General features: G+C 57.4%; 49 protein-coding genes and 1 pseudogene. 30 read left to right on the forward strand and 20 right to left on the reverse strand.

Annotation, left to right across the window (positions count from 1 at the left end):
* Nucleotides 1-236 precede the first annotated feature (236 nt).
* The 4 genes from SV253_03295 (at nucleotide 237) to SV253_03310 (ending at nucleotide 3,920) form a co-directional block, all read left to right on the forward strand.
* The gene (locus tag SV253_03295) at nucleotides 237-1,136 is read left to right on the forward strand and encodes a rhodanese-like domain-containing protein (protein ID MDY6775092.1); all 900 of its coding nucleotides are present in this window, start codon (nucleotides 237-239) and stop codon (nucleotides 1,134-1,136) included.
* Between the two features lie 9 nt (nucleotides 1,137-1,145).
* Nucleotides 1,146-1,370: a rhodanese-like domain-containing protein gene (locus SV253_03300; protein ID MDY6775093.1), complete on the forward strand. Its 225-nt coding sequence runs from the start codon at nucleotides 1,146-1,148 to the stop codon at nucleotides 1,368-1,370.
* A gap of 111 nt (nucleotides 1,371-1,481) precedes the next feature.
* Nucleotides 1,482-2,930 carry a cytochrome ubiquinol oxidase subunit I gene (locus tag SV253_03305; GenBank protein MDY6775094.1) on the forward strand — a complete coding sequence of 483 codons (1,449 nt, stop codon included), beginning with the start codon at nucleotides 1,482-1,484 and terminating at the stop codon, nucleotides 2,928-2,930.
* A gap of 9 nt (nucleotides 2,931-2,939) precedes the next feature.
* Nucleotides 2,940-3,920 (forward strand): cytochrome d ubiquinol oxidase subunit II, encoded by a 981-nt coding sequence (locus SV253_03310; protein ID MDY6775095.1) that lies wholly within the window; start codon nucleotides 2,940-2,942, stop codon nucleotides 3,918-3,920.
* A 45-nt stretch (nucleotides 3,921-3,965) separates the two neighbouring features.
* On the opposite strand, the gene SV253_03315 is transcribed toward SV253_03310, so the two are convergent.
* Nucleotides 3,966-4,247, reverse strand: a complete 282-nt coding sequence (locus tag SV253_03315; GenBank protein MDY6775096.1) for a hypothetical protein — start codon at nucleotides 4,245-4,247, stop codon at nucleotides 3,966-3,968.
* Nucleotides 4,248-4,494: 247 nt separating this feature from the next.
* Nucleotides 4,495-5,739 (reverse strand): tRNA pseudouridine(54/55) synthase Pus10, encoded by a 1,245-nt coding sequence (locus tag SV253_03320; protein MDY6775097.1) that lies wholly within the window; start codon nucleotides 5,737-5,739, stop codon nucleotides 4,495-4,497.
* A 93-nt stretch (nucleotides 5,740-5,832) separates the two neighbouring features.
* Here SV253_03320 and SV253_03325 point away from each other — a divergent pair, with 93 nt between their 5' ends.
* Nucleotides 5,833-6,123, forward strand: a complete 291-nt coding sequence (locus SV253_03325; GenBank protein ID MDY6775098.1) for a hypothetical protein — start codon at nucleotides 5,833-5,835, stop codon at nucleotides 6,121-6,123.
* A 1-nt stretch (nucleotide 6,124) separates the two neighbouring features.
* Here SV253_03325 and SV253_03330 read toward each other — a convergent pair whose 3' ends face one another.
* From SV253_03330 to SV253_03340, 3 genes are read right to left on the reverse strand one after another with little or no spacing between them, the layout of a single operon-like run.
* Complete coding sequence (locus SV253_03330; protein MDY6775099.1) at nucleotides 6,125-6,838, reverse strand: energy-coupling factor transporter transmembrane component T; 714 nt, start codon at nucleotides 6,836-6,838, stop codon at nucleotides 6,125-6,127.
* Nucleotides 6,835-7,644: an ABC transporter ATP-binding protein gene (locus tag SV253_03335; protein MDY6775100.1), complete on the reverse strand. Its 810-nt coding sequence runs from the start codon at nucleotides 7,642-7,644 to the stop codon at nucleotides 6,835-6,837. Before SV253_03335 ends, SV253_03330 begins: the two co-directional genes overlap by 4 nt.
* Nucleotides 7,641-8,708: a biotin transporter BioY gene (locus SV253_03340; GenBank protein ID MDY6775101.1), complete on the reverse strand. Its 1,068-nt coding sequence runs from the start codon at nucleotides 8,706-8,708 to the stop codon at nucleotides 7,641-7,643. The genes SV253_03335 and SV253_03340 overlap by 4 nt, the downstream gene beginning before the upstream one ends.
* A gap of 102 nt (nucleotides 8,709-8,810) precedes the next feature.
* Between SV253_03340 and SV253_03345 the strand changes: the two genes are divergently transcribed.
* Nucleotides 8,811-8,960 carry a hypothetical protein gene (locus SV253_03345; protein MDY6775102.1) on the forward strand — a complete coding sequence of 50 codons (150 nt, stop codon included), beginning with the start codon at nucleotides 8,811-8,813 and terminating at the stop codon, nucleotides 8,958-8,960.
* On the opposite strand, the gene SV253_03350 is transcribed toward SV253_03345, so the two are convergent.
* Nucleotides 8,961-9,635, reverse strand: a complete 675-nt coding sequence (locus SV253_03350; protein ID MDY6775103.1) for a DUF5828 family protein — start codon at nucleotides 9,633-9,635, stop codon at nucleotides 8,961-8,963.
* A 74-nt stretch (nucleotides 9,636-9,709) separates the two neighbouring features.
* Here SV253_03350 and SV253_03355 point away from each other — a divergent pair, with 74 nt between their 5' ends.
* From SV253_03355 to SV253_03380, 6 genes are read left to right on the forward strand one after another with little or no spacing between them, the layout of a single operon-like run.
* Nucleotides 9,710-10,453, forward strand: a complete 744-nt coding sequence (locus SV253_03355; GenBank protein ID MDY6775104.1) for a coenzyme F420-0:L-glutamate ligase — start codon at nucleotides 9,710-9,712, stop codon at nucleotides 10,451-10,453.
* A gap of 1 nt (nucleotide 10,454) precedes the next feature.
* Entirely contained in the window at nucleotides 10,455-10,958 is a 504-nt protein-coding gene (locus SV253_03360; GenBank protein MDY6775105.1) for an amino acid-binding protein, read from the forward strand.
* Nucleotides 10,959-11,000: 42 nt separating this feature from the next.
* Nucleotides 11,001-11,282, forward strand: coding sequence for a signal recognition particle subunit SRP19/SEC65 family protein (locus SV253_03365; GenBank protein ID MDY6775106.1), 282 nt, complete (start codon nucleotides 11,001-11,003; stop codon nucleotides 11,280-11,282).
* Nucleotides 11,279-11,923 carry a histidinol phosphate phosphatase domain-containing protein gene (locus tag SV253_03370; GenBank protein MDY6775107.1) on the forward strand — a complete coding sequence of 215 codons (645 nt, stop codon included), beginning with the start codon at nucleotides 11,279-11,281 and terminating at the stop codon, nucleotides 11,921-11,923. Before SV253_03365 ends, SV253_03370 begins: the two co-directional genes overlap by 4 nt.
* On the forward strand, nucleotides 11,920-12,144 hold the full coding sequence (locus SV253_03375; protein MDY6775108.1) for a Gar1/Naf1 family protein: 225 nt from the start codon (nucleotides 11,920-11,922) through the stop codon (nucleotides 12,142-12,144). Before SV253_03370 ends, SV253_03375 begins: the two co-directional genes overlap by 4 nt.
* 49 nt (nucleotides 12,145-12,193) lie before the next feature.
* Nucleotides 12,194-13,198: a PhoU domain-containing protein gene (locus SV253_03380; protein MDY6775109.1), complete on the forward strand. Its 1,005-nt coding sequence runs from the start codon at nucleotides 12,194-12,196 to the stop codon at nucleotides 13,196-13,198.
* On the opposite strand, the gene SV253_03385 is transcribed toward SV253_03380, so the two are convergent.
* The 3 genes from SV253_03385 to SV253_03395 are packed head-to-tail and all read right to left on the reverse strand — an operon-like array spanning nucleotide 13,195 to nucleotide 14,504.
* The gene (locus SV253_03385) at nucleotides 13,195-13,608 is read right to left on the reverse strand and encodes a DnaJ domain-containing protein (protein MDY6775110.1); all 414 of its coding nucleotides are present in this window, start codon (nucleotides 13,606-13,608) and stop codon (nucleotides 13,195-13,197) included. The genes SV253_03380 and SV253_03385 overlap by 4 nt on opposite strands.
* Nucleotides 13,605-13,931, reverse strand: coding sequence for a hypothetical protein (locus SV253_03390; protein MDY6775111.1), 327 nt, complete (start codon nucleotides 13,929-13,931; stop codon nucleotides 13,605-13,607). Before SV253_03390 ends, SV253_03385 begins: the two co-directional genes overlap by 4 nt.
* A gap of 36 nt (nucleotides 13,932-13,967) precedes the next feature.
* Nucleotides 13,968-14,504 carry a YIP1 family protein gene (locus SV253_03395; protein ID MDY6775112.1) on the reverse strand — a complete coding sequence of 179 codons (537 nt, stop codon included), beginning with the start codon at nucleotides 14,502-14,504 and terminating at the stop codon, nucleotides 13,968-13,970.
* Between the two features lie 82 nt (nucleotides 14,505-14,586).
* Here SV253_03395 and SV253_03400 point away from each other — a divergent pair, with 82 nt between their 5' ends.
* The 4 genes from SV253_03400 to SV253_03415 all read left to right on the forward strand — a co-directional run bounded on the left by SV253_03400 (nucleotide 14,587) and on the right by SV253_03415 (nucleotide 17,072).
* Complete coding sequence (locus SV253_03400) at nucleotides 14,587-15,204, forward strand: HAD family hydrolase (GenBank protein MDY6775113.1); 618 nt, start codon at nucleotides 14,587-14,589, stop codon at nucleotides 15,202-15,204.
* The gene (locus SV253_03405; protein MDY6775114.1) at nucleotides 15,201-16,274 is read left to right on the forward strand and encodes a pyridoxal-phosphate dependent enzyme; all 1,074 of its coding nucleotides are present in this window, start codon (nucleotides 15,201-15,203) and stop codon (nucleotides 16,272-16,274) included. The genes SV253_03400 and SV253_03405 overlap by 4 nt, the downstream gene beginning before the upstream one ends.
* 79 nt (nucleotides 16,275-16,353) lie before the next feature.
* Nucleotides 16,354-16,593, forward strand: coding sequence for a PRC-barrel domain-containing protein (locus SV253_03410; GenBank protein ID MDY6775115.1), 240 nt, complete (start codon nucleotides 16,354-16,356; stop codon nucleotides 16,591-16,593).
* Between the two features lie 11 nt (nucleotides 16,594-16,604).
* Nucleotides 16,605-17,072, forward strand: a complete 468-nt coding sequence (locus SV253_03415; GenBank protein ID MDY6775116.1) for an NOB1 family endonuclease — start codon at nucleotides 16,605-16,607, stop codon at nucleotides 17,070-17,072.
* Between the two features lie 17 nt (nucleotides 17,073-17,089).
* Here SV253_03415 and SV253_03420 read toward each other — a convergent pair whose 3' ends face one another.
* The 3 genes from SV253_03420 to coaBC all read right to left on the reverse strand — a co-directional run bounded on the left by SV253_03420 (nucleotide 17,090) and on the right by coaBC (nucleotide 20,052).
* Nucleotides 17,090-18,124, reverse strand: a complete 1,035-nt coding sequence (locus SV253_03420) for a rod shape-determining protein (GenBank protein MDY6775117.1) — start codon at nucleotides 18,122-18,124, stop codon at nucleotides 17,090-17,092.
* 83 nt (nucleotides 18,125-18,207) lie between these two features.
* Nucleotides 18,208-18,726, reverse strand: coding sequence for a FlaD/FlaE family flagellar protein (locus tag SV253_03425; GenBank protein MDY6775118.1), 519 nt, complete (start codon nucleotides 18,724-18,726; stop codon nucleotides 18,208-18,210).
* 51 nt (nucleotides 18,727-18,777) lie between these two features.
* Nucleotides 18,778-20,052: a bifunctional phosphopantothenoylcysteine decarboxylase/phosphopantothenate--cysteine ligase CoaBC gene (coaBC, locus tag SV253_03430; GenBank protein ID MDY6775119.1), complete on the reverse strand. Its 1,275-nt coding sequence runs from the start codon at nucleotides 20,050-20,052 to the stop codon at nucleotides 18,778-18,780.
* 67 nt (nucleotides 20,053-20,119) lie between these two features.
* Between coaBC and SV253_03435 the strand changes: the two genes are divergently transcribed.
* Together SV253_03435 and SV253_03440 are read left to right on the forward strand one after the other, a co-directional pair.
* Entirely contained in the window at nucleotides 20,120-20,620 is a 501-nt protein-coding gene (locus tag SV253_03435; protein ID MDY6775120.1) for an SRPBCC family protein, read from the forward strand.
* 32 nt (nucleotides 20,621-20,652) lie between these two features.
* A complete protein-coding gene (locus SV253_03440; protein MDY6775121.1) occupies nucleotides 20,653-22,263 on the forward strand; it encodes an ATP-binding protein in 1,611 nt (536 codons plus the stop codon).
* On the opposite strand, the pseudogene SV253_03445 reads toward SV253_03440, so the two are convergent.
* From SV253_03445 to SV253_03460, 4 genes and pseudogenes are all read right to left on the reverse strand, one after another.
* Nucleotides 22,250-22,937: pseudogene (locus tag SV253_03445) on the reverse strand (carbonic anhydrase). The gene SV253_03440 and the pseudogene SV253_03445 overlap by 14 nt on opposite strands.
* A 35-nt stretch (nucleotides 22,938-22,972) precedes the next feature.
* Nucleotides 22,973-23,146, reverse strand: coding sequence for a 30S ribosomal protein S17e (locus SV253_03450; protein ID MDY6775122.1), 174 nt, complete (start codon nucleotides 23,144-23,146; stop codon nucleotides 22,973-22,975).
* An 89-nt stretch (nucleotides 23,147-23,235) separates the two neighbouring features.
* Nucleotides 23,236-24,045, reverse strand: a complete 810-nt coding sequence (gene speB / locus SV253_03455; protein ID MDY6775123.1) for an agmatinase — start codon at nucleotides 24,043-24,045, stop codon at nucleotides 23,236-23,238.
* A 33-nt stretch (nucleotides 24,046-24,078) separates the two neighbouring features.
* Nucleotides 24,079-24,462: a translation initiation factor IF-5A gene (locus SV253_03460; GenBank protein ID MDY6775124.1), complete on the reverse strand. Its 384-nt coding sequence runs from the start codon at nucleotides 24,460-24,462 to the stop codon at nucleotides 24,079-24,081.
* Nucleotides 24,463-24,560: 98 nt separating this feature from the next.
* On the opposite strand from SV253_03460, the gene SV253_03465 reads away from it, so the two are divergent.
* From SV253_03465 to SV253_03510, 10 genes are all read left to right on the forward strand, one after another.
* Nucleotides 24,561-25,340, forward strand: a complete 780-nt coding sequence (locus SV253_03465; GenBank protein MDY6775125.1) for a diadenylate cyclase domain-containing protein — start codon at nucleotides 24,561-24,563, stop codon at nucleotides 25,338-25,340.
* 4 nt (nucleotides 25,341-25,344) lie between these two features.
* Nucleotides 25,345-26,142, forward strand: coding sequence for a mechanosensitive ion channel (locus SV253_03470; protein ID MDY6775126.1), 798 nt, complete (start codon nucleotides 25,345-25,347; stop codon nucleotides 26,140-26,142).
* Nucleotides 26,143-26,146: 4 nt separating this feature from the next.
* A complete protein-coding gene (locus SV253_03475; GenBank protein ID MDY6775127.1) occupies nucleotides 26,147-26,545 on the forward strand; it encodes a hypothetical protein in 399 nt (132 codons plus the stop codon).
* A gap of 37 nt (nucleotides 26,546-26,582) precedes the next feature.
* A complete protein-coding gene (locus SV253_03480; protein ID MDY6775128.1) occupies nucleotides 26,583-26,984 on the forward strand; it encodes a metalloregulator ArsR/SmtB family transcription factor in 402 nt (133 codons plus the stop codon).
* On the forward strand, nucleotides 26,981-28,030 hold the full coding sequence (gene arsB, locus SV253_03485) for an ACR3 family arsenite efflux transporter (protein MDY6775129.1): 1,050 nt from the start codon (nucleotides 26,981-26,983) through the stop codon (nucleotides 28,028-28,030). The genes SV253_03480 and arsB overlap by 4 nt, the downstream gene beginning before the upstream one ends.
* Entirely contained in the window at nucleotides 28,020-28,445 is a 426-nt protein-coding gene (locus SV253_03490) for a low molecular weight phosphatase family protein (GenBank protein ID MDY6775130.1), read from the forward strand. Before arsB ends, SV253_03490 begins: the two co-directional genes overlap by 11 nt.
* Nucleotides 28,446-28,481: 36 nt before the next feature.
* Nucleotides 28,482-29,828 (forward strand): CCA tRNA nucleotidyltransferase, encoded by a 1,347-nt coding sequence (cca, locus tag SV253_03495; protein MDY6775131.1) that lies wholly within the window; start codon nucleotides 28,482-28,484, stop codon nucleotides 29,826-29,828.
* 70 nt (nucleotides 29,829-29,898) lie between these two features.
* The gene (locus SV253_03500; GenBank protein ID MDY6775132.1) at nucleotides 29,899-30,381 is read left to right on the forward strand and encodes a DsrE/DsrF/DrsH-like family protein; all 483 of its coding nucleotides are present in this window, start codon (nucleotides 29,899-29,901) and stop codon (nucleotides 30,379-30,381) included.
* Nucleotides 30,382-30,460: 79 nt separating this feature from the next.
* Nucleotides 30,461-32,056: a COG1361 S-layer family protein gene (locus tag SV253_03505; GenBank protein ID MDY6775133.1), complete on the forward strand. Its 1,596-nt coding sequence runs from the start codon at nucleotides 30,461-30,463 to the stop codon at nucleotides 32,054-32,056.
* 30 nt (nucleotides 32,057-32,086) lie between these two features.
* Nucleotides 32,087-34,567: an MMPL family transporter gene (locus tag SV253_03510; protein MDY6775134.1), complete on the forward strand. Its 2,481-nt coding sequence runs from the start codon at nucleotides 32,087-32,089 to the stop codon at nucleotides 34,565-34,567.
* A 343-nt stretch (nucleotides 34,568-34,910) separates the two neighbouring features.
* On the opposite strand, the gene rqcH is transcribed toward SV253_03510, so the two are convergent.
* The 3 genes from rqcH to panB are packed head-to-tail and all read right to left on the reverse strand — an operon-like array spanning nucleotide 34,911 to nucleotide 38,566.
* Nucleotides 34,911-36,974: a ribosome rescue protein RqcH gene (rqcH, locus tag SV253_03515; protein ID MDY6775135.1), complete on the reverse strand. Its 2,064-nt coding sequence runs from the start codon at nucleotides 36,972-36,974 to the stop codon at nucleotides 34,911-34,913.
* 33 nt (nucleotides 36,975-37,007) lie between these two features.
* Nucleotides 37,008-37,703, reverse strand: coding sequence for a ribose 5-phosphate isomerase A (rpiA, locus tag SV253_03520; GenBank protein ID MDY6775136.1), 696 nt, complete (start codon nucleotides 37,701-37,703; stop codon nucleotides 37,008-37,010).
* A gap of 50 nt (nucleotides 37,704-37,753) precedes the next feature.
* Nucleotides 37,754-38,566 (reverse strand): 3-methyl-2-oxobutanoate hydroxymethyltransferase, encoded by an 813-nt coding sequence (panB, locus tag SV253_03525; GenBank protein ID MDY6775137.1) that lies wholly within the window; start codon nucleotides 38,564-38,566, stop codon nucleotides 37,754-37,756.
* A gap of 107 nt (nucleotides 38,567-38,673) precedes the next feature.
* Here panB and SV253_03530 point away from each other — a divergent pair, with 107 nt between their 5' ends.
* The gene (locus SV253_03530) at nucleotides 38,674-39,663 is read left to right on the forward strand and encodes a hypothetical protein (GenBank protein ID MDY6775138.1); all 990 of its coding nucleotides are present in this window, start codon (nucleotides 38,674-38,676) and stop codon (nucleotides 39,661-39,663) included.
* A gap of 26 nt (nucleotides 39,664-39,689) precedes the next feature.
* Nucleotides 39,690-40,553, forward strand: coding sequence for a molybdopterin synthase (locus SV253_03535; protein ID MDY6775139.1), 864 nt, complete (start codon nucleotides 39,690-39,692; stop codon nucleotides 40,551-40,553).
* Nucleotides 40,554-40,566: 13 nt separating this feature from the next.
* Here SV253_03535 and SV253_03540 read toward each other — a convergent pair whose 3' ends face one another.
* The gene (locus SV253_03540; GenBank protein ID MDY6775140.1) at nucleotides 40,567-41,739 is read right to left on the reverse strand and encodes an iron-containing alcohol dehydrogenase; all 1,173 of its coding nucleotides are present in this window, start codon (nucleotides 41,737-41,739) and stop codon (nucleotides 40,567-40,569) included.
* Nucleotides 41,740-41,912 lie beyond the last annotated feature (173 nt).

Raw genomic sequence — 41,912 nt, forward strand, 5'->3', positions numbered from 1 at the left:
TAAGACGTAGTCGTCGTCGCTGTCCTGCTTGTCTCTGAGCTCCTCTACGGTTATCTTGTCTGCCATAGTCGTGTGTATCTACTACACGTTCGGGTTTATACGTTCTCTAAGCCCAAAATATGTTTAGTACTTCTGAGAAACGCTGAAGCTCCAACATTTATTGCCGCAACTACTTAGCACTTACTCTAGACATATGAACCCCATAGAGTATTATAACTCAGCCCGTATATTTAGCCATGTCCTCAGACTCAAGCCCTAACACCGGCTCCGAAGCCGACACTTCTCCGAGTATCGCGGAGAGGCTCCGCGAACTCCCGCCTAGCTCGAAGTTCATATACAAGACACTTGAGAGATGCGGACGGATGACTCAGAAGAAGATATCCGAGGAGACACTTCTCTCGACACGTACGACAAGGTACGGTCTCAAACGTCTCGAGGAGGAGGGCTTCGTCGATACGAGTCCCGCCGTCCACGACGCGAGACAGACGTGTTACGAGCTCTCCGACGAGGCTCTCGGAAAGGAGTCGGAGTACGCAAACGACGTCCTCGTAGAGGCTGACTGGGTGAAGGATCGTCTCGAGGAGTTCGCCACAGACGATCCGTCTATGCGTCTCGTTGAGGTCGACTCGAAGAGGGAGACCTACGATGACTGGCACATACCAGGTGCGACGAGGATGACGTGGGAGGAGGACATCGCGGGACAGAACTGCAGGGGTATCCCAGACAAGAAGTCGTACGAGGAGATAATGGGCGAGAAAGGCATCACCGAGGACTCGACTGTTGTTCTCTACGGCAACCAGTGGAACTGGTTCGCTGCGTACGCCTACTGGATGATGACCTACTACGGACACGACGAAGTCTACCTCATGAACGGCGGCAAGAACTACTGGGACGAGGGATGTTACGACCAGACGTGTGACACCCCCGACTTCACTCAGCGCGACTACGACGCGGGACAGACCTTAGAACAGATACGCGCTTACAGAGACGACGTAAAGGCGGCTCTCAGACAGGACACCAAGATACTCGACGTCAGGAGTCCGTCGGAGTTCAGAGGTGAGGGCCTCGCGCCGCCGGGAGAGGTTCCTCAGGTCGAGGTCGGTGGACATATTCCGAGTGCCGAGGCTTTCCACTGATCGAAGACGATAGACGACGACGGTAGGTTCAAGAGCCGCGACGAACTCAAGTCGCTATTCGAGGACCGCGGTATCACACCCGACAGGGACGTTATCGTCTACTGTAGCATAGGCGAGAGATCGTCGCTCGTCTGGTTCGTCCTCTCGGAGCTACTCGGCTACGGCATGGTCGCCAACTACGACGGCTCTTGGATGGAGTGGGGAAATCTAGTCGACGTGCCCGTCGAGAAATAGTATAGTCAATTATTGCTTCTTTCATACTGAGAAATGTCCACACACCAAATCTTGGCTCTTAGGAAGTCGTTAAGCGTCTACGGATGCTACTACAAGAGTAGGAGGTAACCCATAATGGACCCAGTATTCGCAAGCCGTCTTCAGTTCGCGCTGACGACGGTCGTACACATAATCTTCCCCGTGATGTCGATGGGACTCGGTCCGTTCCTCGTCTACTTCACGTGGAAGAGCATGAGATCCGACGACGGAGTCTATGAGCAACTCCGCGACTTCTGGACGAAGATATTCGCGGTGAGCTTCGTCGTCGGTACTGTAACAGGAATAGTCCTTGAGTTCGAGTTTGGAACCAACTTTGCTGCGTTCTCGAAGTCGGTCGGAGAGCTCTTCGGAGGACCTCTCGCGGTCGAGGGCATGATGGCATTCATGCTCGAAGCTACATTCCTCGGAATCTTCCTCTTCGGCAAGGAGAAGGTCTCCGAGAAGTTCCATTTCTTCTCGGGCGTGATGGTCGCCCTCGGCTCGTGGCTCTCCGCTCTCTGGATACTCGTCGCCAACTCGTGGATGCAGACACCGAGGGGATACGAGGTGGTTATGAAAAGCGGACAGCCCATAATCACACTCGTCGACCCGATAGCTGCGTACGCCAACCCGAGGTTCCCGTGGTTGTACACACATATGCAGAGTGCCGCCGTCCTCTCGGTCGCCGTCTTCATGGCGGGTGTCGCCGCCTACCACATCTGGACTAACCGAGACTCACGTTTCTGGAGGAAGACTCTCAAGATAGCTCTCCTAGTCATGGTTCTCGTCGCTCCGTTTCAGGTCATCCACGGAGACGCATACGGACGCCACGTAGTCGAGACACAGCCACAGAAGTTCGCGGCGATGGAGGCTGTCTGGGAGACCGAGTCGTACGTCCCCGAGTACCTCTTCGCTGTCCCCACGAGCCTCGACCAGCTTACCAATCCGCGCGCTAAGGAGCTATTCGGTATAGGAATACCCGGAGGAGCCTCGTGGCTAGCGAGCGGGGGAGATCCGACCGCCGAGATACGTGGTCTCAACTCGTTCGAGACCGAGGCACCCCCCGTAGCTATAGTCTTCTGGGCGTTCAGGATCATGGTAGGGATAGGAACGTGGTTCATACTCCTCGCGTTCTGGGGAGCCTACAGATGGTGGAAGGGCGAGCTCTTCGAGGACGACCTACTCCACAAGGCGATGGTAGCCTCGGCACCTCTCGGAATAATAGCGGTCGAGATGGGATGGATAGTCACAGAGGTCGGGAGACAGCCCTGGGTCATACAGGGAGTCATGAAGACACAGGACGCCGTCTCACCCACGCTTACTTCAGGCGATGCAGTTCTAACGCTCACGGGCTTCGTCCTCGGATACGCAGCGATACTCGGCGTCTACTCGTACGTCGTCTACAGGATCATACGTGAGGGTCCTCCCGAGATCGACGAGTCGGACCAAGAGGGCAGGAGAGGAACAGACGCAGGCACCGACACCGACAAGGACACAGACAGAGACAGAGACACGCCCTACGGCGTCCCGAGTGACGACTAAAAGACAACAATGATACTCACACTAAGCACACACCACGTACTCGGACTCCCGCTCCAGGAGATCTGGTTCGGTCTGATCTTCTTCATACTCGGGATGTTCGTCTTCCTCGACGGCTTCGACTTCGGAGCGGGGATCATATTCGCCTTCGAGGATCACGAGGCACAGGAGAAGATACTCGCCGCAATAGGACCCTTCTGGGACGGAAACGAGGTCTGGCTCGTCGTCTTCGGAGGAGCCCTCTTCGCTGCTTTCCCCGGGGTCTACGCCAACCTCTTCAGCCGGAACTACCTCCTTATGTTCGCCATTCTCGGCTCTCTCATAATACGAGGGCTCGCACCCGAGTTCTACGAACAGAGACACGACGAGACGTGGCAGAAGTGGTGGGGACGTGCCTTCATATTCGGAAGCACGGCGTCGCCCTTCTTCCTCGGAGCCTTCACCTCTAACTGGCTCCTCGGCGCGACGAGTATAGTCAACCTCCCCGCAGTAGTCGTCGGAGCCGTCCTCGTCGCACTCACGGTTCTCGACGGCGCGGCTTTCCTCAGCGTCAAGACCGACATAGACGTCTCGAAGCACGGCGTCAGATCAGCGGTGGCGTACCTCGGTCTCCTAGTCGCGGGTCTCGGATACATATACGTCTTCTACCCCGGAATCAGGGAGTCGCTAGTCTCCCCCTTACCCCTTGGACTCGTCGGACTCAGTCTCGGTCTGACGGTCGTCTACGTCTACTCTATAAGCAGAAAGAGGAACTACGTCGCATTCGCGTCGGCGGCGGGACTCGCCTTCGGACTCGTCGCCTACGTCGCCGCGGTGATGTTCCCCCTCGTCGACCCGGCGACCGGACTCAGATACGACGAGGCTATAGTCTCGACGCTTCCGCTCAACCTGATGACTATAGGCTCGGCTATACTCATGCCCCTCATCTTCGTCTACTTCGGAATACTCTATACCACGATGTGGGGTAAGATAGAGTCCGCCGAGGGATACTGAAGGATAAAAGAAACAGACCTACGCGGCTCTTCTTCTTTCTGTGTACTATATCTTCATGTCCTGAAGACGCTGAGTCATGTCGTCGATCTTGTCGTCGAGAGACTCTATGAACTCCTCAGTGTCCTCCGTGGTTATAGCGCCCTGTGACGACGGCTCTATGAGGTTCTCCTCCTCAAGGACACGGAGCGAATAACGTATCTTGTGGTGAGGATACCCCGTCTCGTCGCTCAGCTTTACTATCCCTATCGGAGCGTTCTCGCTGACCATCTTGAGGACGGTCAGGTGGCGTTCCAGCATATCGACTTCCTTCTCTAGACGGTCAATCATACTTGATCTGTCAGTTATACGGCTTTAACTTTTAAGATAGAGCTATACCGTATCTCTTGTGTCTATCTATACCACGCGGCTTTGTGGTTAAAAAAGTTTGCCTGACGCCGGCAGAAACCGCTGGCTTAATCCTCCTAAGCGACGTAGCCGAGTTGACGGCGATGACGACGCGTTACCCCCACTGAGCCCAAGTGTGAATGAAAACCCAAACCGAGCCGTCTTGTGTTCTACTATCTCTACTTTCTCTTCACTCCTTGATGTACTCTTCCCTGAGGTAGTCGCCTATGACGTCGACGACATCGAGGCTCTCGACCTCGGCGTCGACTCCCAAGAGACCCGACAGACTCGGATTCGTTCTGCCCTCGTCTCCCGAGATAAGCTCCTTTATGTAGAGACCTCCCGCGCCGTGTACCTCGACTGTCGCGGTCGTCTCGTCTTCGGTCTCACCTTCGGCGTCGTAGACCTCGCGGCTCCGCACCTTGTCAGCGCGTCTATGTGAGACCCTGTCGGGTGTTCTCTGTTCTATCTCCCCCTCTATCTCAGTCAGGGCGTCGTCGAGTTCGTCGTCGGTGACCTCCTCGGAGAAGACGACCTTCGCGCGGTACCTCTTCGACGAGTCGAGGCTCTTGACCCTCTCGACGGTGTCGCGCGTCACGAAATGGAGATCCTCGACCTCGACCTTACCCGTCTCGTTGACCTTCTGACGTATCTCGTCTAAGCCGGGGCGTCTCACTCGGGGCTCCTTGACCTCGGCTACGAAGGGTCTTCCCGAACCGAGCATCTTCGCGTCGACGTCTTCCCTCCCTGCTCCGTGGAAGACCATCTCATCGCCCTCGGTCGCCTCTATCACGTGGGGACGTATTATCTCCTCGACGCTCCCGTCGTACATATATCCCGTGCCGTCACATCTCTCACAGCCTCTTCCTCCACAGTCACGACAGGGCCATTCAGTCTGGGGAATTCCCCGTTCGAGCTTCCTGTACCTGCCGTAGATGAAGACCGGGTTTATCTGAACCTCGACCTCGTCCTCCTGGAGGCTGAGTATGCCGACGACATCGGGACGTTCGAACTCGACGTCCTTTCCGACCTTCTCACCGACCCTCTTTCCGACCTCGCGGTTGTAGTCGTGTCTGAAGCTCTTGGCGTTGTCGTCGCCACAGATACTGTCGAGGAGGCTCTCGTTTTCTTCTACGAGCGGCGGCGTACGTGTGCCGACTAAGAAGCTGTCGAAGTCGTATCCCTCTAAGCTCTCGACAACTCTCTCCGCCCAGTCGTCGAGACGTGTGAACGCGCCGTCACAGACCCAGCAGTCGTCGCTGGCTGAGTCCTCGAACTCGTCGTCGTCTTCGAGAGCGACGGCGGTTCTGACAGCCTTACCTCGCTCACGGTTCGACAGACCGTACGACAGAGTCGCAAACCTCCTCCCGAGACAGTAGTCACAGACGTCGCCCTCGTCGAGGACGCATCTGGCTTCTTCGAGTACGTCGTTCATGTTCCAAGTACGTCTCTTTGCCGTATGAGCGTAGTGGTACGTTCCGACTACCGAAAGAAAGGGATTAAGGAACTCGAAGACTGAGTCAGCCTAATGGCAGCCAAAGCCCACGAAAAGAGAGAGGCACACATACGCGGCGTCAAGGTCACCGCACTCTCATCCGTCTTCGGCATTCTTGCCGCAGCCGTCTCTTGGTTCGTGACTACCTCGATGGGGCTCGGCGACATCTGGGGTCTCTACCTCCTCGTCGGAGCCGTAGGTGCCCAGAAACCCCTTCTGCCGTACCTCGGAAAGGAAGAGATGGACACAAAGGACTGGCTCTACGTAGGCTTCATGACATTCGACCTCTGGTTCATATCGTGGACGCTCCTTCTCACGGGCTGAACTAAAGATACTGGGACAACGACAACACGACACCCACGACCGACGCGGCTACGAGAGCCGTGTCGCCTCTTCTCCAGCCGAGGCTTCTCAGACTGGTTCTGTCCTCCGAGTAGGCGCGCGACGACATCGCAAGAGCGAGAGTGTCGGCTCTCTCAACCATACGTGTCACGAGAGGAACCGAGAGCGACCTGACTCTCTCTGTCCATCCTCTCCGGTATCCGAGACGAGCCCTGTGTGCCTCCCTGACCTCACGTGTCTCGTCGAAGACTACGGGGACGAAACGCGCCGCGACCTCAACCATCGCTCCCCAGTCGGTCTCGTTCACGAAAGGCACGTGTCTCAGGAAAGCCTCGACCGCGAGACGTGTCTCAGTCGGCGGCGTCGTGTACGAGACGATGTATGCGAGACCGAGAACCACCCCGAAACGCGCGCTCGCGACCCCGCCGTCTATGAGTCCAGACGTCGCGAATCCCGTCGTGTACCATCTCCCGAGGCTTCCGACAGCCATTATAGGAAGAGCTATCCAGATGTCTTTGAGAAGCTCGGAGGGTCTGAGACGTGCCAGAAGACCTCCCATGACGACTCCGGCGACTCCGAGAACAAGACCCTCGACCGATGCCATGACACCGACCGAGACGAGGGTCAGACTCAAGAGCTTCGACCGAGCGTCGAGTCGGTGGAGAGGTGTCTCGTCGTCGGAGTATCTCGGCTTCACATTAGATCGAGAACCTCCTTCGGCTGTGCTCCTTCGACTTCCTCGGCGTCGACTCCCGCGCGTCTCAGAAGCCTCACTGCGTAGGGCTCGGGAACACCGTACTCCTCGACTCCCGAGAGAACTGTCTCTAAAGGATCGCCGTCCTCGACTACCTCGCCGTCTTCGACTACTACCATCCTGTCAGCTGCCCCCGACTCTAAGAACTCGTCCGTAGAGTGGGTCGCGACTAAGACTGTCATACCCTTCCGTTTGAGCGATTCGAGGGCTTCGAGGACGTCTTCGACACCCTCGGAGTCGAGACCCGCGAGAGGCTCGTCGAGGACGACGACACGTGGCTCCATGGCTAAGACGCCCGCGACGGCGACGCGTCTGACTTCGCCTCCCGAGAGTGTCCTCGGATACCTGTCAGAAAGATGGCGTATGCCGAGGTCTGAGAGGGCTTCGTCGACTCGTCTTCTTATCTCGTCGTCTCCGAGACCCAGATTCTCGGGACCGAAGGCGACCTCGTCTTCGACTGTCTCTCCGACTATCTGTGACCTCGCGTCCTGGAAGACCATACCGACGGTCGTCCTTGCGTGGGTCTTGTTCTCGTGTGCGACCTTCCCGTCTATCCTGACCTCGCCCTCGTCGGGTTCGAGAAGTGCGTTGAGATGGCGCAGAAGCGTCGTCTTGCCGCTTCCGTTTCTTCCACAGACGAGGACGAACTCGCCCTCTTCGACCGAGAGACTCACACCACTCACGGCTGCGTCGCCGTCGTCTTCGTATCTGTGGACGAGACCGTCGATCTCTACTATGCTCATGCTCATGCCGACGACGATATGACGCCTGCCTCTCCCTTCGATCTCACCGTGTGGACACCGAGTCCGACGAGTCCGAGACCCATTATTCCGACGAGATAGACACCGTAGCCCACGCTCGCGCTCGCGGTAGCTCCTAACTCCCACGACGACACAGCCGAGTAAGACACCGCCGTGAGTAGAACGCTCGCAACCCCTACGGAGGCGTATACTACGGCTGTGTAGATCTCCTTTCTCTCCAGCCATCTCAGACCTGCGAAAGCAGTCGTGAGTACTACGACACCGAGAACCATCGCTGTGACTCCGTAGAGCTGTAACGACGGCACCCCTGTCACGACCGCCTCGGCTTCTTCACCCGTGAGTGTCACAGAGCCACCTGACGATATGCCTGTGACACTCGTCGAAAGACCCTCGGAGTTCTTGATATACGCCCATGGGATCACACCACTCATCACGAGACCTATCCCGAGAACAGTGCCGTAGAAAGATCTCTCCTCGTTTCCTCTGAGGTCAGGTCCACCCGACTCAGTCTCTATGCCGTACTTCCCAAGGCTCTCGGAGACGCCGACGACCGCACCGAGCTTTACCAAGTCGGGGACTATGAAGGGCAGGGAGCCCGCCGCTACCGCCGCGCCGAGACCCATGCCGTAGTAGTTCATTAGCTGTGCGACCCCCATTCCGTGGTTGACGGCGAGACCCACGATTCCTCCGGCGACCTTCAAGCCGAGCCTCTGGAAACCCGGACGTCCCTTACCCATCTCGCCCGCGTAGCCTATGATACCCGCGGCTATCGGGAACGAGAAGAGGTAGCCCGCCGTCGGACCCAGGAGATGTCCTATGCCCGCCGATCCTCCGGCGTAGACGGGAAATCCCACGATTCCTAAGAGGAGGTACAGCGATATCGAGATAAATCCCCATCTCGCTCCTAAGACGAGACCCGGGAGGAAGACGAAGAAAGCCTGGAGGGTCACGGGCACGGGTCCTATCGGAACCGCTAGAAGCGACCCGGCTCCCGCGAGTGCGGCGAAAAGACCCGCATAGACCATACGTCTGAGTTCGTCTTTCTGTTTCATCTTGTGTGACAGTCTTCGTCAACCTCGAAAAGGGTTACTGTTCACGAGAGTCTCTGAGTCTCCGACGCAAGTTATATGCGCCTCGAAGGACTTTGTTCGTGTATGTCTTTTGAGATAGAGGTCAGCGACGAACTCAAGGAAAGGATGGAGATTCACAAGGAGGACGGCGAGACATACGAGGAGTTCATAGAGGAACTCCTCAACATATACGAGTCACAGGGCAGCGGGTTCTACGAGGGCTACGAGGAATAGCTACTCCTGAGTTTCTTCGTCCTCGGCTTCTGAGCCGAAGGTATCGTTGAGAGCGTCCTCGACCTCCTCCGACTCGGGGTTTATCGAGAGTGTGTACTCTTCCTCGTCCTCTCCACCTACGATTCCCTTTATGCGTTTGGCTATAGGCGTCGGCACCGTCAGAGACGCGTTGAAGCTCTCGGCGTCGAGGTAGAGCGGACTCGTCTGTGTCGTGATGTTCTTGAAGACCCAGTCCTCAACAGTCCTCATGACGCTCCTTCCGGCTCCTCCCGCCGCTTCGCCCGCCGACTTCGCCGACTTCGTCGCCTTCTCAGCCGCCTTACTAACGTCGCCCTCGGCTGTGTGTTTGCTCGTGTCGGAGAGATGCTCAGCCGCCTCGCCCGCCTTCTCGGAGGGCTTCTCGCCCTTCTCCGTCTTCGCCTTCTCCGCAGTCTTCTCCCTCATCTCACCCTCGCGCTCCTCGGTTCGTGGACGCCATCCCTCCCACTCTTCCACTACCTCGGGATCGATTCCGGCGTCCTTGAACGACCGGGTGATCTCTTTCGCGAACTCGACGACGTCGTCCCAGCTTCCTTTTTTCGAGTATCCGAAGACGTCTTCTTCTGCGTCTGTCCCCGTCTCCGTCTCCGCATCTGTCTCAGACCCTGCCGAGTCCTCGCTCTCTTGGTCTGACATCTTCCCGAAGACTTGCCCGCGCACGTGTAAAAGCTTATCCCCCGTCTTATTGGGGCTCGGGTCGTATCCCGTACATGGACACGGTCACAGCCAGACGTATCGACGGTCTCCCTCTCGTAGACGAGAGCCACGACCTCGGGAGTCTGATCGACGACAGTCTACGCGGCTGCCGAGACGACTTCGACCTTCTGTGTGTCGCGAGTACAGTCGTCTCTAAGTCCGAGGGACGCAGAAGAAGTCTCGAAAGCTACGACGTATCCGACCGCGCGCGTTCGGTATCCGAGAGCCTCGAAGACGCCGACCCGCGTTTCGTAGAGGCTGTCCTCGACGAGTCGGTGGAGCTTCTGATAGAAGATCCTTTCATGCTCGCTGTCACGAGTTTCGGACACGTCGCCCCCAACGCCGGAATAGACAGGTCGAACGTCGAGGGTGACGACACAGTCCTCCTTCTTCCCGAAGACCCCAGTGAGAGCGCGCGGCGTATCTCCGACGAAGTGGGTCTTCCGGTCGTGGTCACAGACACGTGCGGACGTCCATTCCGTGAGGGACAGACAGGCGTCGCAGTCGGATGGCACGGTCTCGAACCCATGCGCGAGTGGCGCGGCGAGACCGACCTAAACGGAAGAGAGCTTGAGGTCACCCGCGAGGCACTCGCCGACGAGATAGCCGGCTTCGCCAACCTTCTGATGGGGGAAGGCGGAGACGGTGTCCCTGCAGTCGCCCTCTCGGGACTCGACCTCGACGCGGATAAAGGATCGAATCTCTTCCGTCCCAAGGAGAACGACTTAGTCAGACGAGCCCTACTCGAAACAAAGTAACATGTGGGAGAGCATAATCGAGAGGTTCGAGGGATCGCCGAGCCAGAAGAAGGTCATAAAGCTCCTTCTCGAAAGAGGATTCTCGGTCAACGACGAGGGACGTGTCGTCTCGGGAGGCATAGAGATACCTAACACACAGATAGCCCGTGAGATCGACGTAGACAGACGTGTAGTCGACTCGACGACCTCGACTATACTCGAAGACGAAGAGCTCAGAGACATCTTCCAGAACATCTCGTCGATACCGTCGCTCAAGGACGTCGCTCCCGTGCTCGGTCTCTCAGTCCTCACGATAAAGGTAAAAGACGCGTCGTCGACGGGTCTACTCGCCGAGATGGCTTCGGTGATCTCCGAACACGATGTCTCTATACGTCAGGCTGTCAGCGACGACCCCTACTTCACCGACGAGCCCAAGTTCACAGTCATAACAAACGGCGAGGTTCCGGGAGATCTCGTCAACCAGCTCACGTCGCTCGACTTCGTCGAGAAGGTCGATCTCCGGTGACCGAATGGTAAGCTAAATGATTTACGAGCGTCTATATAGAGTATGACCGAGACCATTATCTGGCCTGCGTACATCGACTCCGACAAGTCGAGGTCGGAGGGCAGACGTATTCCCGAAGACACCGCAGTCTCTTCTCCGACTCTACAGGAGGTAGCTAACGCCGTGAGGCAGATAGGCTATGATCCCGTAGTCGAGACCGACAAGAAGTACCCGAGGTCGTGGTGGGAGGCAAAGGGACGTGTCCGTCTCGACGCCGACGACTCGAAACGTGACGTGCTCAGAGCCGTAGCCGCATACATAGATGCTATGAGGCAAGAGACATGATCGACTTCCACTCACACACCTTCTACAGCGACGGAGAGCTAGTCCCAGCCGAACAGGCGAGACGTGCCGAGGTACAGGGTGTCGAAGTAGTCGGAATTACTGATCACGCCGACGGTAGTAACGTCGAGGACGCCGTCGAACGTGTCTTAGACGCCAAGGAGACCGCCTCGATACGTCTCCTCGCGGGCGTCGAGGTCACACACGTCCCTCCCGAGAACTTCGCCTCAGTCGTCGAGAGGGCGAGGGACGCCGGTGCTGACGTCGTGATAGCCCACGGAGAGACGACCGCCGAGCCGGTCACTCAGGGCACGAACCGTGCGGCGATAGAGGCGGGAGTCGACATACTCGGACATCCCGGACTCATAGACCGTGAGGACGTCAGACTCGCCGCCGACAACGGCGTCTACCTCGAACTCTCGTCGAGACGTGGACACTCGCTCGCGAACGGACATGTTGCGAGACTCGCCGAGGAGGAGGGCGCGAGCCTGATAGTCAACACCGACTCGCATTCCCCCTCCGACTTCATCACGCGCGAGAAGGCTATAGAGGTCGCGCAGTCGGCGGGTCTGAGCCGTGAGAGGGCGGTCGAGGTAGTAGACGGTAACTCGGAGGAGCTTCTCGACAGGATAGAGTCGCGATGAAGAGACTCGGAAGCTGTCTCCACACGGTCGGATCGGTCGCAGTCGTCCGTTCCGAACTCGACTCGCGTCCACCACTCGACGTCGACGTAATCGACTCGTCTCTCGACCGCGTCGGAAAGACGGTCGATGTCTTCGGACCCGTTACGAAGCCGTATGTCTCAGTCACCGTAGACGAATCGAGAGATATCGAGCCTGGATCTAAGTTATATATCCGCGACTAATCTAACTTGGATACAGTAGATTTATTTATCTCTTTAGCCAAGTAGGTATATGGAGACACGTAAGGTACAGGTCACAGGTGGATCGACCTACACGGTTTCTATTCCCAAGGACTGGGCACGTGAGAATGACGTCGAGGGAGGGAGTGAGGTCGGTATGTTTCCGAGCGACTCGTCTCTCGTGATAGAGACACTCGACTCCGACTCCAAGGACAGCGAGGGAGTCATGGACATAACAGGCTTAGAGGGCGACCATCTCCTCCGTGCCGTCATCACTATGTACGTCTCGGGCTTCGACGTCATGAAGTTCGAGTCAGACAGGATTACGAGCACTCAGAGGAGAACCCTGAGACAGGCGAGTCAGCGGTTAGCGGGGCTCGAAGTCATAGAGGAGACGGGAAACGTCGTCGTCTTCCAGGATCTACTCGACTCGTCACAGCTGAGTATTCACAGGAGTGTATCGCGTATGCGTCTCATAGCCGAGAGCATGTTCGAGGACTCCGTAAAGGCGGTAGTCGAGAACGACGACGCAATCTCCGATGACGTCGTCGAGAGGGACGAGGACGTCGACAGGATGTTCGCGATGGTCTCACGTACCTTCAGGTCGTCGCTACACGACGCGCGTTCGGAGGAGGAGATGGGCGTGACGCGTGACACGTGTTTCGACTACTACACGACAGCGAGACAGCTTGAGAGAGTAGCCGACCACGCCGCGAAGATCGCTGAGATCTCGAGGGAGATCGACGACGAGATAGACGAAGAGATAGGAGAGGCACTCTACGAGGCGAGTCAGGACTCAGTCGAGATAGTCGACGACGCCGTGAGTGCTCTCATGGATCTCGACGACGACGCCGCGACCGAGAGGGCGAACGACGTACTCGACTCAGTCTCCGAGATAGAGGAGGAACACACCCGAGAGATAGACAAGAAGATACGTGACCTCGATCCCCAGACAGCACAGGCTCTAGGACTCGTGATAGACAGCATAAACAGAGCCGCCGACTACGGCGCTAACATAGCCGAGACCGCCCTCGAATCAGCGGCTCCGAAGCCCTAGCCCTGGTTCTTGAGTGTCTCGTAGGCTTCTTGGACGCGTCTGAACTCCTCGTCTGCGTCGTCGGAGTCGTTGAGGTCGGGATGGACTTCCTTGACGAGATCCCTGTACGCCGACTCTATCTCGTCCTCCGAAGCGTCGGTCTCGACTCCTAAGACCTCATGGGGCTGACTCCTTCTTTCTCTTCCCTCCGCCGCGGAGAATCCTTCCGACCCTCCTCCGCCTACCCGGCGTCTTCTCGTCTTTGTCTTCTTCTCTGTCTTGACACCCACAGAGACAAAGACGACGCCCGCGAGGAAGAAGATCACTGAGAGGAAGACCAGAACCGGATTGTACATGATCCCGAGAACCACGAGTGTGACTCCGAAAGCCGTAAACAGTACCCCCTGTACCTTGAAGAGACGTCTCCTCATCCTTCGATCCCGCCGACATCGACCTTCACCGAGCCTATTCCCCCGTTGACTTCGACCTTCTCGAATCCCCCTTCTCCGTCGGAGTATCTCTCGGGCGTTGTGTCTTTCTGTGAGAGAAGAACAGCCTTGACCGACCCGTCGTCGACCGTGGGCTTCCAGACGATCACGGTGTCTTCCTCGACCACGAGATGGTACTCCGAAGCCGTCGTCCTCCTGTAGAGGACGCCGTCGAGCCTCTCCACGGCGTATATGACCTCAGCGAGACCCATATCGCCTGAGACCGCTCCGGCTGTCGTCTGTATCCCCTCGACTCTCGGACACACTGATACAAGAACCTAATGTGTTAGGAGTTATCAAGCTTACGCCGCTCCGACTCCGAGTAAAGCCCTGAATACCTCCCGCGCCCCCTCGAATCCCGAGAAGGCTACTCCGAAGATGAGGAGTCCCGGAACCGACGCGACTCCGAGGGCTCTTGCCCGTCCTACTCCGTGTCCTTCTCTTATACCCGTGTACAGAAGATAGAATCCGTAGACCGCCGCGGGTAGCCTCACATACGGGAGCCAGCTTACTACTCCTGGGGCTGTGCTGTATGCCACCGCCCTCACGGTCGTGTCGACCCCCTCGTCTTTCTCAGTCGCTAGCCATACGAGACCGTATACGACGCCGCTCGCTATATGTAGAACTGCGGGAGACAGTAGGAGCACAGCCACAGAGACTCCCGCGGCGTCGACGACTCCCTCGGGGACTGCCGTCGGAACCTCCGAGACGAGAGCCACGAGTACGACGAAGACGAGAGCGTCCCTCTGTCCCGCCCTCTCGTGGTTTACACGCGAGAAGAAGTCGGACGGACGCGTGAGGACGGCGTACCAGTCGACCGCCGCGCGTCTTATATCCATGACCTCGCTTCGGCTGCCTTACGAATAACGTCTCCGAAACAGAGAGAAAGACACAAACGCCCGACACACGAATATGCGGCAGATGAGGATAATCTTCGACTACGGGGGAACCGTCGTAGACGAGGTCGACGAGACCGAGTACACGCGTATGCTCGACGTCAGCGAGGGACATCCGGTGCCCTACCCGGGATACATAGCCTACAAGGCGTTCTCGCTCGGTCTTCTCGACACCGTCGACGAGTACATAGCCGTCCTCTCACGTCTCACGGGAGTCCCGGAGGAGAGATGCCGTGAGTACCTCGACGAGAGGGTAGACGCGCCTACGCTCGACCCTGAGGTGAAGACGACTCTACAACGTCTCTCCGACGAACACGAACTCGTCCTCTTCACGGATCAGGTCAAGCCGTGGATAGAAGATGCCCTCGACAGATTCGGTATATCGGGACTCTTCGACGACGTCGTAGTTTCGAGCGAGATAGCGAAGGAGAAGCCCCATCCGAAGGGCTACGTCAGGGCGATAGACGGAGCCGACGACGCCGTGATGGTGAGCGACGAACTCAATGACGACCTCCTGATGGCTGACTACTTCGGAGCCACGACAGTCTGGATACAGAACTCGTACGAGGAGGTCGTCGAGGAGCCCGACTACCGTATAGACGACGTGACTGAGGTCGAGGAGATAGTCGAGGGTCTCGAATGAGGATCGTCTGTTACACGTGCAGGGACGAGAACTGTGACTGTGAACACGGTGTACTCGACCCCGTCTACGGAGAGATCCGAGACGAGAACGGCTTAGACACCGACGTCGACTCCGACTCCATACGAATCGGTATCTGGGAGTACTCCGACCTTCCCTCCGTAGAGCCTGTCACGATGGGCGAGGGCGACACGCCCTTAGTCGCCTCCCCTAAGCTCGCAGACGGCTGCGGTGTCTCTCAGCTTTACGTCAAGGACGAGGGACATAACCCGACCGGAAGCGTGAGAGACAGGGCACTCTCGGTAGCAGTCTCCGTAGCCGCCTCTGAGGGAGCCGAGGGGGTCTCTCTTTTCTCCACCGGAAACGGAGGGGTATCCGCGGCGGCATACGCCGCACGGGGGGGACTCAAGTCGGAGGTCTATCTCCCGAGCCGTGCGAGACACGACGCCAAGTCTCTTATAAACGTCCACGGCGGCGATATGAATGTCGTCAGGGGACGTCGCCGAGACGCCCGCGAGAGCTTCGAGCCGTCGGAGTCTTCTGTCTCCGTAGCTCCCTTTGAGACGCCGTACAGACACGACGGACTCAAGACAGTTGGCTATGAGATACAGACACAGTTAGACGACGTCGACCACGTCGTCTGTCCCGTCGGAAACGGCGAGCTTTTCCTGGGCTTGGACAAGTCTCTCGACGAAGACACGCGCATACACGCCGTACAGACGTCGGGATGCTCCCCCGTCGTCGACGCCTTCGGCTCTGAGTACCAACCCTGTGATAGTCCCGACACGGTCGTCGGAGACCTCGAAGTCGCCGACACAGCCGCGGGAGACCTGATACCGCGTCTCGGAAGAGGCGAGGGTATCACAGTCGACGACTCGGACGCACTCGATCTGGGTCTCGAAGCCGCCTCCGACGGCGTCGAACTCTCCCCGTCGGGCGGAGTCGCAGCCGCGGGTGCTCTCAGACTCTCCGAGAACTTCGACGAGGACGACACTGTCGTCATCATAAATCCCGCCTCGGGGAGGGCATACGCCGACGTCCTCAGAAGCCAGATGATGTCACGCGGTGTTTGAATATGCCGTTTCAGCCAGAGGAACACAACTGAACCGAATCAGAGAAAGATTAAAAACTGTCTGTCTCTAACTACCCTTAATGACACAAGTCCTCGCGAGGAATCTCATCGACAAGAAAGTCATGGGTGACGACGGAACAGAGCTAGGAAGGCTCACGAGTATCACGTGTGACCTCGGAACCGGCAGACTCGGAGACCTAGTCCTCGAACCTACTAAGAAGGGGCGCGAGATATACGGATCGGGCTCCGAGGACGGGAGTATAAGAATACCTACAAGGCGTATAAACGCAGTCAAGGACGTCATCGTCGTCAACAGATAAGCGGTGGTTGTATGTACGTTCTCGACTCGTGTGCCTTTATAGACGGATACTCGCCCGGAAACCACGAACAAGAGCCGACTGCTACCGTCCCGCGCGTGAGAGAGGAGCTTGAGGACTCGTCGCGGTTCAGGTTCGACGCGATGGAGGGAAGCGGAATGCGTATAGAGGTTCCCTCCGAGACGAGCCGTGAGAAGGTCAGACGTGCGGCGCGCGAGACGGGTGACCTAGACGAGCTTTCTGTCACCGACCTCCGTCTCATAGCCGTCGCCCTAGAGACCGACGGCACTCTCGTGACCGACGACTACGCTATGCAGAACGTCGCTGAGAGAATAGGAGTAGACGTCGACGTGATACGTGAGGACGGCATAGACGAGGAGAGGAACTGGAAGTTCCAGTGCCAGGGATGCGGAAGGGTCTACGACGACAAGAAGCCGTGTCCCGTCTGTGGAAGCGAGACGACACGTAAGAACCCGAGCTGAATTATCTTTCCGACAAATTATCTTTCCGACAGTCTCTCGGCAATCCGGTAGGCTCCCTGTGCAGCCGAGAGGTCGGGTCTGTCGGCGGCTATGACGTCGACGTCCCTCTGTATCTCGTCGCTGAGACGTTCCTCGAACTCATCGACTATTCCGGGTATACACGCCATGCCACCCGTGAGGACTATCGCCTCGTCGAGTGCGTTCTGGTAGACCTTCATGTGGTCGTTGGCTAGCTGTGGGAGGAAGTTGTTGGCGACCTCGTCTACTGCGTCGTCGAGGTACTCGTTTACGGCGTCCATCACGCTCCTCTCTATAGTGAACTCGTGTGAGCCGCCGCCGGGCTGCTGTATGACGTCGGTGAACGGCTCGAAGTCGTCGAAGTCGGCGTGTTCCTCCTTGTACTCGCGCGCAGTCGTGAGGTCTATATTGACCCTGCCCTGTGTCTCCTCCTCGACGAGGTTTGCGATACGTCTGTCCGCCTCATTTCCGGTTACTGCGCCCGTCGAGAGAGGGGATATCTGTTCGCCTCTCCTGTAGGCGTTCGCCTCTAAGTTGGTCGAGCCGAGGTTGACGGCTATAAACGTCTTCTCGACGGCGTCGAGACCCTCGCCGAACGCCGGGATAGCACCGCAGAAAGACTCGGGATAGCTTCTCACCGTCTCGCCGCCTATCTTACTCTCCTCGACAATCTCTTCTAGCCTTTCGAGTCCCTCCTCGTTCTCTATGTTTGGAACCGCATACACGACGACTTCAGTCTCGGGAACCCCGTTTTCCTCGACGAGTTCGTTGAGGAACCTCTTCGCGAGATCGGCGCTCTCGTCATCCTCGGGGAGACCCGACCGTAACATGAACTCGACCCTGTCGGGGTACTCGTTCGCCGCCTCCTCGCCGTAGAGGAGTTTCTCTTCGCCTGTTATGACGTCCTCGTAAGTCGCCACACAAGTCAGAGCGCGTATTATCTCAAGACCTCCGTCGGGCTCTGGAACCGTTATGATAGTACGCGTACTCCCGAGCTTGACTCCTATCGGAGCCTGACTCTGGTGCTGGCGCATCGAGGTCTGATCTGACTCCGACCCCGATTCTGTCTGTGTCTCGTCCTCGACATCCTCTGCTTCGTCGTCGTCCTCGGCGTCGCTCATCTCTCACCCTCCTTGGCTTCGCCCTCGCCCGTGAAGACGTCGACGACATCGACGTTAGTACGTGACTCTAAGGGCTGTACAGAGTTGAGGAAAGCCTCTATGTCGTCGCCCGCGAGATGTGCTATGAACACGAGGCTCGTTATGTGTTCGTCGAAAGGAATCTTGGTCATGAAAGGGGTCTCTGTGATCTCCTCGACGAGCTTGACGGGCTTCTGGTTGACTCCCGTCGTCGAGGAGCCGTCCACCTCACGTAGCCTCTTCTCCATCGACGACTTGACCTCGTCGGATATCCAGCCGAGGTCGAGGTAGAGGTCGAGAGCCTTGTAAGCGCGTCTGATACCCATCGACGAGACGAGGTAGTCAGCCCATTTGAGAGAGACGATCTCCTTCGCCTTCGAGTCGGGCATACCTTCGAGATACGCCTCGCCGTCCTCCTTCTGTGTCAGAAGAGCCTCGTCGAGGCTCGCCGCCTCCCGGAGTTCGTCGACGTCGTACTCACGGGGATTTATAGACATAACCATACCGGCTTTTCCGGTGCTACCTACTTAAAGCTCAGGCTTCAGCATTCAGCCTTCAAGCGACCCCTCGACCTCGTCGAGTATACGTTTGGCGACCTCGGTCTTACTGCCCCTCTGAGTTTCGACCCCGTCGACACCTAAGATTCTCACCGAAGTCTCATCGTCACCCATAACGCTCGCGTCGTTTGCGACGATGAGGTCGAGGCTTGCCCTCTCCATGACCTTCTCCGCCTCTCCCACGAGGTCGTCTTCGTCGAGTCCCGTCTCAGCCTTGAATCCGACTATGTAGGCGTCTGGGACCTCGTCCCTGACCTGGTCTATGAGCTTCGGAACTTTCTCCATGTCCAAGACGAGATCCTTTCCACTCGATATCTTCGAGTCGGACGTGTCTACCGTGTAGTCGGAGATAGCGGCGGCGGAGACGAATATGTCACAGCCTTCCTCGACCTCCTCCAAAGCCGCGTCTATCATCTCGTGCGCGCTCTCGACCTCTACGGAGTCGGCGTACCTGACCTCGTCGTCGTAGTTGTGTACGATACTGACGTCGGCTCCTCTGACATAAGCCTCCTCGGCGATAGCACGTCCCATCTTCCCCGACGAACGTGTCGTGAGTACACGCACGGGGTCGACTGCCTCTTCGGTTCTACCGCTCGTGACGACGACTCTCTTCCCTTCGAGGGGACCGTGCGAGAGGAACCTCTCACACTCCATAGCTATGTCCTCCTTGTCTGCGAGCTTAGCCTTGTCCTCCTCTATCTTCGGCGGTATCACACCGACGCCCCAGTCGTCGAGCTTGTCGAGGTTCTCTATGACGCCGGGATGGTCATACATCGGCTCGTGCATCGCGGGTGCTATCAGAACCGGGAGACCGCTTCCGAGTGCGGTCGTCGCGAAGGTCGTCACAGTCGTGTCGTCTATCCCGTTGGCGATCTTTCCGACGGTGTTCGCGGTCGCGGGTGCGACGAGGAAGAGGTCTGCCTTCGCGTCTGTGTCCCTGAAAGAGTCCTCAGATCTGTCTACCTCTGTCTCCGTGACAGCCTCTTCTCCTTCTGAGCCCGACCCCGCCCCGCGTATCGACTCGAAGTCGCTCTCTACGGTGCCACAGAGGTCGACGTGTTCGACCTCGCCCGTGATCTCGGTTATGACGGGGTTCCCCGACGCGAACTCAAGAGCCCACTCGTGGACTATCTTCTGAGCCGACTCGGTCATCACGGCGTGTACTTCGGCGCCGCGGCGTCTGAGTTCGTGTATTATCTTGACACATTCCACGGCGGCTATGCTTCCGGTGACTCCGAAAGCGACTGTCTTCCCGTCGAGAGTCATTAGACTGGATTTCTCGGTCGTCAACGTCAAGGTTACCCTTTTGACTCTCGGCACCGTATAGAGTATAATGGATAAGGTCGAGTTCGAGACTACCGTCTATGCCCCTCGGAGCGACGTCTACGACTTCCTCGTCGAGTTCGAGAACTACGGCAGGTACAGCGACAAGATAGACGACGTGACCGTCGTAGGTGAGAGTCCGCTGGAGTGGGAGATCTCGGTCTCGTGGTGGCTCCTGAGCTACACCGCGAGGTCGGCGGTCACCCAACGTGTCGAGAACGAGCGCATAGACTGGGAGATAACGAAGGACGTAGACGCTTGGGGGTCGTGGATTCTCGAAGACACCGACTCCGAAGACAGCCGTTACGATGACGCGACACGTGTCGTCCTCGAAGCCGAGTACGAGCCCGAACACGCCGACAGACTGTCGAGCCTCCCTACGTCGAAGCTCGTGTCGCTCGCGAAGCCCGTCGTGATAAAGGAAGGACGCCGTGTCCTGAGACGTGTCGTCGGCGACCTAGAGGGGAGACGCAGAAATGTAGACCTCGACGTCAGACACGTCGAGAGCTAACTTATATACGCCGAGCGTCACTCTGGTCTCTTATGAACACGGATGTCATCGGCTGGTCACTCGGACCCGGAAGAACTGAGGAGAGCTTCGACTTCCTGACTCCTCGGGCTGTCGGAGTCAAGGTGGGGGAGTTCGTTCATTACGACCACGAGGATGACAAGATACTCTGCCGGGTGACCCAGAGAGACCGGGTCGAGTCGTCGGATGAGACCATAGACGCCATGTCGAGCTACATACCCGACGACGACCTCGATGTCTTCAGGTCGAGCCACGGACACCGCGTGACTGCGAGGATACTCGGTAAGTACGACGAGAGCTTCGGAAGCTTCCAGAACCTCAGGAGTCCGCCCTCGATAGGACAGGACATCCATATGACATCCGACTCGTTCCTCTCTAGCGTGATATCCCCTGAGAAGGAGATGGGAACACTCCGCGTCGGAAGCCTCCTAAACCGACCCGGAGACGCGGTCGAGATAGACGTCGACATGGACGAGATTGCGACGAAACATCTCAGCGTCCTCGCGAGCACGGGAGCGGGTAAGAGCTACACGGTGGGGGTTCTCTTAGAGGAGATGTCGAAGCCACACAACAGAGCCTCGTCTGTCGTCTTCGACATACACGCCGAGTACTCGACACTTGCCGAAGACGAGAGGTACGGCGACTCATTCAACCACATAGACGACCCCAAGATAAAGATATCTAGCTTAGGAGTCGAGGACTTCGACGTCGCCTTCCCCGAGGAGATGACCAGCCTCCAGCGCGAACGTCTCAGGGAGCTTCTCCGTACTCTCGACATAGGTGACCCTTCGAAGAGCGACCCGTGGAGGGACAGGGTCAGAACCAACTACTCCGTCGGCGACATGATAGAGAAGCTCAACCCCTCGGACGAGCTCGACGCCTCGGTTGCTTGGAGGCTTGAGTCACTCCTCGACTTCCACTCTCTCCGAACCGAGGAGGAGACTCCCATAGAGGATCTGTGTGAGCCCGGGAAATGTAACATAGTCGAGTTCCCGTCGGGGGCGGGGAAGCTAGAGAGAAACCTCATACTCTGGCATTTCACGAGACGTATATTAGAGGCGAGGAAGAGGTCGATGAGGAAGAAGAGACATTCGTCCGGAATAGACGAGGTAGACATAATCGACGTTCCGGTTACACTCTTCATAGAGGAAGCACACAACTTCGCGCCGTCGGACAGACAGCTCAAGACACGTGGACTTCTACAGGAGATAGCACGCGAGGGACGTAAGTTCGGAGTGGGTCTCTCTGTGATCTCACAGCGTCCGTCACGTCTCGACGAGGACGTTCTGTCGCAGTGTAACTCGTCGGTCGTAATGAAGGTCAGAAACGGTGTCGATCAGGACGCGATAGAGAGAACTGTCGAGTCAGCCGGAGAAGACCTCATACGTGACCTCCCGGGTCTCACGACGGGACAGGCGGTGCTCGCGGGAAGCTTCATCAACACGCCTGTCCTCGTAGGAATAAGACAGAGGGAGACCGAGCACGGCGGTGTAACTCCCGACGTCGCCGAGGAGAGCGTCTCGGCTTACGAGTCACAGTCACAGACGCAGCCCCAGTCACGGAGTCAGACGGAGTCAGATCCTCGCGGCGGATCGTCACCCTCGTCGCGTTCTAAGGAGAGGTGAGACGGTCTATACTGTCTTCTATCTCGGGGTTCTCTTCTCTCAGTCTCCCGACGTCGTTCTCGCCGTTGACGTTTATGACGTGGAACCTGCCTCTCTCCTCGGAGTAGATGTCCTGGAAGTCATAGACTCCTCCCACGACATCGACGCCGTCGGGTACGTCTTCGCTGTCTATCAGCCTCCCGACCTGACTGTCGACGTTTCTCTCGACTAGCCTGTTTACCGCCTCGTCGTCGGAGACCGAGTCGGGAAGACTCTCGACGTACTCCTCGATGCCACGTTCGATCAGACCCACCGACTCTTCTATTCCGTCGGGCTCGTCCTCGTCTAATCCGTCAGTTATGGCTGTTGTACGCCGCAGTCACAGCACCACATCCCGTGTGTCCCATCACGACTGCGGTCTGAGTACCCGTGTGCACGAGGGGATACAGGACGTCACCCGAGATGACCTCACCTTTCGGTGTCTCCTGCACGACGCGGTTACCTATGTTTCCGCACGTGAAGATCTTACCCGGAGTCGAGTTGTTCCAAGCAGCGTCCTGTAAGACGCGCGAGTCGGAACAACAGACTGTGACGTAGTCGGGACTCTGGGACTCCTGTACCCCGTCGAAACGCCCCTCGAACTCCTCGACGTGGCTCTGGTTACCTCCGAGTAGCTCGGATATGTCTAGAGTCAAGGTGTCTTCTGTTTAGGTAGCCGTGTCTCCGCCCCTCAGACGTGCTTGGTTATGTAGCCCGCTATCCTGTTACGGACGTCCTTCGACTCGACGTTCGTGAGTTCCTCTACCTTCTCCTTGTTCGTCTCGAAGTCGGCTGTGAACACCTCGGGATACCTGTCGAGGAGTTCTCTTCCGGTTTTCTTGATATAGGCTGGCTTTATCGGCATTCTTGTTACTCTATTCGTACTCGTCTTTGTAAACTATTCGGCTTTGGCTTCCGACGGCTCGTCGCGTCTCAGACGTCGGGTGACGACACCTATACAGACGCTCCCACGAAGCCGCGGAGAAGCTTAGCACCGAGAAGAGACGCCTCTCCGGAGCCGTGTGAGGGACACGCCTCGACGACGTCGAACCCCACGGCGTCAGACGCGACGTGCTCGACAACGTCTCTCACCTCTCGGGGTTCGAGACCGTAGGGCTCGGGTGTTCCGACTCCGGGCGCGTAACCCGGGTCGACAGCGTCGAGATCGACAGAGATGTAGGGTCTGTCGTAGCCTTCGAGAGCCTCCTCGACCGACTCGACGCTGAATCCGTCCGCGGTAACTACTGTGACGTCATCGGCGTCGGCACGTCTGTACTCCTGTCTCGAACCTGCCCTCGCTCCGACCACGACGGCGTCTATTCCCTCCTCCAACGTCCTCCGTGTCACACACGCGTGGCTGTAACGGCTCCCCTCGAACTCGTCCTTGAGGTCGAGATGCGCATCTATCGAGACGAAGACGTCGGGCTGAGTAGCCCTCACTCCCGCGAGAGATACTGTGTGTTCGCCCCCGATAAGAACAGGAGTCTTTCCGTCGTTGACAAAGCCCTCGATGACGTCCGCCGAGAAGCCGACGACCTCCTCGGGCGAGTTCCAGACATCCAAGTCGCCGTAGTCGTGCACGCCGATCTCGTCCAGACCCACACCGTGTCTCGGGAGATAGGGCTCGAATCCGTAAGACGCCTCACGTATCCTCCGGGGACCGAAAGCAGTCCCGCGTCTGAACGAGACCGTGGCTTCGAGTGGAACCCCCGCTATTACGAACTCCGACTCGTCGTACTCGTCGTCGGCGTCGGCGAATGTCATTTCTGAAAAACTCAGCTAACCGATGTCTCGTAGCTAGTTCTCGACTACACGTCTCTGACCCATCCCTTCGAGGAAGGTTATGGTATCACCGTCTTCGACTTCCATCTCCTCGGGAATCTTCATGTCTATCGTGTCGTACGAGTCGAGATCCATGACCTGTACGATGTCCTCGCTTGTCCTCGAAACGACCTGTCCCTCCTTTCTCTCTATTATGGGTACACGGATCTTCGCGTCGACGGGCTGGACGAACTCCCTCTTCTGGTCGTCGAAGACGCCACGTCCCTGGACGCGCGCCTTCGCACTACCGTGCTTTCCGGGCTTAGACGTCGAGATGCTGTTTATGACACACGGCTCGTCGTCGATCATGACATAGCCGCCCTCCTGGAGATCTCTGACCTCTCTCTGTTCAGTTGTCATACTTGTTACTCCTCTCAAAAACCTATAAAACTGTTCAAACGTCTCGCCTTCGTACCCGTAAGCCTTTTTTCGCGTCCGTGAGTCGTCTTAAACATAACATGGATCTCGATGAGTTCGTCGGAGACCTGGTCTCGGACATCTCTGCTGTCTTAGTCTTCACGCCCGCGAAGATAGACGTCGAACAGGAGACAGACGTCGACGTCGTGAAGGTGGGCGACGACGGAGACGTCGAGCTTCCACTCGACTTCGACAGGCTCGAAGACAGACTGAGGTTCGGGATAGGAGGCTGTCTCGAGGAGGGACACGTCGATGAGGGCGACTACGTCGTCTGTGTCGACGGAGTCTTCGGAACCACTGATACGGTCACACGCGTCGAGGCTACTGAGTCGATGCAGACGGGTCTCTACGGTCTCTTCATGAACTCGAAGCCCGACCCGAGCGTCATAAGAGACGTCATAGATCTCGCAGTAGAGCTCGGAAAGAAGGGTCAGAAGGGAGAGCCAGTGGGCGCGCTCTTCGTGATAGGCGACGCGGGTAAGGTTATGTCAAAGTCACGTCCTCTGTCGTACAACCCGTTCGAGAAGTCACACGTACACGTCGGCGATCCCATAGTCGACGTGATGCTCAAGGAGTTCTCACGTCTCGACGGTGCCTTCGTGATCTCCGACTCGGGTAAGATCGTGAGTGCCTACCGTTACCTCGAAGCCGACGCCGAGGGGATAGATATACCGAAGGGTCTCGGGACACGCCACATGGCGGCGGCTTCCGTAACACGTGACACCAACGCCATCTCGGTTGTCCTCAGCGAGAGCGACAGGTTAGTAAGAGTCTTCAAGGGAGGCGACCTGGTTCTCGAATTAGACCCTGAGGAGTACTGATACGATGTCACCCGCACCTATCCAGATAGTCTCCGACGAGATGCTCAGACTCCTCGAGATCAGAGCCGTCGACGCCGCCGTAGTCGTAGTTATAAGCTTGATTCTCGGATACACCGTCGAACGTCTCCTTCTACGTATCGGATGTAGGTTCGGAGTCGACGACTTCGCAGAGGGAACCTCGTTCGAGAGAAGCATGCAGTCGTTAGGGATGGGAACCGTTGAGGTCATAGCTAGGTCGGTCGCGTGGTTCATCTACTTAGGAGGCGTCGTAACAGCGATAGAGATACTACAGCTTCAGGGTCTTCTCACCGACGTCCTCCTCCCCATCTCGGTTCTGATACCACGTCTCTTCGTCGCTGTTCTGATACTCGTCGTCGGCGCGGTAGTCGGCGACAAGGCGGAGACACTCGTCACAGAGAAGCTAGAAGACGTCAAGCTTCCCGAGGTCTCCTTCATACCGTCGTACGTCAAGTACACCGTCTTCTTCGTCGCGTCTCTTATGGCTCTGAGTCAGATAGGCGTCTCGACGACTGCACTCTACATACTCCTCGCGTCTTACCTCTTCGGCGTGATACTCTTCGTCGCTGTCGCGACCCGTTCACTTCTCAGGTCGGCGGCGAGCGGTATCTACCTCCTACTCACACAGCCCTACCAGATAGGTGACACAGTACACGTCGGCGAGGTCGAGGGCGTCGTACAGGAGATAGACACATTCACGACACGTATAGACGACGGAGGAAACGAGTACGTGATCCCCAACTACAAGGTCTTCGAGGAAGGAGTAGCGCGCGAGGTGGACTGACGGAATGAGGCTCGACGACGCCATAGACTGCGCCGACTGTGGAGTCGAGAGAAGTCTCCGTGACTGGATCCACGACGACGGAGTCTGTGACAGCTGTGGCTGTCGCCACGTCTTCTCACGTATTCACGCCGCTCTGAGGTCAGCTACCGACGGAGAACTCGAAGGCTGGAGCCTCGAAGAAGTCGTCGAGGAGTTCGGACTCTCCGACGACGAAGCCGTCAGCCTACTCGTCGCACTCGGTGTCTCCCACTCCGCCGCCGTAGACATCGAGAGGACATATCTCGGTGACTGGCCCAGGTCGGAGTGGAGACGTCTCATAGGAAGGACGCGTGAGAGCGAGAGGGAGGACAGACGTGAGACGCGCGAGAAGCTGGAGGAGTACGGAATCGAGACCGAGCTCTGACCCAACACTTATGACCGTATGAACATATATTCATTCGATGGAGTCAGAGCCCCAACACGAACGTCTGAGCCGTTATATCGAGTCGTGTCGTGACGACGTCTGTGACGCCGATGTCGGAGAGAGACTCGAAGAGCTTGAGAGACTCTCTGAGTCTGCCGAGGACAGAACCGATCCCGACGACCTAAATGCACTCTCGACACTCGGAAACCCGACGCGTCACCGTATACTCCGTCTCCTAGACGAGTCGGACGGCGACCTCTGTGTCTGTGAGATTGAGCCCGTAGTCGACGTGAGTCAGAGCGGTGTGAGCCACGCACTCTCGGATCTCACAGACGCGGGTCTCGTCGAGAGAAGACGTGAGGGAAGATGGCGTTTCTACACAGCCACCCGGCTTGGGGAGTCGCTTCTCGGAGCCCTTGACAGTGAGGCTGAGAGATGAGCGACAGCCTAAACATACTCGACCGTTACCTGACCCTCTGGATAGGTCTCGCTATGGTAGCCGGGGTCGGAATAGGACGTCTCTTCCCGGGGGTCGCCGACCTCCTAAACGCCGTGACGTGGCACGGCACGAGCCTTCCGATAGCCATCGGTCTCTTCGTGATGATCTATCCCATAATGGCGGAGATAGAGTACGGACGAGTACCTCTCGTGACGCGTAAGTCGAGACGTGAGATAGGTCTGACACTCACGTTCAACTGGCTGATAGCTCCTTTCGTCATGTACGGTCTCGCCACCTACTTCCTCTCGGGATATCCCGACTTCGCCACGGGTCTCATAATAGTCGGAATAGCACCGTGTATAGCGATGGTTCTCGTCTGGAACGACCTAGCCTCTGGAAACCAGGAGATGTGTGCGGTCTGTGTGGGTGTCAACAGCCTTCTCCAGATACTTCTGTTCGTGCCCTATGCCTTCCTCTTCCTCAGGTTTCTCCACGACACCGCCGTCGACGTAACCGTCTCACTCATAGCCCAGACGGTGTTCGTCTTTCTCGGACTTCCGCTCACCCTCGGATACCTCACACAGAAAGTCGCTTTCCGAAGGATCGGCAGACGTGCCTACTACGAGAAGGTGGTTCCACGTATCAGCCCCCTCGGTCTCCTCGGGCTTCTCTTCACGGTAGTAGTCATGTTCGCACTCAAGGGCGAGTACATAGTCAGACATCCGGGTGAGATAGGTCTGATAGCTCTACCCCTCCTGATATTCTTCGTCGGAATCTGGGGCATCGCATACCTCGTGAGTGCCGCACTCGACTTCGACTACACCGAGAGTGTGAGTGTCGCCTTCACGGCGTCTTCGAACAACTTCGAGCTAGCGATAGCGGTTGCGGTCGCAGTATTCGGAATAGGATCGAACGTCGCCCTCGCGACGGTCGTAGGACCCCTGATCGAGGTTCCCGTGATGCTGGGTCTCGTCCGTGTCGCTCTCGCGACGAAAGACCGTCTCTTCGACGACGACGAAACCGGGGTGATCAGCGTTGTCGGATAAGACTACTGTGGCTTTCGTCTGTGTTCAGAACGCGGGACGTTCACAGATCGCAACCGAGTTCGCCCGGAGGGAGACAGAGAAGCGAGGTCTCACCTCCGAGATCGAGGTGATCACGGGAGGTACTCAGCCCGCCGACGAGGTACACGAGGTCGTCGCCGAGGCTATGTCCGAGACGGGCTATCTCATAGACCGCGAGCCACGTGAGATACGGTTCGACGAACTCGATGACGCCGACTACGTCGTTACGATGGGATGTTCCGCCTCCGACGTCTGTCCCTCGACCGCGACTGCTGAAAGCCGTGACTGGGATCTCGACGATCCCGACTCGAAGCCTCTCGAAGAGGTCAGAGAGATACGTGACGAGATACGGAGACGTGTTGAGTCTCTGATGGACGAGATAGAGTCGGAGTCCTAAAGCAAGCCCTTTTTAGGTTAGTTCCGAAGTTCGGGTATGCGACTCGACCAGGTCACTGACGAGGTTCTCGAAGACGTAGTCCCCGACGACGACGAGCGTGACCGTCTCCAAGACGTCTTCGAGAACGTGAGACGTAGGGCACGAGAGGCTATCGACGAGAGGGGGATCGACGCCGATGTCGAACTCGTCGGAAGTGCTGCGCGTGACACTTGGATCTCGGGTGACAGGGACATAGATGTCTTCCTTCTTCTCCCCGACGACCTCCCCAGAGACGATCTAGAAGAGACGGGTCTCGACGTCGGTAAGCAGGTCTTCCCCGACGGTGTCGTCGAGTACGCCGAACATCCCTACGTCAAGGGACACGAGAAGGGCTACGACGTCGATCTCGTGCCGTGTTACGACGTCGAGTCGGCAACTGAAGCGAAGACCGCTGTCGACAGGACGCCCTTCCACAACCGGTATGTCTCCGAGAGACTCGAAGACACAGACGATGCCCGTCTCCTCAAGTCGTTCACGAAGGGGATCGGTGTCTACGGGAGCGAGCTACGTACGAGGGGCTTCAGCGGATACCTGTGTGAGCTTCTCGTTCTCCATTACGGCGGATTCGAGGAAGCTATAGAGGCGGCTTCCGACTGGAGCCCACAGGTCACCATCGACATAGAGGATCACGGTACGAAGGAGTTCGACGATCCTCTCGTCATCGTAGACCCCACAGACCCCGAGAGAAACGTCGCCGCCGTCCTGAGCCTCGACAACTTCGCGCGTTTCGTACACGCGTGCCGGCGTCTCTCCGCCGAGCCCCGGAAGTCTCTCTTCTTCGAGTCGAACCCCGGGACGGTCAGCCGCGAGGATCTCGAAGAGTACCTCGAAGACAGACAGACCACAGTCGTCTGTGTGACCTTCGAGTCTCCCGACGTCGTCGAGGATCAGCTCTATCCCCAGCTCAGAAAGACCGAGTCTTCTCTAGTCGACGAGGTCGAGAGACGTGGCTTCGGGGTTCTGAGATCCGACGTAGCTGCCGACGACCGCGGGCTGATACTCTTAGAGCTCAACATAGCTGAACAGTCGAGGGTCGAGAGACATCTCGGTCCGCCCGTCCACGTCCGTCAACACGCCGAGAGCTTCAGGTCGAAGTACGCCGATGCCGACGTAGTCGGACCCTACATAGACGACGGCAGGTACGTCGTAGAGAGGCAACGTGACCATCCTACAGTCGCCTCATTCGTCGAGAGCGACGACTTCTTAGAGATAGGAATGGGTAAACACGTCGAGGAGAAGATCCATGAGGGCTATGATGTCTATGTCGACGACGACTGTACCCGTCTCATCGAGGAGTTCGGCTCCGTCTTTGCGACACATATCTCCCCCGAAGTAGTCGAGTAGTACTACACAGGTAGTATATTTCATGGACTGACAACCGTTAAGTAGCGTCATGGAAGAGTATTGTGTAGTTATGTCAGAGGCAGACGATACCAAGTCGATGGGAATTATAGCTACGAAGGGAACCCTAGATATGGCTTACCCACCTCTCATACTCGCCTCTACTGCCGCGGCTTTCGGCTGGAATGTCCATGTCTTCTTCACCTTCTGGGGTCTCGACATACTTCACAAGGACAAGATGAAGAACCTCAAGGTGTCTCCCGTGGGCAACCCCAACCTTCCCGCGCCGATGCCCAACATCGTCGGGATGCTCCCGGGTATGACATCGATGACGACCAAGATGATGAAGAAGGAGATGGACGAGGAGAACGTCGCCGAGATAGATGAACTCGTCGAGATGTGTAACGACGCCGGTGTTGACATGCTCGCGTGTCAGATGACAGCCGACCTCTTCGACTACGACGACGACGACTTCGTTGAGGGAACTGAGGCGGGAGTCGGCGCGGCGACGGCTCTTGAGATGATGGCGGACTGCGACATACAGCTCCTGGTATAGGAGTCTAGACCTCCGTAGTGAGAAATCCTTTATCCGTGTAGAGAGTTTATCTACTACATGATCTACACGGAGGCGGAGTATGAGAGATAGACGAGCCGCTTTTCTGGCTATTCTGATAACAGTAGCCGCTGTAGCTTCCGTTGGAACAGCCACGGCGGCGGACTCTGTGATAGGAAGCCCCGAGATAGACCTAACGGCGTCGGATCACAGATTTCTGCCGGGAGAGGAGAGACAGCTACGGATCGACGTACTCAACGACGGCAACATAGAACAGGGAGGACCCGCTCAGCACGAACAGCGTGTCAAGACTGCGAGGGGGATGACTATGGAGGTGAGGAGCGGAAATGCTCCCATAGAGGTCAAGACGGGGAAGATCGCAGTCGGTACTGTTCCTGCGGGGACAAAGGGACCTTACTCGGTTACTGTAACTGTTCCTGAGAACGCGACACCCGGAACTTACCGTCTTCCCGTCGACATCGAGTACAGGTATACGCGTTCGGTCGAGTACGGCGACGTAATTTCGCCTGACTACAACGACTTCTCTCGTGAGGAGACGAAGTACGTCGAGATCCGTGTCATAGACAGGGCGAGGTTCGAGGTCGTAGAGTCGTCTTCGGACGTTCTCGTCGGAGACACTGGTACGATGACTCTCGATATAAAAAACGTCGGTACGCAGCCTGCTCGCAACGCCGAGGTCTCAGTGACGTCGAATGACGCGAAGCTCAGCTTCTCGGGATCGTCGACCGCGAGCAGCGAGGTCGGATTCTGGGAGGCTGGGGAGACTAAGACGGTCAAGTACAGGGTCGGCGTCAACGAGGACGCGATACCCCGACGCTACTCCGTCACCACGAGGGTCAGCTTCGACGACACAGACGGAATATCCCGTGTTTCCGACGACCTCTCTGCGGGTCTGCTTCCGTCTCCCGAACAGGAGTTCGAGGTCGTTAACCACGAGAGTGACCTACGTGTCGGAGAGGAGGGAAGAGTCTCGGGCGAGGTTGTCTACTCCGTCAACAGTACAGTCTCGAACGCCGTCGTGACTCTCCAGAGTTCGAGTCCCAACATCAACCCGACGGAGACCGAGTACGCAGTCGGAGACCTCGGAGCGGGCGAGTCGAAGAGCTTCAATTTCACTGTCGAGGTCAATGACGAGGCTGAGGCGGGAAGTCGTCAGCTGTCGTACGTCGTTCGTTACAGGAACCAGAACGGTGATATCAGACGGAGTGACCCAGTAGACGTCCGTGTCGATGTCGGGGAGGAGCGCGATGAGTTCTTAGTCGAGCCTATAAATGCGACCGTAGAGGCGGGCGGGACCTCTTCGGTCGAGATGAGGGTCACGAACAACCAAGACGAGACAGTAACCGACATCAACGCTAAGATCTTCACGAACGACCCGCTTTCGAGCGGCGACGATGAGGCTTTCATCTCGTCACTCAAACCCGGCGAGTCGTCTAATATCACCTTCGGACTGAGTGCGGGCGGAGGAGCACTTCCGAAGACATATCCTATCTCAATCGACTTCAGCTACGATGAGACGGGCGATCAGAAACTCTCAGACACCTATAGCATCCCTGTCGACGTGACTCAGCCCGACGAGTCTGGTGGTCTTCCGCTCGTCCCCATAGCAGTAGTCGTGGTAGTCGTATTAGGAGCCCTCTGGTGGTGGAGGAGGTAGAACGTGTCCCGGGGTAGATTCGACTTCGGGATTGATTACCAGCGTGTCATTGACCTCATCGACGACCTGATAGTCAATAGGACGAAGTACGTCTTAGCCGCCTTCTTAGTCGTTACAGCTGTCTTCAGCCTCGGGCTCGGAGCTACAAGTACTGAGACCGGAACCGACCAGTTCACTCAGGATATGCCTGCACAGGAGGCACTTGACCAGGTCGAGGAGAAGTTCGAGTACTCGTTTGAGGGCGACGACGGAAGCACTCAGCTAATACAGTCGGGAGAAAATGTCGTCTCTAAGCAAGGGATTCTGAGAATGCTGAGAGCACAGAAGAGAATGTCGGAGAGGGAGTCCCTGAGGGTCGAGTCGGCGAACTCCGCCGCGAGGGTAGTCGCGACGACGCTCGATCCCTCGGCTTCGACACTCGAAGAGCAGATAGATGCGGTCGAGTCGGCGACACCATCTGAGGTTAGGTCGGCTGTGAGAGACTCGGCTGACAACATACGTTTCACGTCTCTTCTCTCGAAGGACTTCAACTCCGAGTCGGCGTCCGCCTCGGCGGCACTCGGTATAGTCACTCATAGGATACCCTCCGATGTCTCCGGCGGCAGTGGGGGTGGTGGAGGAGGCGGAAGTTCGCCGATGACCGACATACAGCTCAGGTCACAGGACGTCGTCAACTCAGTCGGGGGTAACATACGTGTCTTCGGAAGCGGAATCATAAACGACGAGTTCGCGAACGTCATCACCGACTCGCTTATCATAGTCGTCCCTGCGGCGTCGGTTCTGATACTCGTCTTCCTCGTCGTCGCCTACCGCGATCCATTCGACCTCTTCCTTGGAATTGTCTCTCTCGGGATGGCTATAGTCTGGACATTCGGCTACATGGGACTCGCCGGAATTCCGTTCTCACAGATGCTGATAGCCGTGCCGCCTCTTCTCCTCGCAGTCGGAATCGACTTCGGCATACACGCGGTCAACAGGTACAGGGAAGAGAGGGTAGCCGGAAACGGAGTCGACGAATCGATGAGGACTGCGACCGACCAGCTTCTCGTCGCTTTCTTCATAGTTGCGGGCACTACAGTTCTCGGCTTCTGGTCGAACACTACAAGCGCGCTGGGTCCTATACGTGACTTCGGACGTGTCGCAGCCGTCGGTATCATATTCACGACACTCATATTTGGTATCTTCCTTCCAGCGGCGAAGCTCTACATCGACAGGTTCAGAGAACGGCGTTCTCTCCCAGAGTTCGGGTCACAGCCTCTCGGTTCCGAGGACTCAGTTCTCGGAAAGATATTACCCATAGGCGCGCGCGTCTCACGTCCGTCTCCCGAACTCTTCCTCGCTCTGATACTCGTCCTCACCGCGGGAACCGCCTACTACGGCACGGGTGTTGACACCTCGTTCTCGCGTGACGACTTCCTGCCACCCGAGGATGTCTCGCCCCTTGTGAGGAATCTACCTGAGCCCTTCGCTCCAAGCGAGTACACAGTCACAGAGACCACCAACTACTTAGAGGAGAAGTTCAAGTCGAACGATAACGCTCAGGTCACAGTCTATGTCGAGGGACATCTTGAAGACGACTCTGCGCTCGAGAACGTCGTGAGGGCGAGCCAGAATCCGCCGGAAACCTTCTTGAGCCAGGATCGCCGGGCTAGAGGCGAGAGCATCGTGACCGTCATACGTCAGTACGCGCGCGAGTCGGAGAGCTTCGGGAGGCTCGTCGCGAGGAACGATCAGAACTCGAACGGAGTCCCCGACGACAACTTGGACGAGATATACGACGCCTTACTCACGTCGCCGTACCGTGACCGCGCCCTCGACTACATCACAGAAGACAGAAGATCGATGCGTGTCGTCTACTCCGTCGAGGGAGACGCCTCCGACGCCGAGGTCACCGAGGACGCAAGATCTGTCGCCGATAACTACAGGTTCGACGCCACAGCCACAGGACAGACCGTAGTTTTCGAGGCTGTCTCTGATGTCATATTCGAGTCGGCTCTCCGAAGTCTCGCGCTCGCGCTCGGTGCTACTGCTGTCTTCCTCGTGATCGTCTACTCCGTGATAGAGGGAAGACCGTCACTCGGAATCGCTAACCTCGTCCCTGTCGTCGTGACCCTCGCGCTCATCGCGGCGTCGATGCGTTACCTCGGTGTCTCGTTCAACGCGATGACTGCGACTATACTCTCAATTACGATCGGCTTAGGAGTCGACTACTCGGTTCATACGACACACAGGTTCGTCGACGAGTACGACGAGAGCCACGACACCTACGCCGCTCTCTTCAGAACACTCAGAGGGACGGGCGGTGCTCTCACGGGAAGTATGCTCACGACGACAACGGGAATCGGTGTCCTCGTACTCGCTATAACACCGATACTCGGACAGTTCGGTCTGATGACGGGTCTGAGCGTCTTCTACTCGTACCTCACTTCGGTGATCGTCCTACCGCCGACACTCGTCCTCTGGACGCGTTACGAGAGCTTTGCTCTCGTTGGCTCATCAGACGAAGTCTGATGAACGTCTGTAAATCTTTGATTTACAGGGCATGACGAGACGCTTCGCGTCTCGTTGCAACCGAAAACGCGTAGCGTTTTCGCGGGTATGCCAATCTTTGATTGGCTACAACACAAATCAGAGATTTGTGGAAACTCGTGAATCTTAGATTCACGAACTTCCCCAGAACGCCTTGCGTTCTGGTGTGCGAACGAATCGCTCTGCGATTCGTCAACGTTACGAGAGCTTTGCTCTCGTTGGCTCGGAAATCGAAGATTTCCGAACGTCCCGAGAACTCTTTGAGTTCTCGTGTGCACGTCAATCTTTGATTGACGAACGTCTGTAAATCTTTGATTTACAGGCTCTAGTCCTTCAGACGCGACCCACCCGTCGGGAGGAACTTCTGTATCTCGTCGGGGCTCGCCATCTTCCTGACTAGCTTCTCGTCCCTGCCGTCGGCTTCCTCTCTGAACCTCCTGTAGATCTTCTTTGCGGTGTCGTTCTGTGAGTACATACCCGGCTCTAACTCGACGTAGTACTTCGATCTGTCCTCTATCGCCTCGGGCGGACCTCCTATCACACCCGCCTTCTCGTCGAGACGTAGACCCACGCCGACGCTCAAGGGAACCGTGTAGTACTCTCGGTCTCCCCTCACGACGACGCTACCCTTCTCTATGTACTCGCCGCTCTCGGGCGTCTTCGATAGCTGGTCGGGGGTCGCGGAGTAGACGTCCGCGGTTCCGTGTCCCGCGTCCCAGACAGACGAGTACGACGCCGCGAAGATCGCCGCCTGTCTCTTGCTCGACTCGGGGAAATCGACGTCCTTCTTCGGCTCGTTTGGTTCGGTAGCCTTCAGGATGGTTATGGGAGCGCCGTGTGCTTGAGTGTGGAAGAAGAGGTCGTTCGACTCGGTGTACTTCTTGTATATCTCCTCGTTCTGGTCGGCGTTTCTGCCGCCTATCACGAGGAATCCGTCGGAGGTTCTGAACCACCGGAACCTGTCGTACCACATCTCGCCTCGGGGCTTCACGACGGTCTTGTCCTCTTCTTCGTCTTCCTCAGTCTCCTCTTCCTCCTTCCTCTTCTTTAGGTTCTCAAGCTCCTGTCTGCTGTTTTCGAGAGCCTCTATCGCACCTTCTCTTTTCTCCCTCAGGTTCTTCGCTTCGTCGTAGAGACGGCTCGCGTTCTCCTCTATCCCCTCGCCTACGTCGATCTCGACAGTTCCCTCCCCGAGGTCTATCTCTACCACTCCGTCACCTCCTCTCACCGACTCGACTATCTCGGCTGACTCTATACCCTTCTGGCTCGCCTCTTCGAGAGTCTCCTCTATTTCATCCCACGTCTGTCCCGACGACCTTGCCTCCCTGACGTTCGACAGAAGCTCGTCGACTACGTCGTACTTCGCGTATAGCCTCTCGGCTTTCTGTTTTAGCTCCTCCTCCTCCTCTTCGAACTCCTCGACGGCTTCCTCCTGCTGACGTATTATGTGTCCGTACTTCTGTATCTCCTCTTCGAGCGCCGACTCCGCCTCCTCGCTTTCCTCCTCTTCCTTCTCCTTCGCCTCGTCGAAGTAGGCGTCGAGGGCGTCGTTGAAGCTCTCGTAGCTTTCCTTGTCGTTGCCGTCGTACTTCTCCAGGCTGAAAGGAACGACGTCGACGGGATCTCCGTCTCCGTCGTAGACTATCTGGGGGTCGAGGTTCTCGACTCCTACGCTGTCGGTGTCGCCGTCTCTGAGAGGTGAGAAGATCTCCTCCATCGCCTCGAAGAGTGCCTCGTAGTCGTCCTCGTCGGCGTCGGAGATCGGTTTCTCCTTCTCGACCTCCGCGCGCGCACAGATCTCCTCAGCGTAGAGACCTCCGAAGTTGAGCTGTGACGCGAGCGTCCTCACGAAGTCGGTGTCGGAGTCCTCCATCGTCTCGACGAAGCCGTCGTACGTGAGTTCGAGAGGGTTGAGACGTGACTGCGGGAAGACGTACTCCTCTCCCGGTGCGACAGTCCTAGTCTTGAGACGTACTGTCTCGGTCGATCTCAGGACTGTTCCGTCCGACTCGGTGAATACGAAGTTGCCGTCGCCGAATAGCTCCGCGACCATCGAGTACTCGTCTTCTCGCTCGCCTCTTATCTCGACTATCCTGTCGAAGTCGTACTGTTCGACCGACGCGATCTCGCCCCCTGAGAGACGTTTCCTCATCAGCATCGCGAGGTCAGGAGGTCTCTGGGGTGCTTCCTCGGGGCTCTGTGTGAGATGTATTCTCTTCCAGTCGCCCGTCTCCACGATGAGGTCGAGACGCCCCCTGTCGTAGTCACGTATCTTAACCCGAACCTTTCCGTCTTCGTACTGGTAGAACTTGTCGAACTTCGCGCCTTCGAGTTCCGAGAGCTCGCTCACGGCTGCGGCTATATCGACACTCGTCATCTCCTTCTTCATGGCACACCTCCGTATCCGTATTCGTATCCGTCTTTATCCATTCTGCCTCTTCTCGACATCGACCCCATCTTCCTTTCCTATGTGTACCTCGTCGGCGATCCCTTCGAAGACGCCGTGTTCGACGACACCCGGAACCTCGGATATACGCGATCCGAGTCTCGAAGCCTCGAACTCGCCGAAGTCGACGTCGAGCACGAGGTTTCCGTTGTCGGTGACCACGGGACCGTCTTTTCTCTCCGCCTCGCGTAACTCGGGGTCACCTCCCATATCCGAGAGACGTGACTCTACGACCTCGGCTGCGTCTCCGACGACTTCGACGGGAACCGGGTAGTCGAGAGCCTCGGAGTACTTCGACTCGTCGGCGACTATGACGACTCTGTCGGACGCCGACGCGACTATCTTCTCCCTCAGATGTGCGGCACCTCCGCCCTTGACTAAGCTGAGATCGTCGTCGAACTGGTCGGCTCCGTCTATGTCTATGTCGGGAGTCTCGACATCGAGTGACGTCAGGGGTATCCCCTCCTCGACAGCGATCTGGCGCGACTGGTACGAAGTCGGAATCCCCCTTATTTCGAGACCCTCTTCTCTGATCCGCTCGCCGAGACGTCTTACCGTGTAGGCGGTCGTACTTCCCGTCCCGAGACCCACTACGTCGCCGTCGGACACGAGATCCGCTGCCGACTCACCCGCGTTTCTCTTCTCCCTCTCTGATCCCGATGTGGATTTCATTTCTTGTCTGAGATGTGGCATCTCGCGCCTTCAATCTTCGTCTTCTACGTCTACGTCCCGTCTCCGAAGACGTGCTCCTCGGCGGGGAACTCTCCCTTCTTGACGTCTTCGGCGTACTCCCTCGCCGCCTCCTCTACTGTCGACCTGACGTCTGCGTACTCCTTCACGAACGACGGTGAGTCCTCTGAGAGACCTATGAGGTCGTCGATTACGAGAACCTGTCCGTCGACATGTCTCCCCGCGCCTATGCCTATAGTCGGGACGTCTATCGCGTCAGTCACCGCACCCGCGACTCCCTCGGGCACCCCCTCGACAACGAGACAGAAGACGCCCGCGTTTTCGAGTTCGCGCGCCTTCTCGACTAGGAGGTCGGCAGTCTCTGAGTCACGTCCCTGTATCCTGTGTCCCCCCATCTGGTTGATCCGTTGGGGAGTGAGACCTATATGTCCCATCACAGGAATCCCTATCTCGACGAGACGCTGGGTTACCTCGACGGATATCTCTCCCGTAGGTGGTGTCTCGATCTTGACGGCGTTGGCGTCCGCCTCCTTGAGGAGCCTCCCGGCGTTCTCGACCGACTTCTCGACGGAGGCTCCAACTGAAACGAAGGGCATGTCAGCCACTACCATCGACTCCTCCGAACCGCGTGAGACTGCGCCCGTGTGGGAGACCATCTCGTCGATAGTCACGGGGAGAGTCGTGTCGTAGCCGAGACGCGTGTTGCCTACCGAGTCGCCGACGAGAAGAATGTCTACCTCGCCGTCGAGTATCTCCGCCGTAGGCGCGTCGTACGCCGTCAGCATCGTGATCCTCTCTCGGTTTTGCTTCATCTCACGGAGGTCTTTCACCGAAGTACGTGTCATTACCGTATCTGTCACACCGAGCACAGATAAACCATACCGTAGACCCGTGAAGTGCGGATCTGACACCACCACACAAATACTTATCCTATGAGTGTGTAGGCGTGAGTATGGGTGGGGTAAGTCTTCCCAGGGGGGAGAGTCTGTACGGCAGTCTCAGAACTGACTTCGTCGATGTCGACGGTCTCGTTGAGGACTTGGAGAGAACGCGTCTGACGGGATACGTGTCGGTCGAGGACGACAGAGACGAAGATGTCACGGGGGTATTCGTGTTCTCCGACGGTGATCCCGTCGGCGGCGTCTACCACGGTGTCGAGGTGGAGTCAGAAGACGTCGAGGGGAGTCTCGGAAGTCTCGTCGACGACGGCTACAGCCTGCGTGCTGTCTCTGTCCCTGACCGTCTCGCAGAGGCGGTTTCGGCGTCTGTCACCGGGGACACGGTTCACGAGTCTCTCCACACCGACTACGTCGACCCGAGAGGCTTCTTCGACGACCTCGAAGACGAAGGATTCACAGGCTCTGTCGTCCTCTCGTCGGAGACCGACAGTCTGTACGGCTGTGTGCATCTCAGAGACGGCGAGCCTTTCTACTCGGCGGTTCAGTCTCCGGACGAAATCCGTGAGGGCATGGGAACTGTAGTCGAAGTCATGGATGACGACTCGAATGAAGTCCTGGTCGACGTCTACGAGTACGACCATCCCGGCGACACCGACGGGACAGTGAGTCAGAGCCGTACTCACGACGACGGCTACGTCTACGGACGGAGCATAGCCGCTGTACGTGACAGTCTCTCCGACGTCTCGGGCGATATTCCGTTTATGACCGCGCTTGAGGAGGCGGTTCGGGAGAAAGACGTCGACGGCGTAGACATCGACGGGTCGAGAGTCGTAGTCGACCCCGAAGCCGACCCGGCGCGTGTCTCGGGGGTTCTCGACGAGGCTCTCGAATCCACTGAGGCAGTCCTGCGTGTCACACAGCAGAACCTCGAAGAAGGCGAGGTGAGGAGACGCGCAGTCGAGGCTCTGCGTGAGGAGACTGACGCGAGGTCGAACAGTGCCGCCGACGACATACTCGAATCAGTAGCACAGACCGAAGGATAGAATAGGAAACGCGAGAAGTTACGGATATGAAAGTTCTCGGGGTAGTGGGGCAGTCTGACTCGGGTAAGACGTCTCTCATCGAACGTCTCGTGGGCGAGGTCGACGCAACTGTAGCCACGGTAAAGTCGATACACCACGACATCGACGTGGACGAAGAGGGGAAGGACACATACAGACACTCCGACGCGGGAGCCGAGACTGTCGTCGGTGTCACGCCGTCGAAGAGCTTCGAGATCACTCAGGCGCGTGACTCCGACCAAGACGACGTCTCGAAGTCGGATCGTCTCTCCGAACACCTCGACCGACTCGCCGACGGCGGCTACGACTACGTCCTTGTCGAGGGATTCAAGCACAGCCGTCTTCCGAAGGTGGTTCTCGGAGATCTGAGCCACGATGACCTCGGCGGCGACGCCGTTCTGAGTGCCGACAAGGGCTCCGACGTCGATGTCACCGAGCTACTCGACGTGGTCGACGACTTGGAGGAGTATGAGACAGTAGGATCGCTCGTCCGACGCGCCAAGTCACATCCCGACTCGCCAAAGGCGGGGGCTGTGGCGACGTTCACGGGACGCGTGCGTGTCGAGAACCACGAAGACGCCGAGACTACACATCTCAGGTTCGAGAAGTACGAGGGGGTCGCCGACGAGAGACTCGACTCTATACGTTCCGAACTCAAACAGAGAGACGGAGTCTACGAGGTACTCATGTACCACAAGACAGGCGTCGTTGAGGGCGAGGAGGACATAGTCCACGTCGTCGTCCTCGCCGGACACCGTCAAGAGGCATTCGAGACAGTAGAGGACGGCATAAACCGTCTCAAGGACGAGGTTCCTATATTCAAGAAGGAGGTCACCGAGTCAGGCGACTACTGGGTACACAGCCGTCCGTAGTGTAGTATAGCAGTTAGTACGACTCTTCGAGTATCTCGACGAGGTCGTCGTGGTCGAGCTCGACGGGGTTCGTCTCTATCGCCATCTCCATGTACTCCTCGGAGTTGTCGGCGAGATCCTCTATCTCGTCCTCCTCTACTCCGAGGTCTTCGAGTGTCACGTCGAGTCCTATGTCCTCCTTTAGCTCCTCAAACGCGTCGACGACGTAGGTAGCGTCGAGGACGGGGTCTGCTATCTCGACTCCTAAGAGCTCCGCAATCTTTGAGTACTTCCTCTTCGTCTCCTTGTCTCCGTTCTCGACGTTGAATCTCGCGACCTCGGATGTCACAGCCGCGAGAGCGTCTCCGTGTGCGACCTCGGGATGGAGAGCACTCACGGAATGTGCGAGCGCGTGGGTCACTATGACCATGCTCGTCGTCTCACAGATTCCCGCGAGCGTGTCGGCGACAGCCATCTCCTCCCTCGCCTCGGGGTCGTCATCGACAGCGTCCCTGAGGTAGTCCCCGACCTTCTCTATACCCTTCTCGGCGAAGACGTCCGACATCGCGGTCGCACTCTCTGCGACGTACGCCTCGTTGAGGTGACACAGCGCGTCGAAGCCCGTTCTCGCGGTGAGCTTAGGTGGCATCTCGCCGGGTATGTCGGGGTCGACGACAGCGGCTTTGGGGACGAGTGGATCGCCACCGAAGCCGGGCTTGGCGTCCTCTTCCTCGTTCGAGATCACAGCCCACGGGTCGATGTGGCTCCCGGTTCCGCTCGTCGTTGGGACTGCGACTATCGGTAACGCTTCCTCGATCTCTTCCTCTCCTGTGCAGTATCCCCAGATCGATTCGTCGGGAGAGTCGAGAGACGCGAGTCCGAGTGCCATCGTCTTTGCTGTGTCCATCACACTACCGCCGCCCATAGCCACGACGACGTCGACGCCGTTGTCCCAGAGCTCTCTGATGCCGTTCTCGACGTTTTCAACCGTGGGATTGGGCTGGACGTTGTTATACACGAGGTACTCGACGTCTGCCTCGTCTAAGCTATCCTCGACGTCGTCCAAGAAGCCCGCCTCCTGCATCGCGTTTCTCGTCGTGACGACGGCGGCTGTGTCTCCGTACTCGCTCGTAATCTCTCCTATCTCGTTCCTTCTCCCGCGTCCGAAACGCAGGCTAGTGTCGGGATGGTCGTAGTCGAAGTTCATACATACGAAGATGGTGCTCGGCGGGGTTAACATTTCAGGTTTTGTCAACGGTAGGAGGTTTGACTTATATACCCAAACAGACCATAGATTTATGTGTTATCTGGGTCTGAATTATAAGGTCGGTACTTCCCAACTGAGTTAGCTCAGGGTCTTTGTTGAAGCCGGCTTGGATA

This window comes from Candidatus Afararchaeum irisae (assembly GCA_034190545.1).
In the GTDB taxonomy this organism is placed as follows: domain Archaea; phylum Halobacteriota; class Halobacteria; order Halobacteriales; family Afararchaeaceae; genus Afararchaeum; species Afararchaeum irisae.

Coding starts and splice junctions, on each gene's coding strand:
- SV253_03295 (MDY6775092.1), top strand. CDS start 237: ATGTCCTCAGACTCAAGCCCTAACACCGGCTCCGAAGCCGACACTTCT.
- SV253_03310 (MDY6775095.1), top strand. CDS start 2,940: ATGATACTCACACTAAGCACACACCACGTACTCGGACTCCCGCTCCAG.
- SV253_03315 (MDY6775096.1), bottom strand. CDS start 4,247: ATGATTGACCGTCTAGAGAAGGAAGTCGATATGCTGGAACGCCACCTG.
- SV253_03320 (MDY6775097.1), bottom strand. CDS start 5,739: ATGAACGACGTACTCGAAGAAGCCAGATGCGTCCTCGACGAGGGCGAC.
- SV253_03325 (MDY6775098.1), top strand. CDS start 5,833: ATGGCAGCCAAAGCCCACGAAAAGAGAGAGGCACACATACGCGGCGTC.
- SV253_03335 (MDY6775100.1), bottom strand. CDS start 7,644: ATGAGCATGAGCATAGTAGAGATCGACGGTCTCGTCCACAGATACGAA.
- SV253_03340 (MDY6775101.1), bottom strand. CDS start 8,708: ATGAAACAGAAAGACGAACTCAGACGTATGGTCTATGCGGGTCTTTTC.
- SV253_03345 (MDY6775102.1), top strand. CDS start 8,811: ATGTCTTTTGAGATAGAGGTCAGCGACGAACTCAAGGAAAGGATGGAG.
- SV253_03350 (MDY6775103.1), bottom strand. CDS start 9,635: ATGTCAGACCAAGAGAGCGAGGACTCGGCAGGGTCTGAGACAGATGCG.
- SV253_03355 (MDY6775104.1), top strand. CDS start 9,710: ATGGACACGGTCACAGCCAGACGTATCGACGGTCTCCCTCTCGTAGAC.
- SV253_03360 (MDY6775105.1), top strand. CDS start 10,455: ATGTGGGAGAGCATAATCGAGAGGTTCGAGGGATCGCCGAGCCAGAAG.
- SV253_03365 (MDY6775106.1), top strand. CDS start 11,001: ATGACCGAGACCATTATCTGGCCTGCGTACATCGACTCCGACAAGTCG.
- SV253_03370 (MDY6775107.1), top strand. CDS start 11,279: ATGATCGACTTCCACTCACACACCTTCTACAGCGACGGAGAGCTAGTC.
- SV253_03375 (MDY6775108.1), top strand. CDS start 11,920: ATGAAGAGACTCGGAAGCTGTCTCCACACGGTCGGATCGGTCGCAGTC.
- SV253_03380 (MDY6775109.1), top strand. CDS start 12,194: ATGGAGACACGTAAGGTACAGGTCACAGGTGGATCGACCTACACGGTT.
- SV253_03385 (MDY6775110.1), bottom strand. CDS start 13,608: ATGAGGAGACGTCTCTTCAAGGTACAGGGGGTACTGTTTACGGCTTTC.
- SV253_03395 (MDY6775112.1), bottom strand. CDS start 14,504: ATGGATATAAGACGCGCGGCGGTCGACTGGTACGCCGTCCTCACGCGT.
- SV253_03400 (MDY6775113.1), top strand. CDS start 14,587: ATGAGGATAATCTTCGACTACGGGGGAACCGTCGTAGACGAGGTCGAC.
- SV253_03405 (MDY6775114.1), top strand. CDS start 15,201: ATGAGGATCGTCTGTTACACGTGCAGGGACGAGAACTGTGACTGTGAA.
- SV253_03410 (MDY6775115.1), top strand. CDS start 16,354: ATGACACAAGTCCTCGCGAGGAATCTCATCGACAAGAAAGTCATGGGT.
- SV253_03415 (MDY6775116.1), top strand. CDS start 16,605: ATGTACGTTCTCGACTCGTGTGCCTTTATAGACGGATACTCGCCCGGA.
- SV253_03420 (MDY6775117.1), bottom strand. CDS start 18,124: ATGCGCCAGCACCAGAGTCAGGCTCCGATAGGAGTCAAGCTCGGGAGT.
- SV253_03425 (MDY6775118.1), bottom strand. CDS start 18,726: ATGTCTATAAATCCCCGTGAGTACGACGTCGACGAACTCCGGGAGGCG.
- coaBC (MDY6775119.1), bottom strand. CDS start 20,052: ATGACTCTCGACGGGAAGACAGTCGCTTTCGGAGTCACCGGAAGCATA.
- SV253_03435 (MDY6775120.1), top strand. CDS start 20,120: ATGGATAAGGTCGAGTTCGAGACTACCGTCTATGCCCCTCGGAGCGAC.
- SV253_03440 (MDY6775121.1), top strand. CDS start 20,653: ATGAACACGGATGTCATCGGCTGGTCACTCGGACCCGGAAGAACTGAG.
- SV253_03450 (MDY6775122.1), bottom strand. CDS start 23,146: ATGCCGATAAAGCCAGCCTATATCAAGAAAACCGGAAGAGAACTCCTC.
- speB (MDY6775123.1), bottom strand. CDS start 24,045: ATGACATTCGCCGACGCCGACGACGAGTACGACGAGTCGGAGTTCGTA.
- SV253_03460 (MDY6775124.1), bottom strand. CDS start 24,462: ATGACAACTGAACAGAGAGAGGTCAGAGATCTCCAGGAGGGCGGCTAT.
- SV253_03465 (MDY6775125.1), top strand. CDS start 24,561: ATGGATCTCGATGAGTTCGTCGGAGACCTGGTCTCGGACATCTCTGCT.
- SV253_03470 (MDY6775126.1), top strand. CDS start 25,345: ATGTCACCCGCACCTATCCAGATAGTCTCCGACGAGATGCTCAGACTC.
- SV253_03475 (MDY6775127.1), top strand. CDS start 26,147: ATGAGGCTCGACGACGCCATAGACTGCGCCGACTGTGGAGTCGAGAGA.
- SV253_03480 (MDY6775128.1), top strand. CDS start 26,583: ATGGAGTCAGAGCCCCAACACGAACGTCTGAGCCGTTATATCGAGTCG.
- arsB (MDY6775129.1), top strand. CDS start 26,981: ATGAGCGACAGCCTAAACATACTCGACCGTTACCTGACCCTCTGGATA.
- cca (MDY6775131.1), top strand. CDS start 28,482: ATGCGACTCGACCAGGTCACTGACGAGGTTCTCGAAGACGTAGTCCCC.
- SV253_03500 (MDY6775132.1), top strand. CDS start 29,899: ATGTCAGAGGCAGACGATACCAAGTCGATGGGAATTATAGCTACGAAG.
- SV253_03505 (MDY6775133.1), top strand. CDS start 30,461: ATGAGAGATAGACGAGCCGCTTTTCTGGCTATTCTGATAACAGTAGCC.
- rqcH (MDY6775135.1), bottom strand. CDS start 36,974: ATGAAGAAGGAGATGACGAGTGTCGATATAGCCGCAGCCGTGAGCGAG.
- rpiA (MDY6775136.1), bottom strand. CDS start 37,703: ATGAAATCCACATCGGGATCAGAGAGGGAGAAGAGAAACGCGGGTGAG.
- panB (MDY6775137.1), bottom strand. CDS start 38,566: ATGACACGTACTTCGGTGAAAGACCTCCGTGAGATGAAGCAAAACCGA.
- SV253_03530 (MDY6775138.1), top strand. CDS start 38,674: ATGGGTGGGGTAAGTCTTCCCAGGGGGGAGAGTCTGTACGGCAGTCTC.
- SV253_03535 (MDY6775139.1), top strand. CDS start 39,690: ATGAAAGTTCTCGGGGTAGTGGGGCAGTCTGACTCGGGTAAGACGTCT.
- SV253_03540 (MDY6775140.1), bottom strand. CDS start 41,739: ATGAACTTCGACTACGACCATCCCGACACTAGCCTGCGTTTCGGACGC.